Genomic DNA, 54,761 nt, shown 5'->3' with positions numbered 1-54,761 from the left:
CCTCGCGACCGGCACGGCCGCTGGGAAAACGACGCCCTCGACCCGGCCATCGACGCGGTGACGAGCGTACGGCGACAGATCGCGGCCCTCTCCGCGCTCGCTCCCGCCTGGAACACCGAGGAACGCACAGCAGTCACGTCCCGCATCGAGGCTGCCTCACGCGACCTCGACGCGATCGCGCAGGCCCCGGTGAGCGCCGCGCAGCCAGGCGACGCGGAAGGAACGACCTCCGAGGACACCACCGCAGCGCTCGGACGGCTGCGCGACGCCGTCGCCGCCCTGGAGACGCTCGTCGCGGCACAGACCCCGGCGCGCTGACCTGACGGGCGGCTTCGACCAGACACCTGAAGACAGGAAAGGAAACGGACATCATGTGGCAAGGCCACTACGACAGCCTGTTCATCGGCGGCGACTGGGTCGCCCCGTCCACGGGCGAGAAGCTGACCGTGCTCTCCCCCTACACCGAAAAGCCCATCGCGACGGTGCCCATGGGCGTCGAAGCCGACGTCGACCGGGCCGTCGCGGCAGCCCGCGAAGCCTTCGACAAGGGCCCGTGGCCGTGGATGTCGCTGGCCGAGCGCTCGGCCGTCATGCGCAGGCTCAGCGCCGAGATGCAGGCGAACGAAGCGACGATGGCCGAGCTCGTGTCCGCGGAGATGGGCACGCCGATCCAGCATTCGGTGCCCATCCAGGCCCGGCGTCCCCGGCTGATCGTCGACCAGATGACGGAACTCGCCCAGAGCTACCCGTTCGAGGAAATCCGAGACGCCCCGTCCGGCCGTGCCCTCGTGCACCGCCGTCCCGCCGGCGTGCTCGGCGCGATCGTTCCGTGGAACGCACCCCATCTGATCACCGTCATGAAGCTCGCCCCGGCGCTGCTGGCCGGATGCACCGTGGTGGTCAAGTCCGCTCCCGACGCACCCTTGAACCAGTACCTCTTCGCGGAGATGGCCCAGAAGGCAGGTCTGCCCGCGGGCGTGCTGAACATCGTGTCCGGGGACCGGCCCGCCAGCGAGCACCTGGTTTCCCATCCGGGGGTCGACACGATCTCCTTCACCGGATCGACCGGCGTGGGCAAGAGCATCGCCGCGGTATGCGCCGGGCTGCTGCGCCCCGTCACCCTCGAGCTCGGGGGCAAGTCCGCCTCCGTGCTGCTCGACGACGCCGACGTGGAGTCGACCGTCGACACCGTGCTGCACGCGGCGCTGCGCAGCAACGGCGAGGTCTGCACCGCCAAAACGAGGATCGTGCTTCCCCGAAACGTCTCCGGCCGATTCGTCGACGCGCTGGCGGCGAAGATCAGCGCGCTCAAGATCGGCGATCCGCTCGACCCGGAGGTCTACTTCGGCCCCCTCGTGAGCGCGGCGCACCGTGAACGCGTCGAGGGCATGATCGCCGCGGCGGTGCGCGAAGGAGCCGTTCCGATCGTCGGCGGCGGCCGTCCGAAGGGGCTGGACACCGGCTGGTTCGTGGAGCCTACCGTCTTCACCGGCGTCGCTCCGTCGATGCACATCGCGCAGGAGGAGGTCTTCGGTCCGGTGGTCTCGGTGCTCGAGTACGACACCGAGGAAGAGGCGCTGGCGATCGCCAACGACTCCCGCTACGGCCTCAGCGGCGCGGTGTTCTCCGCCGATCCGATGCGCGCCACGCGTTTCGCGGCTCGCATGGAGACCGGCATGACCGAGGTCAACGGATGCCCGGCCGGGCTCGCCGCGCCGTTCGGCGGGGTGAAGGACAGCGGGCTCGGTTACGAACTGGGTCTCGAAGGGTTCGACGAGTTCGTCGAGATCAACAGCATCGGCATTCCCGCGGACCTGCCCTGGCCCGCCCGCTGAGCACACCCGATCGAAGAGACAGGAGACATCCGATGAGAGCGGCCGTCATGGTCGAGGTGGGCAAGCCTCTCGAGATCCGCGAGATCGAGCTCGACGAGCCGATGCCGCGCGAGGTCGTGGTCAAGGTCAAGGCCAGCGGGCTGTGCCACAGCGACCTCCACACGATGAACACGGACTTCGGGTGGCCGCTGCCGCTGGTCCTCGGCCACGAGGTCGCCGGCGTCGTGGAATCGACCGGCGCGGACGTCACCGGAGTGAAGGCGGGCGATCACGTCGTCGCCAACCTGATCTCGAGCTGCGGCGCCTGCGCCGACTGCGTGCTCGGTGTCCCGACGAACTGCGCCAACCCCGGCGCGATCCGGCGCGGCCCGAACGAGCGGCCGCGGTATTCGCTGGACGGCAAGACCGTCACCCAGATCGGCGACATCGGCGGCTTCGCGGAAAAGATCCTGGTGCACGAGCGCAATCTCGTCCCGGTCGACAAGGCCCTCCCCTTCGACCGGGCCGCGCTGCTCGGCTGCGGCGTCATCACCGGCGTCGGGGCCGTCAAGAACGCCGCCCGGGTGAAGTTCGGGGACACCGTCGCCGTCATCGGCTGCGGCGGGGTCGGCCTCAACGTCGTGCAAGGAGCCGCGATCTCCGGGGCGAGCCACGTGATCGCGATCGACCTCCAGCCGGCCAAGCTCGAACTCGCCCGCACATTCGGCGCCACCGAGGTCGTCAACCCGGCCGAAGAGGCCGATCTCGCCGACCGCGTCCGGGAAATCGTCGGCAAGGGCGGTGTCGACTACGCCTTCGAGGTCGTCGGGCTGCCGCAGACCGTCCGGCAGGCGACCGACATCACCGGCCGCGGCGGTTCGACGTACGTCGTCGGCAAGATGAAACCGGGGACCGGGGCCGCGCTCACTGCCGATGACCTGCTGCGCGGCAACAAGAAGCTGAGCGGAGTGTTCATGGGCGCGACCGTGGCGGAGATCGACATCCCGCTCTACGCGCGGCTGTACCGGCAAGGCAGGCTGAACCTGGACGACCTCGTCTCCGAGACAATCACGCTGGACCAGGTCAACGACGGATACGCGAAGCTCGGGAAAGGCGAAACCGCGCGCAGCGTCGTGGTCTTCGACTGAACCCCGTGGCGGCCGTCAGACCTCCTGGCCGTCGAGCGGCCGCCGCCAGACGAGGACCACGACCGCTCCGGCGAGGATTGCGGCGGTGAGCGCGAACGGGACCGGAATGAAAGGGTCCACCAGGACCAGCAGCCCGGCCAACGGCAGGACGGCGTTGACGACCCGGTCGGCGTGCGGCCGGATCGCGAGAGCCCAAATGCCAAGCACGAAGACCGCGAGCGGAACAGTGTAGGCGAAAGACGCGCCAGGCTGATGCAGCGCACTGTGTCCGGTGAGGACGTCGATCTCGACCTCGATGCCAGCGGAAAACGCTCCCGCGGCGGCGAAGATGAAGAAGTGCCCGTACCCGTAGGCCAGCGAACTCGCGAAGCCCTTGATAGCGCGGTGATGCGGCGGCCAGAAGTAGATCCACCACAGCGCCGCCGTCGCCACGAGAGTCAGCACGGCGATGCCGATGAGTTCTCCGGGCGATTCGGTGTCGCGAAGGGCTTCGATGATCGCGTTGGCAGAGGCGAGCAGGCTCTCGCCGAGGAGGATGAGCGTGAACAAGCCGTACCGTTCGGTGATGTGATGCGGGTGCCAGGGCGTGGACCCGGTGCGCTCGGCGACGATCGGCACGGCGATTTCCGCGACGACGAGCACGATCAGCGCGACCGTGAACATCCCGGCCGGAAGCAGCAGCGAAGCCAGCCACAGCAACTGGACCAGGGTGATGCCCGCCGCGTAGATGAGCGTCGCCCGGCGCGCGGGCCCGCCTGATCGCGACGCGCGCAGCCACTGGGCCACGAGCGCGAAGCGCATCACGACGTAGGCGAGGATCAGCACCGAATAGTCGCCGTGCTCGAACGCCGGACCGATGCCGGAGGCGAGGACGAGCACGCCGCCCATCTGCACGATCGTGAAGACCCGGTACAGCCAGTCGTCGGTGTCGAACGAGGTGGCGAACCAGGTGAAGTTCATCCAGGCCCACCAGATCCCGAAGAACACGACGCAGTAGTTGCCGATCCCGTCGAGCACGTGCCCCTCGCCGAGCGCATGGTGCAACTGCGCGGCGGCGATGCTCACGGCGACCACGAAGACGAGGTCGAAGAACAGCTCCAAGGTGGACGCGGCGCGCCCGGCTTCGTCCGGGTCGCGCGGGCGCATCGGGACGAGCCGGAATCGGGAGTCGGGCGTCATGGCATGGATCTTCCTGCACGCTAGCGGTATACGCAGTCCTCGAGCGTGTTGCGGGTGGGCGGCAGCCCGCGCCTCGCGAGCGAGGCGGGCCAGCAGGTGCCGGCCGCCAAGGGCTTCGACCTCCCCGCACCGCCGCGCGCGGAGACCCCGCGGCGAGCCTCCGCGCGCGGCGCGAACTCGAATTGCTGCTCACCACTCGGCTGCTGGCGGTGGTGCCGCGCCAGTACGCCAATGTCGAAGCGGTTCAGGGCAGCGGTGACATCGATCGCTCCGCTCGCCGGCGCGCTGCTCGGCCTCGCCGGGGTTCATCTCACCGGCCACCACTATCAATCGCACCGCGATGGCACCAAGGTCGTCCTTGCTGGAACGGAGGCTATTGGAGGCCGCGTCGACGACAGCGTGCTCGACGCCCTTGCCGAAGTCGCTGTGTGGCTGCCCAAACCGTAATCGGCAGGTCACGCCAGGAGCTCAGTCGCTGCCCTCAACCGCGCGCCGCACTCATGGATCGGCACGCACAAGCTCACCACACGTATCCGCGGCCGCTGGCGATCGGGCAACCGCGTTGGGTCGTCCGCGGCAAGGGTGTGGGCAACATCGACGATCTGGTCGGTCATGTCGCGTTCGTACCAGGAGCCCCATTCGTAACGACCATGCGGCACGTTGCTCAACGGTATGCCCTCAACCAGGTCAAGAGCTTCCTGCAACCTGCGGAGGCGGTCCTCGCCGTGCGCCGCTTGGACGAGGGACTGGAATGAGAACCAGTCGCAGAGCAAGGCGCCGGAAAGGCGATAGCCGCTGTTCTTCGCGTCGATATTGGGTAAGTAAAGGTCGCCGTCCTGGTCGTGGCCAAGCCAGGTACGGAGGCGAGATACGTAGCCCTGTCTGGTGGCCGCAGACCAGGGCTGGTTCGACGTCCCCAGCTGTTGCGAGATTTCCTCGGCGCGCGCTCCCGGGTTAAGGGCAAGGAACGCGGCCAGTTCGGTGAGCCGATTGATCTTCTTGCCCTCGACCCGGGCGTAATCCACGCCGCGCAGCGAGACGGGGCCGAGCAGCCTCAATTCAGGTTGCGATGGCCGGGGAACGGTCTCGGCTGGTGTCTCGGAGCAGTCTCGCTGCTTGGGCACCGGGTGGGCCACTGTCTCGGGCGGTTCGGCATTGACCGGCTTGGCTACAGCTGCCATCTCCTCCGCCGTGAGCCGTTGGAGGGCGACGTCGACATTGAGTTGATCGACAGGAGTCGGGTCTCGCCGGAGATCAAGCTCCCACGCGCCTGGGATGCGCACGCTGGGATCCTGACCCGTGACGATCGCGACTATGCCGGCGGCAGCGTCACTCGTCGCGAGGCGGTCGACCTCTGCGGAGGTGAGCGGCTCTGGCACGAACACGGCGTGCGGACCGGCATCGGTCGTGTCGGCAAGGCGAGTCAGTAGTGCATCGACAGACTCATGATGGTCAGCACCGTCTATGGCGTGTCCGATGAGGTCGACCGTGATGCCCGTTGCCCAGGGAGAAGTCACCAGTTCGAGGGCCATCGCGCAGGCCACCGCGACGACGTCCTCCGGCTCGCCGTCAAGGAGAAGTGCCCCGACGCGGTCCAGTCGCAGCAGGATCAAGTCGCCGTCCGAGCCGTGCCCCAGGGCGGTCAAGAACGGGTACGGAGGAGCCTCGCGATTCTCGTGCTCCTCCACAGGGATGGGACGCATCAGCTGCCATTCAGCGCTGGTACCGGGTCCGATGAACGGCGAAACGGGTTGGGCAGGCTCGCCCAGGAAGATCGTCGCCTGTTCGGCGCCGAGACGGATCATCCGGATTTCCGGCAGCCTCTGTCCGTCCGGCTTGATGCGTTCGTGTTCAGCTCGCCCGCCTCAGGTCTCCGCCCGGGTACTCCTCCGCGGCGTCCGCGAGCATGGCGATCGCTCGACTGCGCCACCGGGTCACCGTCGGCTGGCTCACCCCCAGTTCCTCTCCGACCTGGCGATCCGTGGCCACGCCGTCCCGACCCACCCGGTCGCCGAAGAAACGGCGCGTCAGCACCGCCCGACCCCGCTCGTCCAGCACACCGCGGGCCACGGCCCACGACAGCACCAACAGCAGCTCTTCCGACGCGGCGACCTCGTGCTCCGGCTGAATCAGTGCGCCGTGGAACGCGTCATCGTCAACACTCACCACCTCCACCGCAGCCTGCACGTGGCCCACCCCGAATGAGCGCAACGCCGCCCGTTGCGTCTCCCGAACCAGATTCGCCGCCACGTGATGCCGACGACGCAACGGAAAACACCGGATCTGCTCCCACAGGTGCCCGATCACCGTCGCCTGCACGTCGGCGTTCTCCTCGCCCGCGGAGACTCCCCCGCCAGTCACGCCTCGCCGCACGCCGCCCGCTCCGGTCGAGGCCCGCACCGCCCGGATCACCCGACCAGTCACCCCTGGGACCGCGGGCAGCATCGCGGAGAGCACGATCTCCGCCGCCGTCGCACCGTCTCGCCCCGGCACTGCGGCACGCTCGAGCAACGCGTGCAGGACCAGGTCGTGCATCTCATACTCTCGCGTCGCCAGCACCCGCGCGAGATCCTCTCGGCTCGGCGTCTCGGCCAACGCGAGATCCGTGCGAGACCAGGCCACCAATGCCAGGTCGAACCTCTTGACCACGCGCGGGTGACGAAGACGACTCTGCAACAGCGTCAACGGGCTTTTCCGGGCTTCGTCGGCATGCGGCAAACTCATCACAGACCCTCCTCGAATCGTTACCGCTTCGGCACGACCTTGAGAACGACCTGCGTCTCCCTTCCTGGATCTGATCCTTGCCCCTAGCCAAGGGCAAGCGCTAATTCACCCATTGCGACGACACACGACCGCGCCGCTCACGGGGAATGCCTTCATCCACCCCGGCTGAACAGCATTTCGATGACGCCCGGCGAAACGCGCGTCAGGACGCCATTCCTCGACCTTCACCCGCCTCATGCAGGACACGACATCCCAGTTCTTCGGGTCCGGTAAGTGCCGCGTTTGACAGTCTCGCTGCCCGCGGCGACGACAGGTAGTCGCGAGCACAGCACCGAAGAACTCTTGCAATTCCGCGATTCCGTCGCCATTGCGGTGCAAGAAACGGACTTCTCTGGCAAACGTCTACGCTCGCGTCCGAGTGCCCGCACGAGCCGGGCACCTGAACGACGGCGTCGCGCTCAAGGAGCGCGTCCATAACACGGTAGAGCAGAAACTCCACGAGGCGCAATGCGGTCAGCGGGTCCGCCTGGCACCGGCCACGGAAAGCTTCCTCCACTGCCTCATACACTGTGGACTCACAGCGGGTGCCCTTCCAGATCCGCGAAGGCGTAGACAGCTTCGGCGAGGGTGTCTGTCGCCGCGACCACGCGTCCCCTGCAGACGGCGACCCACCGGTTTCGCTCCCGGCGGACCCGGCCGACGACCCGGCCGTCCAGGGCGACGATCCGGATGACCGGGCTTTCCGGGAACAGGCGGATGCTCGCCAGGTCACGGGTGGCGGCAAGACGTTCGGCCGCCTCCTCTTCCCGGATCCGCCACTTTTCGCGATACACGATCCGCTCGGCTTCGCGCACGATCGGCCAGGCGGCAGACCGGTGCTCGGACGCGCTCATCGCGCACCGCCTCGTGAGGCGTCTTCCGGCATGGCTCCTCCCGGATGCGAGCCGGCCGGGACGCGGCTGGTCCCCGGCCGGGATACGGGGCAGAAGCCATCAGCGCGGACGCGCGATCACGGCGAGCTCCATCGCCGGCCCGCAGCGCTCCCGCGCCGCGAACATCCCTACGGTAGCAGCGATCGCGAGGAACCGTCGTTTCCGCGGTGATCCGGTATCCTGGAATCTCGATTGGCGGAGGGGCCCGCCACCGAACCGCGGCCGGTGCGCCGCCAACGGTCCCTGCCGGCGGCACAGCTGTCCGGGAGGCGATCACCGTGGTTTGAAGCGTCCTCGCCGTCGCAGCGGTCCTGGCTGGAGCGTGCGTCACCGTCCTCGCCGAGTTTTCCCGGCGTTTCCTCGATCGCGGGCTGGCCGGGCGCGCAGCCGGACGACGGGCCGCGGGCACGACTGGCCTCTTCCTGGTGCTCGGCGGCGTCCTCGCTGCCGTGCTGCCCCGGCCGTTCGCCCGGATGCCCTGAGGAGGGACCTCATGCGGTGGATCCACCAGATGAACCGGGTCCGCGTGACCCGAGGCGACAAGGTCATTCTCGACGACGTCACGCTGTCGTTCCTGCCCGGTGCGAACATCGGCGTCGTCGGCCCGAACGGCGCAGGCAAATCCACGGTGCTCAAAGTGATGGCCGGGCTGGCCCGGCCCTCGCATGGCGACGCCGCCACCGCGCCCGGCATGACCGTGGGAATCCTGCTGCAAGAACCAACGCTGGACGACGGCAAGACGGTGCTGGACAACGTGCGGGCAGCGGTCGGCGAGACCACCGCATTGCTGGCGCGCTACCACCAGCTCACCGAGCGGCTGACGCATGACGACTCCGAGGACTTGCTGGAAGAAATGGGGCATCTGCAGGAAGAACTCGACCGGCGGCAGGCGTGGGACCTCGGCTCACAATTGGAGCAGGCCATGGACGCACTGCGCTGCCCGCCGCCCGACGCGGCTGTCTCGCAGCTGTCCGGCGGCGAACGGCACCGGGTCGCCCTCTGCCGCCTGCTGCTGCAACAACCGGATCTGCTTCTGCTCGACGAACCGACCAACCACCTCGACGCGGAAAGCGTCCAATGGCTGGAGCAGCACTTGAAGTCCTACCCCGGCACCGTCGTGGCGGTGACCCACGACCGGTATTTCCTCGACCACCTCGCCGAATGGATCCTTGAGCTGGACCGCGGGCACGCGTACCCCTATCAGGGCAACTACTCCACCTACCTGGAGACGAAACAGGCCCGGCTTCGCATCGAAGGAGCCAAGGACGCCAAACGCCGCAAACGGCTCCAGCAGGAACTCGACTGGGTTCGCTCCGGCGCCAAGGCTCGCCAGGCGAAGAGCAGCGCACGGCTGCGCCGCTACGAGGAAATGGCCGCCGAGGCGGACCGGACCCGGAAACTCGATTTCGACGAGATCCAGATCCCGCCCGGGCCTCGGCTGGGCGCCCTCGTCGTCGAGACCGAGCAGCTCCGGAAGGGCTACGGAGGCCGGGAACTGTTCGGCGGCCTCTCGTTCTCCCTGCCGCGCAACGGCATCGTCGGCGTGCTCGGCCCGAACGGCGTCGGCAAGAGCACCTTGTTCCGGATACTGGCCGGCGCCGAGAAGCCCGATACCGGAACGCTGCGGATCGGCGACACGGTGCGGATGTCCTATGCGGACCAGGACCGGGCCGGAATGGCCCCGGAGCAGACCGCGTGGGAAGTCGTGTCCGGCGGGCACGACTTCCTCACCGTCGGCCGGGCCGAGCTGCCCTCGCGCGCCTACCTCGCCGCGTTCGGATTCACAGGGCCGGACCAGCAGAAGCCCGCGCGGCTGTTCTCCGGCGGCGAACGCAACCGGCTCAACCTCGCGCTCACGCTCAAGCAGGGCGGGAACCTGCTCCTGCTGGACGAGCCCACCAACGACCTCGACGTGGAAACCCTGGCCTCGCTGGAAAACGCGATCCTCGATTTCCCCGGCTGCGTCGTCGTCACCGCACACGACAGGTGGTTCCTCGACCGCGTAGCCACCCACATTCTCGCGTGGGAAGGCACCACCGAAGACCCCGCCCGCTGGCACTGGTTCGAAGGGAACTTCGCCGGCTATGAAGCCGACAAGGCCGCCCGCCTCGGCCCGGAAGCCGCCAGGCCGCACCGGGTCGCCCACCGCCGGCTCACCCGGGACTGAACGCAGCCGTGGACGTGCTGCGGGACTACCAGTCGCTCCGGCTGGAGCTGGCCGACCTCCTGCGCGCCGCACTGCACCTCGCGCGGGCACGCGGCGATCAGGAGCGCGAATCGCGAGCCCGCGCGCTGCTCGCCCGGCTGGCCGAGGACGAGTTCCGGCTCGCTGTCGTCGGACGGTACAGCCAGGTCAAGACCACGCTGATGAACGCTCTGCTCGGCGACCAGTACCTGCCAACCGGGACACAGCCGACGACCTCGGTGCTCACATCGGTGCGATACGGAACCCGGCCGCTGGCCAGGGTGCGCCGCCGCGGCGCGGTGCTGCCGATCGAGGTGCCGCTCGCCGACGTCGGCCAGTTCGTCCGCCAGGACAGCGCGGAACGAGCCGAATCGCAGGTGGAGTCCGTGGACATCGAGGTTCCCGCCGAGCTGCTCCGCCTCGGGTGCGCGTTCGTCGACACCCCGGGACTCGGCTCCAGTCTAGGACTCAACACCATGACAACACAGCGGTTCCTGCCGGACGCCGACGCACTGGTGTTCGTCACCGCCTCCGACGCCTCGCTCGCCGCATTCGGGACCGAATTCCTGGCCGGGACCGACGTTCCCCTGTTCGTGGCCGTGACCAAGCGTGATCTCGTGTCCGAAAAGGCCGCTGCGGCGATACTGCCGGACAGGACGGGCACACTCCCGAGCGCGGGGCCTAGCGAACGGCTCCGGCTCGCGCCGCGGCCGAAATGCCGTAAGCTCGCCGCCAGCGCATCAGCGCCCGGCGGTGGGGCTCGCCGGACCCGAACCGCAGCTGCCCGCTGCCAACAGTCCCTGTCTGAACGAATGATCGCCACGATCACGCACAGGCAGGGAGATCGCACGTGCAACTCCTAGTCACGCTAGTCGGCGACTGCTCCGGTTCGCGATGCTCGGTCTCGCGCACAACAGCCCGTCGACCGCGACCGCCTTCTGCGTATCGGGTTCCGCCGTCCGCGTGCTGGCCGGCCGTGGCCCGTCCGCCGCCGGACTGCGGCTCGACGCGCACTCGTGTCCTGACCCCCCGCTGACAAGGAGCTCCGCGTGTTCCGCACCCCTGAAGACGTTCTCCGGTTCCTGACCGACGAAAACGTGGAAGTCCTCGACGTCCAGTTCTGCGACCTGCCCGGCGCCATGCAGCACTTCACCGTGCCCGCCGCGACCTTCGGCGCCGAGGCCTTCGAGGAAGGGCTCGCGTTCGACGGGTCGAGCATCCGCGGGTTCCAGTCCATCCACGAATCCGACATGCTGCTGTTTCCGGACCCCGCCACCGCGCGGCTCGACCCGTTCCGCGTCCGCAAGACCCTGGCGATGAACTTCTTCGTCCACGACCCGTTCACCCGCGAGGCCTACAGCCGCGATCCGCGCAACATCGCCCGCAAAGCCGAGCAGTACCTCGCCGAGTCCGGGCTCGCCGACCGTGCGTACTTCGGCCCCGAAGCCGAGTTCTACCTGTTCGACTCGGTCCGCTTCGACAGCGCCGAGAACCGCTCGTTCCACGAGGTCGATTCGGTCGAGGGCTGGTGGAACACCGGAGCCGACGAGCCCGGCGGCAACCAGGGATACAAGACCCGGTTCAAGGGCGGGTACTTCCCGGTCCCTCCCCTGGACCACCAGGCCGATCTGCGCGACGAGATCGTGCGCCACCTCCTCGCCGCCGGCATCGACGTGGAGAAAGCCCACCACGAGGTCGGCAGCGGCGGCCAAGCCGAAGTGAACTACAAGTTCAACACCCTTCTGCACGCCGCCGACGACCTTCAGCTGTTCAAGTACACCGTCAAGAGCACCGCCTGGTCCGCTGGGAAAACCGCCACTTTCATGCCGAAACCGATCTTCGGGGACAACGGCTCCGGCATGCACTGCCACCAGTCCCTGTGGGACGGAAGCGACCCGCTCTTCCACGACGACAACGGATACGGCGGCCTGTCCGACCTCGGCCGCCACTATGTCGGCGGCATCCTCCACCACGCGCCGAGCCTGCTCGCCTTCACCAACCCGACCGTCAACTCCTACCGCCGCCTCGTGCCCGGCTACGAGGCGCCCGTCAACCTCGTGTACTCCCAGCGCAACCGCTCAGCCTGCGTCCGCATCCCGGTCACCGGCAACAACCCCAAAGCCAAACGCATCGAATTCCGCTGCCCCGACTCCTCCGGGAACCCCTACCTCGCCTTCGCCGCCATGCTCATGGCCGGGCTCGACGGCATCCGCAACAAGATCGAACCGCCCGCACCCATCGACAAGGACCTCTACGAGCTCCCGCCCGAAGAAGCACAGGACGTCGCGCAGGTCCCCGGCTCGCTCGAGGCCGTGATCGACCGGCTCGAAGCCGACCACGAGTATCTCCTCGACGGAGGCGTGTTCACCCCCGACGTCATCGACGAATGGATCGGTTTCAAACGGGAACACGAGATCGATCCGCTCCGGCTACGCCCGCACCCGTACGAATTCGCTCTTTATTACGATGCGTGACCACACGCCACCGCGACCCGATGCACGACTCCGCGTCCTGTACCTGCTGCGGCACGGCCAGAGCACGGCCAATGCCGCAGGAGAGTTCACCGGCTGGACCGATGTGCCGCTGACGTCCGCAGGGGAAGCCGAAGCAACCCGGGCAGGCCAGTTGCTGGCCGAAGCCCGAGAACTGCCCGACGTGGTGCACACCTCAGTGCTGAGGCGCACGATCCGCACCGCGGAGATCGCGCTCGCCGGCATCGACCGGTCGTGGGTGCCGGTGCGCCGCTCGTGGCGGCTCAACGAGCGGCACTACGGAGCGCTCACCGGCCGCAACAAAGCCGAAGTCCGGCGAGAAGCAGGCGACGACCAGTTCACGCGGTGGCGGCGTTCCTTCTCTGACGCCCCTCCGGCGATGGCACCGTCCGAGGCAGCAGAACTCCGGGCGGACCCGCGTTACCGCGACCTCCCGCCGGGAACGGTGCCCGACACCGAAAGCCTCGCCGACGTGCTCGCACGAGTGCTGCCGTACTGGGCCGACAACGTGGCCACCGACCTCCGGGCCGGCCGCACGCCCCTCGTGGTCGCCCACGGAAACTCGTTGCGCGCATTGGTCATGCACCTGGACAAGCTGCGCCCGAACGAGGTAGCGGCCCTCAACATCCCGACCGGAATGCCCTTGCGCTACGAGTTCGACGAACGACTCCTGCCTCTCCCGCCCGGCGGACGCTACCTGGATCCGCACGCGGCCGACACCGCTGCTGCCACGGTCGCGGCCGAGGGACGCTGAGCGGCACGCCCATTTTCCTGCACCAGCGCACTGGTCGCCTAGCCTTCAGGCGATGCCCAGCAGCAGGCCGACCACGGCGACCGCTCCGCCGCACGCCATCAGCACGAGCATCCATCGCGGACGCCGCCCGCCCACGACAGTGGCCAGGCTGGCCCCCAACGCGCCCAGCGCGGCGATCGCAACCACCAGCGCAGCCCAGCTGTACCCGCGCAGGAGTACGCCGACCTGCAGCGGAGCGACAGCGCCGACAAAGCTCGACAGACTGGCCACCACCGCCGCTTCGACGGCTTCCCAGGCAACCTTCCGCCCGAGAGACCCGGCTGCGAGCCGACCGGAAGCGGTCAGGTTCAGCTCGTGCTCGGCACGCAGCTGCGCGTACTCAGCGACGAAGACGGTGAACACGGCCGTGACGAGCGAGACGATGCCGACCCGCACCGCCAGCCAGACATCCAGGCCGCGGCCGTGCAGCACCGCCCGGACGCGAGCGTCAACGCACTCAGGATGCCGTCGGCGACGCCGAGCGAAAGCGGAAGCAGCAGTCGCATCTGCCACCGGGACCGGACTCCGCTCACCGGATCCGCGGCACCCGGTCGATGATGCGGTCTCCGGCCACGATCTCGTCGATGCTGTGCAACGCGGCACCGGTCTTCTCGATCGCGGCGAACAAGCGCGACGTCGATGCCGTCGCCCTCGACGGTGACCTCGGTGCCCATCGTTTCGACGTCGATGTCGGTGACGGTGATGTTCACCGCCTCGACGCCGGGCACCCCGTCGATCGCCTCGGCCAGGTCCAGCAGGTCCGGCCGCGCGACGGCTTTGTCCACGTCGGGTTGCAAGCGGCGGATGTTCACCGGACCTCCCCGCGAAACCGCCCACCGACAGCGGACGCGACGACGGACAGGACAGATCGTGCGGACATGGGCGGCTCCTTCGGCATCAGGAGGAGCCATCAGCCGCCGCGGCAGTTCGGGAAACGTCGTGCGCTGCTTCCCCGGCGAGCCCCATCGCCTTGTCCGGCGTCCAGTGTGGCAGACCGGTCCCGCACGCTGGACGGGCAACCGCCGTCCGGGACAGTCTTGCATACGGTTCGCAACAACAGTTGTGTTCACGCCATGGCACTCGACGACTGGAAGTCATCGGTACGGTCGAATCGGCGCACCGCCCTCAGGTTCGGGCGGACCCTCGGCATGGTGTCCGATGCTTCCCGATTTCGTCTACGCCACCTTCTGCGTGCGCTCCTGCCAGCCGCAAGCAAAGTCGGCCGGCATCGTCATCTCTTCACACCGTCGGCCGCGCGGAAACCCGGGCGAACCTGCCGTCAGTGACCGTCAGCGTCCTCGGCGTACACCTTCGCCGCGTATTCCTCCAGCGTCTGTTCGCACCGCTCCAGCGCCCTCAGGGCGTCCGCGCGGCCCGGTGCGCTGAGCACGTCTCGTTCGGCGACCTTCGCCAGCCAATTCCTCAGCTTGGTCAGGTCTTCCTCGTTCTCTTCGAGTTCTGCGTAGGTGAAGTGCTCGGCGGCAGTTTCTTTTTCGATTTCGGCGAGGAAGTCCTGGCACTTGTCGACGATTTCCGCGTACTCGTCGTCGCGCGCTGCCTGGAACGTGGCGACGATGTCCGCCTGGCCGACCAGCGCGCTGCTGGTCAGCAACTGCGCGGTGCCGCCCATTTCGACGATCTCGTGCCGCAGTTTCCGCAGCGCGCGTTCCGCGGCCGGGGCGGCCGGCAGAGTGGCGACGGAATTCTGAAGGTAGACCGCACCGAGCCCCTTGAGGCGACGCCACACCGTCGCGCGCAGACGCGTCGGCTCCGGCGGGACACGGTAAATCAGCAACAGCCATCCGGTCGTCTTCTGCTCAGGCACCGCCACAGTCTGCCGGATCCAGCCGTAGCGCGCTGGTGCGTAACGATCGTTATCTTGCTAACGTAACACCGTCTTTCCGAGGCGGTGGTGCGGCGTGAGCGAGCAGGCCGGTCGACAGCGGAGGTCGGCCGCGTTGAAGTTCGTGCTGATGGTCGGCGCGATGAGTTTCTTCGCCGACTTCACCTACGAGGCGTCGCGCGGGGTCATCGGCCCTTACCTCGGGCTGCTCGGCGCGGGAGCGCTGGCGATCGCGGTCGTGACCGGCCTCGGCGAGTTGCTCGGCTACGGGCTGCGGCTGTTCTCCGGACGCGGCGCGGACCGCACCGGCCGGTACTGGCCGATCACGATCGCGGGATACGTCCTGCAGATGTCGGTCGTCCCGTTGCTGGCGATGGCCGGCAACTGGCAGACCGCCGCGCTGCTGGTGATCCTCGAGCGGGTGGGCAAAGCGATCCGCAACCCGCCGCGCGACGCGATGCTGTCGCACGCTGCCAAGCAGATCGGCTACGGGTGGGGCTTCGGCGTGCACGAGGCTCTCGACCAGTTCGGCGCGCTGTTCGGCCCGCTGCTGATCGCTCTCGTCCTGAGCCTCAGCCACCACGACTACCGGCTGGCCTTCGCCGTCCTCGCCGCCCCGGCCGCGATCATGCTCTGCCTCCTCGCCGTCGCGCGACTGCTCTATCCGCGCCCGCAAGACCTGGAACCGGCCGTCGCCGATGTCCGGACAGGCCGCTTTCCGCGCCGGTTCCGGCTTTACCTGGCGGCGGCGGCACTGGTGGCGATCGGTTTCGCCGACTTCCCGGTCATCGCCTTCCGGTTCCAGCAGAACGGCATCGTGTCCGCTGACTTGGTCCCGGTCTTCTACGCCGTCGCGATGGCCGTCAGCGGCGCGGGGTCGCTGCTTTTCGGACGGCTCTTCGACCGGTTCGGCATCCGGCTGCTGATCCCGCTCACCGTGGTCGCGGCGGCGTACGCGCCGCTGGCTTTTCTCGGCGGGTTCTGGCCGGCGCTGATCGGCATGTGCTTGTGGGGACTGGGCATGGGCGTGCACGAATCGATCATCCCGGCCGCGGTGGCCCCGATGGTGTCACCCGGCCGGCGGGCGTCGGCTTACGGCCTGTTCACCGGGGTTTACGGCGTCGCGTGGTTCCTCGGCAGCGCAGCGATCGGCGCACTGTTCGGGATCTCCCTGTCGCTCGTGGTGTTGTTCTCGGTCCTCGCCCAGCTCGCGGCAGTACCGCTGCTGATCCTCGTCGGCCGCGGCAGCGGACCGTCTCGCGCGGTCAGCTGAGCGGCGACGGCTCCCAGACATTGCCGAGGTAGGCGGCGACCCGGTCGTCGCCGCGGTGCAGAGCCTGGATGTGCTTCCCGATCGGCGGTCGCAGCGAGAGATCCGGCAACCGTTGCAGCGGAACGAATTCCGGCACAAGACCGGCCTCCGTCTCGTACGGCAGCGCGCTTTTGTCATCCGCATGAGCGAGAAAGACGATCTCCATCAGGTACTGGCCCGCCGCGGAGTTGGTCGCGTCCAGCACGAACGCCACGCCGACCGGAACGACCTCGAGTCCGGTTTCCTCCAGGGTTTCCCGCCGCGCGCAGCCCGCCGCGGACTCGTCTCCCGCCGGCGTGCCGCCCGGCAGCACCCAGCCGTCGGCACGGCGGCACAGCAAAACGGCGTCCTCGCGCAAGACCAGAGCGGAACAACGCAGATTGACCGGTCGCCGATCTGTGCTCATCACGCCTCCGCTTCCGCGAAAATCCGGCGGTAAGAATCCTCGCCGTAGCTGGTCGGAAGCGGCTCCCCCGGCGACAGCCGGAAAGTGCGGCTGCCGTCCGGGCGACGCTCGGCGCGCAGAAAGGTTCCTGCTCCGGGCTCCTGCTCGTACAGGCTGTGCGCGAGGTCGAACAGATGCGTCACGAACACCACTTTCACCTCGTTCCCGGTGAACGCCCGCAAGACCTGCCTGCCGATCTCGGAGCCCTCCCGCTCGTTGGTGGACGCGAAAGACTCGTTGCACAGCACGAGGTCGCCGGGCTCGATCAGGTCGGCGATCTCGCTCATGCGCGCCAGTTCCTCATCGAGTTTCCCGGTGGTCATCGTGGCGTCCTCCTCTCGTTTGAAATGCGTGAAGACCCGGCGGCGCAGGTCTGCGCGGAAGGCTTCGGCCGCGACGAACATCCCGCACTGCATCATCAGCTGGGCGAGCCCGATGCTGCGCAGGAACGTGGACTTGCCGCCCTGGTTGGCGCCCGTGACCACGACGAGTGCGGAGCCGTCGGCCGCCAGGTCGTTGCCGACGGTGCTCTGTTCCTGCGAAAGAGCGAGTCCCGCGTCGTACAGCCCCTTGGCGGCCAGCACGCGCTGCCCGGACGGTTCCGGCTCCGGGAAGCACACCGGCAGGCCCCGGCGCTCCAGGCGTTCGCGCAGAGCCAGGCAGCCCAGGTAGAAGGCGAGTTCCTTGCGCAGCACAGTGAAGAAGTCCAGCACGTGGTCGGCCGACTGCGCCAGCGCGTTCGCCGCCAGGTTCACCCCGTGCCCGGCCAGGTCGGTCAGCGCCCGGGCGCCCGCCTCGTCCCGCGCCGGGACCTGGAAACCGGCGCTGTCGCGGTCGTGTCCGGTCAGCCGTTCCCACCAGGACAGCTTTTCCGGCTTGTGCAGGGCATGCCGGACGCCTTTGTTCCCCGGCCCCAGCTCCGCGCTCATCAGGACGCCGCGCGGCAGCTCCAGTTCCTGGAGGTGCTCTTCGAGAACCGCGAAGTACCCGGCGTCCAGTTCCTCGGACACCATGGCGAAAAACCGCCGGAATCCGGTCGAACGGAACTGCCCGGCCTGCTCCTGCGCGAGCAGGCTCAGCTGCTTGAGGTTTTCGGTCAGCACCTCCAGGATCTTCACCGACCGGTGCAGGATGTTCTCCGGCGAGGAATGCAGGAGAATCCCGAACCACACCTTCTTCGGAGCTTTCAGCGCCTCCAGCGCGATGTCGTACAGTTCGCGGACGATCCGGTCGTGGCGCAGGCAGTCGGCGAGGACGTGCTGGCGGTAGCGGATGACTTCCGGGTCGGCCGATCCGGCGGCCAGCACCTCCCGCGCGACGTCCCGGCGGAACCCGTCTCCTTCGGCCATCGCGTCGTAGAGGACGTCCAGTTCCAGATCGGCGGTCAGGACCGCTTCGTTCGCCGGGAGCGCGCCCTCGGCGTCGAAATCCCGGTCCGGATGCAGCAAGAACACCTTCATCGTGCGATCCACCTCCGCAGCGCGTCGTAGGAAAGCCCATACTTGGCGGCGATCGCCTCCGCGTAGGCGATCCCGTCCGCCGGGCGCCGGGTGATCTCGTACGTTCTCTCGGCCGGGTCTTCGGGCGCGACCGCGCCGACCATGCTGACCACCGCCTCGTCGAGCGCGGCGAGTTCGTCGACGAAGGTGACGTACACCGCGCGGGCGCCCAGCCGCAGGACGGCTTCGAGCACTCTGCCTCCGATGAACCGGGCGTCGTGCAGCGTGGTCGAGGCGAAGCTTTCGTTCAGCACGAGGATGCTGTCGCCCGTCGCCTCAGCAAGGATCCCGCGGATCCGGACCAGTTCGTCGTCCAGTTTCCCGCGCAGCGTGGCCAGGTGCTCTTCTCGTTCGAAGTGGCTGAACACCCGGTCCGGCAGGAACATCCTCGCCGAGGCAGCCGGGACCGGGAGCCCGAGGCTCGCCAGGTACGGCAGCTGGCCGAACATGCGCGCGAAGGTCGTCTTGCCGCCGTTGTTCGGGCCGCTGACCACGATGACGCGTTCGCCTCCGGTCAGCCGGAAACTGTTGCGCACCAAGGGAACTCGTTCGGCGACCAGCTTTCCGGCCAGGGCGAGGTCGAACGCGTCCGCGACCTCGATGTCGCGCGAGTCCGGCGAGAGCTCCGGGCAGCAGAACGCGAGCCCGGAGACCTCGATCCGGCGCATGTGGTCCAGATAGGCCAGGTAGAACTGGACTTCGCGGTCGAACCGGGCGACGGTCGGGTCGAGGTAGCCGCGATGCCGCGCGCAGAAGTCGCGCAGCCGCTGGAACGCGTCCGGGAACAGTTTCGCCACGCAGTCGAGCACTTGCGCCTGCACGTGATCCATGTCCGCGTCCTCGCGGAACTGCACCCGGTAGTCCCGGGCCGCGCCTTGTTTGAAGCGGGCGAAGACCTTCTCGACCTCGTCGGTGTAATCGGATTCTCCGGAATAGCGGCGTACGTCGACACGCAGGCCGCGGATGTGCACGCGGTACTTGATCCTGGCCAGGTATTCCCGGCAACGGCGAGTGTCCGCGACGAGTGCGAGATACTCCTCCGAACGCAGGTAGCCGCTGAGGAATTCACGCAGTCCGCGCAGTCCCGGCGAGGAAAGCTCGCACTCGCCGAGCTGCGCGCGAAGCGACGCGACCGTGGCGCAGTAGCTCTCGACGGCGTCGAGGAACCACCGTTGTTTCTGCTTCTCGTAGTGAAGTTTCCCGCTGGTTTCCTGTTGCTTGCGGACCTGGCGCATCCGCCGCGCGAACTCGTCGACGGAAGCGCGCACGTCGTCGCGCTGCACATCGCGCAAGACCTCGTGCCGATACCGCACTTCCGCACAGTCGGCCGACGGGGCGTAAAAGAACGGCCGGAGGTCGTACTCTTCGCGGCCGGAGGTCACCGCGTCGACGATCTGGTCGAGGTTCAGGTCGCGGAAGAATTCCGGCTCCGCGTTTTCGCCGGGATTTCGTCCCGGGAAAAGAACGCTTCGGAAAGGGCGCACTGTGCTCACCACCGCGAAATATCGGTCTGCCTGCCGGTAGAAGCCATCAGCCGCGGTGGCGGTGGTGCAAGCGGGCTTCATCGCCTGCGGACAGGGTACCTGAAACGTCGCTTGCCCCGGAACCGCCTGCTCGCGAGCAGCACGGCCAGCGCGACAGCCTGGATCGCGGCGACGGTGACCGCCAGGACCGGAATCGACCGGTCGTAAAGGACCCCGGTCAGCGCGCCGCCGGCAAACGTACCCAGCCCGGCGACCCCGGCGAAAAGGCCGTAGGCGGTGGCCCGGCGACGGGCGGGCACCAGTTCGGCGACCGCGGCCCGGAGGGTCGACTCCTGGATTCCCATTCCCGCGCCCCACGCCAGAGCGCCGAGAACGGCGAGCCAGGTGCTGCCGCCGAAGGCGAGCACCGGCACCACCGCCGACAACAGGGGCAGTGCCGCGACTGTGCGGCTGCCCAGCCGGTCGTAGAGCCAGCCGCTGGCCAGCGCCGCGACAGCATCTGCCGTCATCGCGGCGGCATAGACCACCGGCACCGCGGCGGCGGGCAGCAGGCGGTGCTCGACGAGGTGGTAGGACAGCAGGCCGAAAGTGGCGAAGCCGGTCAGAGTGACGGCGGTGAAGCCGGCATACGCCCAGAACGCCCACGGCAGTCGCGCTTCGGCGGTCCCTGGCGCCTCCGGCGTCTCGTAGACCGCCGGATCCGGCACCCGGGCGCGCAGCCGCAGCAGGAGGAACACAGCGAACACGCCCGGGACGGCGAGCATTCCGAGCGCGGGACCGTAACCGTCGTCCGTGACTGCGAGGACCCCGGCCACCGCGAGCGGACCGAGGATCGCGCCGACCTGATCCATCGCCTCGTGCACGGCGAAGCCGCGTCCCCTCCCGACGTCGGCCGTCGCGTGCGACAGCAGAGTGTCTTTGGCCGGGGAACGCACCGCTTTTCCGACCCGCTCGGCGATCACCAGGGCGCCTGCCGCCCACAGCACGCCGGTCAGCCCGAGCAGCGGGACCGCCGCGACCGTCACCGCGTATCCGGCGATCGTCCAGGACCAGAACCTGCGGGTGCGGTCGGCCAGCGGGCCGGACACCAGCCGGAGCGCCAGTGCGGACGCTTCGCCGGCACCGGTGACGAGACCGACCACCGCCGCGGACGCGCCGAGGTGGGCCAGCAACGGGCCGACGACGGAACGGCCGCCCTCGTAGACGAAGTCGACCAGCATGCTCACGATGCCGAAGGCGAACACGAACTGCCATGGGGAAAGGGCACGCCGCGCGCCGCGTCCGCCCGGCGCGGTGGGCCGCGCTCGGTTCTCCTGGCCACGTTCGTCGGCAATTTCCGGGAGAGAGCCCGGCCTCCGCCTGGATTGAGCGCGACTGTTCTCCACTGGCTGGCTCCGTTCTGCCCGGACCGTCGTCAGCCAGACCTAACCACTGTTAGCTTCTATAGCAAACAGATGCTCAGCCAGTGGGACCATGCTCCGACGGATCCCGCTTGACCGGCAACGTCAGGCGGTCCGCCAGCGCCGGCGGCCAAGGCCGTTCAACGGCCGCGTGGGCGGGACGCCGGCTTCGTTGCCGAGTCCGCGGACGACCGGAGCGGCGCGGTCCGTGTGCCGCACGTCGGCGACGACGACCGTCACGTTGTCCGGCCCGCCGCCGTCGAGAGCGAGCTCGATCAGCCGGTCGGCGCAGGCGTCGAGGTCGGGCATCCGCAGGGTCTCGGCGATCGTGCCGTCGTCGACCACATCCGAGAGGCCGTCCGAACAGAGCAGATAGCGGTCCCCCGCCCGGGCCTCCCGGAGGCTCCCGGAGGGCTGCTCGCCGAGACCTCCGGTCAGCGCGCGCAGGATAATCGACCGCCGAGGGTGGCGCCGGGCTTGCTCGGCAGTGATCCGCCCGGCGTCGACGAACTTCTGCACCAGGCTGTCGTCGTGGGTGATCTGGGTACAGGTCCCCTCCCGCACGAGATAGGTGCGGGAGTCGCCGATGTTGACCACGGCCAGCCGATCGCCGGCGAACAGCACCGCCGTCAGCGTGGTGCCCATGCCGGCCAGGCTCCGATCCCGGGCGACGAGATCTCGGATGGCGGCGTTCCCGGTTTCCACCGCCCCGGTCAGTGCACCGAGCGGGTCCCGGCCGGGGTCGGCGTGGTCGAGAGCGGCCAGTGCCACGATCACGGCGGTGCTGGCGATCTCGCCGGAGATGTGCCCGCCGATCCCGTCAGCGACCGCGAGCAGGCGCCTGCCCGCGTACACGGCGTCTTCGTTGCCGGTCCGGACCAGACCGCGGTCGGTGCGGACCGCATGGCTGAGCATGAGCGTCATCGCGACTGTCCCCTCGTCGCTCGCAGGAAGCAGACGCCATCAGCGCGGAAAGGGCGCGGTTTCGGCGGGCATCATCACCGTCGCCGCCGATCGTAGCGTGCGGCAGCGCAGGACGGCCTTGATGCAGAACCGATTCCCCGCGATCGGCGGGCCGCGGTATCGTGGAAACGCGATTGGCGGAGGGACCCGCCACCGAACCGCGGCTGCGCGCCGCCGATGGTCCCTTGCCGACGGCTCGGAGCCGTCCGGGAGGCGATGGTCTCCGCCGGGTTCTCCCTGGTGCTCGGCGCGATTCTCGCCGGCGTCCTGCCCCGGGTGTTCGCCAGGACTCCCTGAGCAGTGGCGGGCCTCCCCCCGCGCCGGAAGACGCGGCGAGGTCCCGGTCCTGTCCGATCCGCTCGTTTCCGCTGGCCTGCAACGGCATCGCCGCGCCGGTACCGCCCGCGCCGGACCAGGGGCGAGGCCCGGCGCGGATGCATTACGCTCCCACCAGCGCTCGCGCCCGGCGGTGGGGCCCGCCGGACCAGAACCGCGACCTCGGTCGCCAACGGTCCCTGTCTGACGCGGTCGTGCTCGTCCCGGAACAGGCAGGAGTGCCCGGTGCTTTCTCCTGCGCTGTCGGCGAAATCGCCGCGTCGCGTCGATCCGCCACGACAGACCAAGGCATCCGGAGGCCCCATGGCGCTGCCCGACGACGAGCAACGCAAACTCGACGAGATCGAACGTTTCCTCACCGAGGAGAACCCCGCCCTGGCGCACCGGTTCGCCGAAGCGCGCCCGCCCGGGATCGGCAGTCTCCTGTGGACCGCAGGCGGCATGCTGGCGCTGCTCGCCACCGGGCTGGTGATCACCTGCGTCGGGATCCAGCACGCGGATCCCCTGGTGATCGGCGCGGGTGCGCTGCTGACCGCGCTCGTGCCGGGAATGACCGGCTGGTACGTGCGCCAGCACGGCTGGCCGGCGAAGCGGGACCGGCGGCAGTGAGACCGGCCACCGGCCCGGCACCGCGCGGCCGGGCATGGCACAATCGGCACCGGCGATGGGGCTCGCCTTCAACCGCGGAAAACCCGCTGACGGTCCCTGGCAACGGTGAACTGTGCCAGGAGGACATGTGCCCGCACTCGAAATCGTGGACCTCGACGCCCGGGAAATCCTCGATTCCCGGGGCCGCCCCACGCTGCGGGTGACCGCAACGGCCGGGAAACATCGCGCTTGGGCGGCAGTGCCTTCCGGCGCGTCGACCGGTCGCAACGAGGCCCACGAGCTGCGCGACGACGATCCGGAACGCTACGGCGGTGCGGGAGTCCGGCGCGCGGTCGGTTCCGTCGCCGGCGAACTGCGGGACCTGGCGCTCAGCCGGCCGTGGCCCACCCTCGCCGATCTCGACGAAGCCATGATCGACCTGGACGCCAGCGTCGGCCGCTACCGGCTCGGCGCGAATGCGATTCTCGGCGTGTCCACGGCCGTCAGCAGGCTGTTCGCGCAGCGGGACGATCGGCCGTTGTGGGCCGCGCTGCGTCTTCCCGGCCGCGCCGCGCGCCTGCCGGTTCCGCACTTCAACGTGCTCAACGGCGGCGCGCACGCGCAAACCACCCTGGACTTCCAGGAGTTCATGGTGGCACCGCTCGGCGCGCCTTCGACCGTCGAAGCAGTCCGGGCCGGGGCCGAGGTCTACCGGTGCCTTCGTGCTCTCCTCGCCGCGGCGGGCCACAGTGTCGGGCTCGGCGACGAAGGCGGTTTCGCGCCCCAGCTCACGCAGCCGGAAGAGGCGCTCAAGCTGCTGGTCCAGGCCATCGGAAACGCCGGATACCCACTGGGCGACAACGGAATCGCGATCGCACTCGACCCGGCCGCGTCGCAGTTCCGGAGCGAGGACGGCTCCTACCGGGTCGGCGGCGAGCGGCTCAGCTCCTCCGAACTCGTCGAGCGCTACGGCGAAATCGTCGGCAGTTTCCCGGTGTGGAGCATCGAAGACGGCATGGCCGAAGACGACGACGCCGGCTGGCGCGAACTGACCGATCGCCTCGGCGACCGCGTCCAGCTGGTCGGCGACGACAACTTCGTCACCAATGCCAAGCTGATCCGCCGCGCCGCCGCCCGCGGAATCGCCAACGCCGCGCTGATCAAACCGAACCAGGTCGGCACCGTCACCGAAACGCTCGCCGCGGTGCAGGCATGCCGCGAGCACGGCTACACCTGGATGATTTCGCACCGATCGGGTGAAACCACCGACGACTTCATCGCCGACCTCGCCGTCGGCACCGGAGCGGGCCAGATCAAAGCGGGCGCACCCGCCCGCGGAGAACGCGTCGCCAAATACAACCGGCTGATGGACATCGAAACCGACAACCCGGGACTCCCCTACGGTGCACAGCACGCGCCGCTGTCCGATACTGCGCGATGAACCCGGGGAAGAACCGGAAGGAGGTCGCGGCGGACCATGGCTCGCGATCGGCGTGAACTCGCCGCGATCTTCGCCGGAGGCGCGATCGGGACCGGAGCGCGCGCGTTTCTCGGCACCGTCCTCGCCGCCGGTCCGGACCAATGGCCGTGGGCCACGTACGCGGTCAACATCGCCGGCAGCTTCCTGCTCGGCTACTTCGTCACCCGCTTGCAGGAGCGGCTCCCGTTGTCCAGCTACCGGCGGCCGTTGCTGGGAACAGGTCTGTGCGGCGGGCTCACCACGTTTTCCACCATGCAAGTGGAAATCCTCCGCATGCTCGATTCCGGGGCCTACGGTCTCGCCGTCGCGTACACCGCGGCCAGCGTCGGCGGCGGCCTGGCGTCGATCTACGCCGCGACGGCACTGGTGCGACGAGTGCGAGTGCGCGGATGAACGCGTGGGTGTGGGCGGGGGTCCTGCTGATCGGCGGCGCCGGTTCGGTGCTGCGGTTCCTGGTCGACGGTTTCGTCGCAGGCCGGGCCGGGAAAACCTTCCCGTTCGGGACGCTCGCGGTGAACCTCTCCGGTTCGGTGCTGCTGGGGATCGTCGCCGGAGCGGGGCTCGGTCCCGACGCCGCGCTCCTCGCCGGAACCGCCGCGGTCGGCTCGTACACGACGTTTTCGACGTGGATGCTCGAAACACACCGGGTCAGCGAAGAACGCCAATACGCCGTCGCTTTCGCGAACATCGTGCTCAGCCTGGTGTTCGGCATCGCGGGAGCAGCGCTGGGCCGATGGATCGGAAGTGCGTGGTGAACGAAGAGTGCTTGAAACTGACCAGCTATTTCGGGGAACGGAGCCGCGTCGGCGGCCGGTTCTTCGCGGACGCGGTCATGGATGTGTACGGCGCGCACGAGGTCGCTGCCAGCATCATGGTGCGCGGTGCCGCGGGATTCGGGCTCAAGCACCACTTGCGCACCGACCAGTCGCTCACTCTGTCCGAGGACCTGCCCGTCGCGACGATCGCGGTCGACACCCGCGACCGGATCGAAGCGCTGCTCGACGACATCACCGGAATGCACCCGACCGGGTTGACCGTGCTGGAGCGCGCCCGCATGCTCCAGCACGACGTCGGCCCCGAGCTTCTCCCCGAGCAGCTGCACGAGGGCACCAAGCTGACCATCTACGTCGGACGCCAGGAACGCGTCTTCCGGATGCCCGCCTATCAGGCGGTCTGCCGTCTCCTGCACCGGCGCGGGATCGCCGGGGCGACCGTGCTGCTCGGGGTCGACGGCACCGCACACGGACGGCGGCAGCGGGCGCAGTTCTTCGGCCGCAACGCCGACGTGCCCATGATGATCATGACGGTGGGCGACGGCGAGCGGATCTCGCGCGTCCTGCCCGAACTCGGCGGCCTCCTGGAGCGCCCGCTGCTCACCCTCGAACGGGTCCGGATCTGCAAACGCGACGGCCAGCTCTTCGAACGTCCGCACGCCTTGCCCGAAACCGACGAGCGCGGCCTGCAGCTGTGGCAGAAGCTGACGGTCTATTCGTCGGAATCCGCCCTGCACGAAGGAATGCCGATCCACCGCGCGCTCGTGCAACGGCTTCGCCGCTCCGGCACCGCACGAGGCGCGACCGTGCTGCGGGGCATGTGGGGTTTCCACGGCGACCACCGCCCGCACGGCGACCGGCTGCTCCAGCTGAGCAGGCACGTCCCGACCGTCACCGTCCTCATCGACCGGCCCGGCAACATCGCCGCGTCCTTCGACATCGTCGACGAGCTGACTCAGGAACACGGACTCGTCACCACCGAGATGGTGCCTGCCCTGACCGCCACCGACGGCCGCGGCAACCGGCGCGGCGGCACGACGCTCGCCGACCATGATTTCTGACCAGCGCGAAAGCCCGTCCCGGACGGGCGAAGGAAGGTACCGAGTGGACGATCAGGACACGATCAGCTTGCGCTGCTCCGCTCTCGTCCTGCGCCGCGGCGCAGTGCTGCTGTGCCGCCGCAGCGAGGACTGGGTCCTGCCCGGCGGCACGCCGCGACACGGCGAATCGGCCGGGGCCTGCGTGCGGCGGGAGGTCCGGGAGGAAACCGGGCTGGCGGTGCACCCGGTCAGCGTCGCGTTCGTCCTGGACGCCACCAACGCAGCGGCCGGGCATCACCTGATGGAAATCGTGCTGTCCGCCGAGGACGAAAGCCGGGGCGTCGCGGAACCGGTCTGCCGCGAAGCGGGGCTGCATCCGGAATTCGTGCCGCTCGACGCCTTGGCCGGGCTCGGCATCCGGCCTCCGATCGCCGGGCACATCCGCGCGTTTCACGCCGGAGGAGGCCGCCGTACCGCCGCGTATCTGGGAAACGTGTGGCGGCCCGCTCCTCGCGGCTGACGCCTGAAGCCGGTTCCCCGCCGGGACGAACGACGGCTGCCGGTGCCATGAACGGGCACCGGCAGCCTCGAGAACCGGCCCAGGTGCACGAAGAATCCGCAGCGGCCCGGCTCAATGCCCGCCGAAACGGTCAGCCGCCTCGCGCACGACCCGCTCGGCTTCGGCCCGGCCTTGCCAGCCGCGCACCTCGGTGGACTTCCCCGGTTCGAGGTCCTTGTACACGTCGAAGAAATGGCCGACCTCGCTCAGCAGATGCGCGGGCAGATCGGCCAGTTCCCGGAGGTGGTCCTGCCGCGGGTCCCCGGCCGGCACGCACAGCACTTTCGCGTCCGGACCGTGCTCGTCGCGCATCCAGAACACCGCGACCGGCCGCACCGGGATCTGGCAGCCGGGGAACGTCGGGTGCGCGACCAGGACGAGCGCGTCCAGCGGGTCGCCGTCCTCGGCCAGCGTGTCCGGGAAGTAGCCGTAGTCAGCCGGGTACTGGGTAGCGGTGAACAGCGTGCGGTCCAGCCGGATCCGGCCCAGTGCGTGGTCCATTTCGTACTTGTTCCGCGATCCCATCGGGATTTCGACAATCGCGTCCAGCTGCATCGGGGAGTGCTCCAGTGCGGTCACGGTCGGGGGGTTCGGTGCGCGGTCATCACTTCGACCTCGTCCAGCAGCACGGCGCCGTCGCCGATCAGCTCGTCCAGTTCGGGCAGGAAGGCGCGGATCTTGTCCTCCCGGTCGACGATCAGGATCAGGATCGGCAGGTCCTCGGACATGCTGAGCAAGCGCGTGGTGTGGATCATCGCGTGGATGCCGTAGCCCTCGCAGCCGCGCAGCACCGTCGCGCCGGCCAGCCCGGCGTCGCGGGCGCGCCGGACGATTTCGCGGTGCAGCGGCTTGTGGCGCCAGACGTCGTCCTCGCCGATGAAAATCGACATGCGCAGCGCGTAGCCGGTGAGCTGCATGATCAGGCCCTCTCCTCGATGCGGGGCGCCACGCCGGTCAGCTTCCTGGTCAGCCAGACCGCCGCGAGCACGGCCAGCATCGCGCAGATCAGGGTTCCCGCCAGGTATCCGAACGCGAGCACCGCGGTTCCCGGACGCAGCAGTTCTCGCGATTCGACCGCATAAGCCGAAAAAGTGGTGAATCCGCCGAGCACGCCGACTCCGAGGAACGGCCGCGCCAAGCGGTGCGCCGTCCACGCCTCGGTGATCAGGACCATCAGCACGCCGATGAGAAAGCAACCGGACACGTTCGTCACGAACGTCGCCCACGGAAACCGGCCGGGCCCGGCGGGAAACACCGCGGAGAGGCCGAACCGGGCCAGCGCGCCGAGCCCGCCGCCCAGCGCGACGACCGCGAGCACCGCGCCGTGGGTCCGGAGCAGTTCCCGCCGCTGGGAAACGACCCGGAGATCCACATCCGGATCGATTGCCTCGGTCTCGTCGCGCACCCGCGCCTCCTGCTTGTCCTGAACGCGAAAACCGGCCAAGCAGGGACCGTTGGCGGCTGTGGCGGCCGCGGTTCTTCCGGGCGAGCCCGAAGCGGCGAGCCCCACCGCCGCTGCTTCAGCGTAACCGACGCGCTGATCGTGTGCAGCCGGCCGGGCAGCGGGCACCCGGGTTCACATCGAGGACCACCAGTGCGGGCGCTTCGGCTCTGATTCGGCGTAGCGGATCGACTCGATCTCGTCGACTACGACCAGCCCGCTGATCTCGAGGTCGTCCAGCCGGTCGAGGAACGCCCGGATCTTCTCCTCCGAGTCCACGATGACCACCAGCAACGGCAGGTGCTCCTTGAGCATGAACACGTGCTGGGTGTGGATGTGCGAACTCGCGCCGTAGCCCTCGATGCCGCGCAGCACGCTGGCTCCGGCCAGTCCCGCCTTGTGCGCACGGTGCACGATCTCGACGTACGTCGGCCGGTGGCGCCAGTTGTCGCCCTCGCCGAGGAAAATGGAGAGGCGCAACGCCCTCTTGGCGACCTTCACGGCGATCCTCCTGGTCCGGCAGCACGCATCGGCCAGGAACCATCAGCCCCGGCGGAGGCGGTTCGGGCCGCGGGCGGCCCCGGCGGGATCCATCGCCGGCTCCAGTACATCGCCGCCGGTCGCGGAGGTCAAGGACCCGTCCGGGTCGGGCTCGGGCTTGCGCGGCGACGCCCCGGTGGTCACACTGGGCACACAGGCGATGGGGCTCGCCTCAACCGCGGAACACTCCGCTGATGGCCTCTACCGCACCACCTTCGTGTTCGCACGCTGGCAGGCCGGTAGAGGAGGTCCGAGTGGACGAGGATTCCGCGATCCCCGATCATCGGCTCGCTCCCCTCCGCGGGGAGCCGTCGTGAACGCGCCGTCGATCCAATTCGCCCAGGTGCTGACCGTGCTGGTCGCCGCTCCCGGGGTGTCCGGGGTGATCGCACGCGTGGAATCGCGGCTGCAGGGCAGGCGCGGCACCCGGGTGCTGCAGCCCTACTACGACCTGGGCAAGCTCTTCCGCAAGGAAGCCCTGGCGCCGCACGGAGCCAGCTGGGTGTTCCTGGCGGCGCCGCTGGGCGCGATGGCCTGCTACCTCACCGTGCCGCTGCTGATCCCGGTGCTGACCACGTTCCCGCTTCCGCTCGGGTACATGGGCGACATTCTCGGCGGCGGATTCATCCTGTCCCTGGCCAGTTTCGCCGTCGCGGTGGCCGCCGCGGAGACCGGCGCGCCGTACGCCCAGCTCGGCGCGAGCCGGGCGAAAACGTTCAGCGCGATCACCGAACCGGTAGTGCTGTTCGTGGTCTTCACCGTCGCGCTGGTGACCGGGACCGACCTGCCCTACGCGCTCGCCGAGACCGTCCGTTCCTCGGCCGAGCAGATCGTGCGCCCGGCACATCTGCTCGCCGCGGCGGCGTTGTTTCTGGTGATTCTCGCCGAAACCGGGCGGATCCCGGTCGAGACGCACACCGGCACCAACGAATTCGGCATGATCGAGGAGGCCCGGCCCTTCGAGCATTCCGGGCCGTACTTCGCGATGCTGCGGTGGGGTTCGGCGATGAAGCAGCTGATCCTGTTCGTCATCCTGATCAACGTCTTCATCGCGCCGTGGGGGCTCGCCTCGTCCGCCGGCGTCGGAGCAGTCGCGCTCGCGATCGCGGCGTTGCTGGGCAAATGCGTCGTGCTCGGCGTCGTCATCGCCGTCATCGACAACTCGTTCGCGAAGCTGCGGCTGTTCAAGATCACCGAATTCGTCGCCGCCGCCTTCCTCCTCGCGGTACTGGCCGTGTTCACCCTCTACTTCGGAGGCGGCTGATGAACGTGCTCGCCGCGGACCCGGCCGCCGTGGCTCCGCCCGGGATCTACGCCGGCATCGCGAACGGCCTGGCGGTGGTGGTGCTGCTCACCGAATTCGCCATGCTGCGCACCGCGCTGCTGCGCGCTCAAGTCCGGGTGTACGCCGCGCAGTCGCTGCTGGTGTCCGTGCTCGCGGTGGTCGTCGCGGTGGCCCGGGACGTGCCCGAACTGTACGTGCTGGCCGGATTGTCGTTGGCGCTCAAGGTGATCGTCGTGCCGTGGCTGGTGCTGCGGATGCTCCGCACCGCCGGCACGGAGATCGCCGGCAGCGGTGCGCTGGGCGTCGCCAGCGAAGTGCTGCTCGCGGTCGCGGTCGCGGCGTTCGGGTTCTTCGCCACCGGCCGCTTCCACGTGACCAGCCCGGCGCTGCCGGAAACCGCGCTCGCGCTCTCGGTGGCGGTGATCCTGGTGGCGTTCGTCCTGATGATCGTGCGCCGCGACGTGGTATCGCAGGCGATCGGGTTCTTCTCTCTGGAGAACGGCGTGTCCCTGGCCAGTCTCGTGGTCGCCGCCGGGATGCCGCTCATCCTCGAAGTGGCGTTCCTGTTCGACCTGCTGGTCGCCGTCGTCGTGTTCGGCGTGCTGATGCAGGTCCACCACCGGCGCTCGGAATCCCTGTCCACGCAACACCTCACCCGGCTGCGGGGGTGACGCGATGCCGGTCGTGCTGATCCTCCTGACGACGCTGCCGCTGGCGCCGGCTCTCGCCGCGCTGGCGGGACGCGCCCGGGTGAGCGAGACGCTCAGCCTGGTCACCGCCTTGAGCAGCTTCGGGCTGGCCGTCGCGCTCGTCCCGGTGGCCGCGCACGGCCCAGTGCAGTTCGGGATCCTCCGCGCCGACGCGATCTCAGTCGTATTCCTGCTCGGCACCACGTTCCTCTACGCCGCCACCGCGACTTACTCGATCGGCTATCTCGGCGCGGAACGCAGTCACCCCGGATTCTCCCGCTACGCCCGGAGATTCCACCTCGGCCTCAACCTGTTCGCCTGGTCCATGATGTGCGCGCCGCTGATGGACGGCCTGGCACTGCTGTGGATCGCGGTGGAGATCACCACCGTCGTCTCCGCGCTGCTGGTGGCGCTCGACGACACCGACAACGCCGCCGAAGCGGCCTGGAAGTACGTCCTGCTCGCCTCGGCCGGGCTAGGCATCGGGCTGCTCGCCACGATCGTCATGTACTACGCCGGTTCCACCGTGCTGGGCTCCTCCTACGACGTCGCGTTCGCTCCCCTGCTCACCGCCGGGACGACGTTGCCGCACACCGCGGTGCAGCTCGCGTTCGTGCTCGCCGTGGTCGGGTTCGGCACCAAGGTCGGGCTGTTCCCGGTCCACACCTGGCTGCCGGACGCGCATTCGGAGGCCCCGACCCCGGTGTCGGCGATGCTGTCCGGATCGCTGCTGGCTGTGAGCTTCTACGCCGTGCTGCGGTACTACCAGGTCGCGGCAGGCGCGCTCGGCTCCGGTTTCCCGCGCACCGTCCTGCTGGTGTTCGGCGTGCTGACGCTCCTGCTGGCCGCGCTGTACCTGCTCGAACAGCGGGATCTCAAGCGGCTGCTGGCCTATTCGAGCGTGGAGCACATGGGCATTCTCGCCATCGGGGTCGGGCTCGGCGCGCCATTGGCACTCGCCGGAGTCCTGCTGCACGTGATCGCGCACGCCGCGGCGAAAGGCAACGCGTTCTTCGGCGCCGGTGTCCTGGTCCGCAAGTACCGCACCAAAGACACCGGCACCATCCGGGCCTGTTTGGACACTCTGCCGTGGACGGCCCCGCTGTTCCTGTTCGCGATACTGGCGCTGTCGGCGATGCCCCCGTTCGGCTTGTTCCGCAGCGAGTTCCAGATCGTCGCCGGCGGACTCGCGAGCGCGCACGACACGGTCACGGTGGTGCTGGTCGTCCTGGTCACGCTCGCGTTCCTGGGCCTGTCGGTGGCGACCACGCGAATGCTGTTCGTCCGCGGCGGCGGCGACCTGCCGGTACGAGGCGAGCCGAGTGCGTGGATGGTCGCGCCGATGGTGGCCGGGCTGCTCGTGCTGCTCGTCCTGGGCGTGCACCCGCCCGCGGACTTCGCCGATCTGCTCGCCCGCGGGGTCGCGGAGCTGGGAGGCGGGGCATGACCGCCGAAGACATCCTCGCCCGCATCGGCGACGGCGCGCGGTTCGCCGCGCTGGCCGGCGACGGCGACGTCACCGAGGGCCTGACCCTGCACGTGCTGCTCGCCCGCCCCGGCGGAGTCGACGTGGCGGACCTGGTGCTGCCGCCGGGATGCGACCGGTACCCGGCGCTCACGCCGGCAATCCCGGCGGCCTTCTGGTACGAGCGGAAGCTGCACGACCTCTACGGCGTGCTCCCGCAAGGACACCCGCGGCTCGACCCGCTGGTGCTTCCGCACGCCGAGGACAACGAACCGCTGCCCAGCCCCGGCGCGGCGTTCCACCCCGCGCACGTGGAGCCGGACGAGCGGGCGCTGCCCAGCCACGTCGTCGGCACCGGCCTGTTCAGCTTCCCGCACGGCCCGGTCCGGTCCGGGGTGTTCGAGTCGGTCGAGTACGTGGTCGAGACGCCGGGCGAGGACATCCCGCACGTGAACGTCCGCCCCCACTTCAAGCACCGCGGCCTGGAAGTGCGGTTCGAAGGGATGCCCCCGGAGCACGCGGTACTGCTGGCCGAACGCGTCGAGGGGATCGCATCGGTGGCGCACGCGCTCGCGTTCTGCCACGCCGTCGAAGAGCTGGCCGGCGCACAGCCGCCGCTGGCAGCACAGCTGGTGCGCGTGCTGCACGCGGAGCTGGAGCGCATCGCCAACCACCTCGACGTCGCCATGAAACTCGCCGACGCAGCCGGTCTCGCGGTCGCGGTGGCCCGTTTCGGCTGGCACAAGGAACGCGTGCTGCGCTTGGTTTCCGCCTTGTGCGGCAGCCGGTTCGGGCGCGGGGTCGCTGTCCCCGGCGGGATTCGCGCCCTCCCGCTGCTCGGCCGCGACGCCCTGCGGTCCACAGCGGACAAGCTGCGCCGAGACGTCGAAGGGGACGCGGTCGCCTTGATGCAGACGGCGTCGTTCCTCGACCGGCTGCGCGGAACCGGCCCGCTCGACGAGGCCTTCGCCCTCGAACACGGGCTGCTCGGCCCGGTCGGGCGCGGCAGCGGAACCGAAGACGACGCGCGCTGGCAGCGTCCGTACGACGCCTATCCGAAACTGACCCGCCGCCAGGGACCCGAACACCGCGACGGCGACGCGATGGCCCGGCTGCGAGTCCGCTGGGACGAGGTCGCCGAATCGTTCGACCTGATCGGCCAGGTCGCCGATCTGCTCGGCGACGAGGACGACGACGTGCTGAGCGTCCCCGTCGAGCCGGTCTCCGGGCAGGCCGTCGGCTGGGCCGAGGCACCGCAGGGCGAGGTCCTGTACTTCCTCGACGTCGGAGCCAGCGGCCTGGTCCGGCGCTGCGCTCCCCGCTCGGCGTCCTTCCACAATCTCGCCGTCTTCTCGCGCGCGTTCCGCGGCGACGTGCTGACCGACTTCCCGTTCATCGAGGCCAGTTTCGGTCTCTCGATCGCCGGGGTGGTGATGTAGATGCCCTGGGTCTTCCGCGGTCTGCGCGACGGGATCGTCACCACGCGATACCCCCGCTGGCCCGACGCCGACGACGTCCGCACAGTCGCCCGCCCCTCCCCCGCCGCCCGATGGGAACCAGGACTCGACGACCTGTGCCCGACCGGCGCCATCCGCCCCGGGCACGGCCGGGTCCGGCTCGACCAGGGCCGCTGTATCGGCTGCGGCGCCTGTGTCGCCGCGCGGCCGGAGGTGTTCGGCTGGCAGCGGGGCATCGACACCGCCTGGCTCACCCGGGACGGTCTCGTCGTGCCCGAGCTCCCCGAAACCGACCCGGACCTGGATCGGGTCTGCACCGCGCTTTCCCGCCGGACCAAGGCGTTGCGCCGGTCAGTCCACATCAGGCACGTGGACGCCGGCTCCGACGGCGCCGACGAATGGGAGGTCCAGGCGCTGCTCAATCCGGTCTACGACGTGCACCGGCTGGGGATCTTCTTCACCGCCAGCCCGCGCCACGCCGACCTCCTCCTGGTCACCGGGGCCGGCGCGCACGGCATGGCCGCGCCGCTTGCCCGCACGCTCGAGGCGATGCCCCGTCCGCTGGTGGTGATCGCCGCGGGCACCGACGCGATCAGCGGCGGCCTGGTGTCGCCGTCCTACGCCACCGCGGGCGGTCTCGGCGACCTGCTGCCGGTCGACGTGTGGGTGCCCGGCTCGCCGCCGAGCCCATTCCGGCTGCTGCACGCGATCCTGCTCGCCACCGGCCGCCTGCCGGCAGAGGAGCGGACGCGATGACCGCCGTGCTGATCGCCGCCCTCGTCCTGCTCGGTCTCGGCCTGCTCGCGGACCTCGTGTTCGGCGTCGGCCGGGCCTGGGCCCGGCCGCTCCCCTACCTGCTCGGCGCGGCGGCTTCGGTGCTGCTGACCGTCGTCGGCGGCGCGGGCGTCGCCGGAGCACCGATCCGGCTCAGCCTGGACGCGTTCCTCGGCTTCGGCTCAGCGGACCTCACCGTGGACCGGCTGTCCGCGCTGTTCCTGGTGATCAGTTTCGCGGTGGCGTTCCCGGTGTCTCTGGCCTGCGCCGCGTGGGCGGTGCGGCCGCACCGGGTCCGTGCGCGAGGACTCGGCTGCGCGTATGCGTTGACGCTGCTCTCGGTCGCCGTCGTGCTCACCGCAGACCACGTGTTCGTGTTCCTGTTCGCCTGGGAGTGCCTGACCGTCGCGTTCTACTTGATCACCGCGCACCGCCGCGGCGCCACCGCCACCCCGGCGATCGTCACCGTCGTGCTCGGCAAGGCCAGCGGCGCTTCCCTGCTCGTCGGGATGCTGCTGCTGGCCGGGCAGACCGGCAGCTTCTCCTTGCCCGGCTTCGCCGCGCTCCCGCACACCGCGGTCCGCGACGCGGCCTACTCCCTGCTGGTGCTCGGCTTCGCGGTCAAGATCGGCCTCGTTCCGGTGCACGTGTGGATGCCGCGCGGGTACCGCGCCGCTCCCGGCCCGCTGCGCGCGGTCATGGCCGGGGTCGCGGTCAACGTCGGCTTCTACGGCCTCTGGCGCACGCTGGCGCTCCTGCACCAGCCTCCGCCGTGGCTCGCCGTCGTCGTCCTGCTCCTGGGCGGCGCGACCGCGCTGCTGGGCATCGCACACGCCACCGTGCAGACTGATCTCGCCGAGGTCGTCGCGTACTCCAGCGTCGAAAACGCCGGGCTCATCAGCGTCGGCTACGCCATCGCGATGATCGGCGCGACGACGGGGAAGCCCTTGCTGATCGCAGTCGGTCTCCTCGCCGCCACCTTGCAGACGATCGCGCACGCACTCGCGAAATCCCTGCTGTTCGTCGCCACCGCGGGCATCGAGGATGCCGCCGGCACCACGGAACTGGACGACCTGCGCGGTGTCGGGCACCGGCTGAGGTTCTCCGGCACCGGGCTCGCGATCGGCGCGCTCACCCTCGCCGGCCTGCCGCTGACCGCCGGATTCGTCTCCGAATGGTTTCTGCTCGAAGCCCTCATGCAGCAATTCCGTCTCGGCGCGCTCGGCTACACCCTTCCATTGGCGGTCACCGGCGCGCTGGTCGCGCTCACCGCCGGGTTCGCCGCCGTGGCGTTCGTCCGCATCGTCGGGCTCACCGTTCTCGGCCCGCGCGGCCCCCGCGACGAAACCCACACCCGCGGCACCGGACCGCTCGGCGCACTCGGCATCGTGCTGCTCAGCCTCGGCTGCACAGGCGCGGCGACTGTCGCACCCCTGCAAGTCGAACTGATCGCAGCCGGGCTGTCGCCGGCCGTCCCCGCGACAGTCACCCAGGGGGCGCTGAAGGAATCCTGGGTGCTGCAGCCGGTGTTTCCCGGCTTCTCGGCACTGTCCCCGTCCTGGCTCACGATCGTTCTCCCCGCGTTGTTCGCCGCGGCGGGGCTGTTGTGCCTGTTCTTCGGCCGCCGCCGGGTGCTGGCCGTCCGCCGGGTGCCCGCCTGGCGCTCCGCGACCGGCGGCGTCGAAGGCGAAAACCAGTACAAGCCGTTCGCGTTCGCCAACCCGACCCGCAAAGTCCTGGCCAACGTGCTGCTCACCCGCGCCGAACTGCGCACCGTCGAACGCCGGAGCGGCGGGCGCGACGACGACCCGCGGCCCGATGCCTCCGGCGCCCACCTCGGGTACACCTCCGACGTCGTCGAGGCCGTCGAACGCTTCCTCTACCGCCCGCTGCAGCGCCCGTTGCACACCGCCGTCCGCGCCGCGAAGCGCCTGCAGAACGGCCGGCTCGATGCCTACGTCAGCTACCTGCTCATCGCGTTCGTCGCCGTACTCGCCCTCGTGCTCATCCTCACCTGATGCGAAAGGAACACCATGCACTGCCTCGACTGCGTCCTCGAAGGACAGACCCGTCCCGCTGTCGGAATCTGCACCAGCTGCGGCGCCGCCGTATGCCGCGACTGCGTCCGAGTCGGCCGCCACCGCACCCGCCACGTCACCGGATTCAGCTCCGCGGACCTGTCGGCCACCGAAACCCGGCAGCTGGCGTGCCCGACCTGCGCCGGAGCCCTGTCCGTCCACCACGCTCGCGAGTACCGGTTCGAGCCGTCGGCTCGCCCTCCAGCCGCTATGCAGTAGGCTCCCGCCAGCGCACTCGCGCCCGGCGGTGGGGCTCGCCGGACCCGAACCGCGGCCTCCGCCGCCAACAGTCCCTGCCTGGACCGATGATCGCTGCGATCACACAGGTAGGGAGGCCGCGCGTGGCAACTCTGGTCATGCTCCTCGGCGGACTGCTCGGCTTCGCCCTGCGCACCACGATCGACGCCGCCGGGCGCACCGGGTCCCGCTGGTATCCGGCGCTCGTCAGCGTGATCGGCGGCTTCGCCCTCGGGACACTCGCGGGCGCGGCCCTGATCGGTCTTCCCCGCGACAGCCCGCTTGCCGCGGCCGGCATCGGCCTCTCCGCGGCAGTGACCGCCTACTGCGTCTTCAGCCCCGCCACCCGTTCCCTTACCCAGCAAGGCTTCTCACGGCGCAATGCCATGGCCGCCCTCGGCCATGCCCTGTCCGGCTTCGCCGCCGCGACCGGTGGCGTCGTGCTCGGCATCGCGCTCGTGTCCTGACTGCCGCATGCTACGGCTCGATTAACACCGGTTAGGTTGGAAAACTAACCTTGGTTATCTACCCTGCTTATCGAGCGGGCGAGCGCCACCGCTAGCCTCGTCGCGCACCGACCAGCGACCGGCGAGGGTGGACCGCACGTGAGCGTCATCGACATCGGCCAGGCGATCGTCCTGGGCATCGTGGAGGGCGTGACCGAGTTCCTCCCGGTCTCCTCCACCGGGCACCTCAAAATCACCGAAGGCTTGCTCGGCATCCCGGTCGCCGACCAGTCAGTGGTCGGCTTCACCGCGGTGATCCAGGTCGGTGCGATCGCCGCGGTGCTCGTTTACTTCTTCCGCGACATCCGCCGCTTCGCCACCGCGTGGAGCCGCGGCCTCGTGCACGCCGGGCAGCGACAGCACCACGACTACAAGTTCGCCTGGTGGGTCGTGTTCGCGACGCTGCCGATCGTCGCGGCGGGGCTGCTGTTCAAACCGCTCATCGAGGGCCCGCTCGCTTCCCTGTGGGTGGTGGCCGGATCGCTGATCGCCGGCAGCGCGCTGATGTGGGGCGCGGAACGCGCAGGACGGCTCAAACGCGGCGAGGACGACCTGTCGTTCACCGACGCGATGCTCGTCGGCTCGTCACAGATCCTGGCGCTGCTGTTCCCGGGATTTTCCCGTTCCGGCGCGACGATCTCGACGGCGCTGGTCCGGGACCTCGACCGAGTCGCGGCGACCCGGCTGTCGTTCTTCCTGTCCATTCCCGCGCTCACCGGAGCGGGACTCTACGAACTGAAGGACGCCGTCGGCGGCGGGATCGACCCGCTCCCGGTCGCGATCGGCACGCTCGTGTCGTTCGCCGTCGCCTACGCGTCCATCGCCTGGCTGCTGAAATTCGTCGCCAAGCACTCGTTCACGTCGTTCGTCGTCTACCGGATCGTGATCGGCGCGGCGTTGTTCGGGTTGCTGGGCTTCGGCGTCCTCGACGCCTGAGCGCCGGCGGTAAGCGCGCACCACGTCCGCGGCGGGACCGGCCCGCACGATGCGCCCGGACTCCAGCCACAGCGCCGAATCGCAGAGATCCAGCAGGAGCTCTTCGGTGTGCGAAGCGAACACCAGCAGCCCGCAGCGGTTGACGAGATCGTGCAGGCGGGATCGCGCGCGTTCGAGGAAGTCCGCGTCGACCGCGCCGATTCCTTCGTCCAGCAGCAGGATTTCCGGGTCGATGGACGTGACGACGCCCAGCGCGAGCCGGACCCGCATGCCGGTCGAGTAGGTGCGCAGCGGCATCCGCAGGTAGTCGCCGAGTTCGGTGAATTCGGCGATCTCGTCGGTGCGGGCGCGCATCTGCCGCCGGGTCATGCCGAGGAACATGCCGCGCACCACGATGTTCTCCAGTCCGGACGTCTCCGGATCCATCCCCAGCCCGAGGTCGAACACCGGCGCGACCCGGCCGGAACGCCGGGCGGAGCCGCGGGTCGGTTCGTAGATGCCGGCCAGCAGGCGCAGCAGCGTCGATTTGCCCGCGCCGTTGTGCCCGACCAGCCCGACCCGGTCGCCCTCTTCGAAAGACGCGGTGAGGTCCTGCAAGGCGGCGACGACCGGAACCTTCGTCCCGGTCTGGATGCTCCCGCCGGACGACCCGAGCACGCGTCTCTTCAGCGACCGCGATTTCGCGTCGAAGACCGGGAATTCGACGAAGGCGTGGCACAGGTCAGCTCCGATCACGACAGCACCCCCGCGCTCGCCGCGTGCTCGCCAGCGCCGCAGCGGCGAAGAGCCAGCCGCCGAGAACGTCGCTGGGCCAGTGCACGCCGAGAACGATCCGGCTGAGCCCGATCGCCGCCGCACCGGCCACCGTGACGGCAGCAGGCCGGGGCAGGACGTTCCCGGCCGCCAACGCCAGTCCCAGGGTGCCGAGAGCGGTGTGCCGGGACGGAAAACTGGGCCCTGACCACGAAGCGCGCCACAGCCGCTCCGGCGGCCGTTGGCGGGAGATCAGCTCGGCGGTGACGCGCCGGACCGCGGTCGCTGTCGCCAGAGTGAGCAGGTGCGGCGCCCAGCGGTCCGCCCGGGCCAAGCAGGACGCACCCACGACAGTCCACACCATCGGGGTCTCCCCCAGCACGGTCACGACCCGGGCCGCTGACACGACCGGCGGCGAGGTCCGGTCGTGCACCCAGTCCAGCAATCGCAGTTCCGCGGCAGTGCAGCGGGCACCGGAAACCACGACCGTCACCGCGCCTCGGCCGGGGAGCCGGAACTCACCAGCTCCAGTTCCCGGACCACCTGCCGCACCGAGGCAATTCGCCCGTCCAATTCCGCGAGCTTCGCGTCGGGCGCGCTCCCGCGGCTCCGGTCCGCCGCGCCGAGACCCGCTTCGAGCGCGGCGAGCTGGGTCCGCCAGATCTCCGCCAGCGCCCGTTCGTCCCCGCGCACGACGTCCCGCAACCAGTGCTGCAACGTCGAGCGCGCGCGGCCGAAGGGCCGGGGCACCGCGTTCTCCGCCCATGCCGAAAGGTGGCGGTGCAGGCGCTTTCGACGGACCGAGGCCGGCAGCCGGTGCGCGAGCGCAGTCGTGACCAGTTCGCGCCACACCACTTCCGGCCCGAGTTCCAGCTCCGGCAGCCGCGGCGGGGCGGGCGGATCCGGCACCGGTGCGTCAGCCAGCCGGAGGTCCAGGACGCCGGCGACGGCGTGGCGGGCCCGGACCAGTTCCGCCGTCAATCCGGCAGTCGCTTGCTGCGCGGCGTCGCGCGCAGCAGCCTCCAGTTCCTCTCCGGTTTGGCGGAACCAGCCGGCACCCGCCTCGACAACTCGCTCGCTCAGCTGCCCTCGGACGACACCGGCGGCCGCTTCGGGGCGCGCGGGCTCAGCGGGGAGTTCGGCGCCGAGCTGCTGTCTCGCAGCGGTGGTCGCGGCGGCGACGGCGCGTTCGTGCGAAGCGTCCAAGCGAGCGCGAGAACGGCGTGCTTCGCCGCGCACATGGTCGATCGCGGCGGTTTCCGCGCTGCGTGCGCGGTCGATGATCGCCCGCAGCTCCTTCACCGCGCGAGTGCTGTCCTCGGCGGTCCGGCCGAGGATTTCGCGTTCGATCCGGAGGCCGTCGAGGACGGCCGCGGACTCTCGGCGCCATGCTCGCGCGGTCGAGGCGACGACATCCGTCTCCCCGCTGCGGGCGATTCGCTCGGTCAGCCAGGCGACCAGGTCGTCCGGGCCGGACGTGCGCAGCGACATCGGCAGCACCGGAACCTCGGAGCCGAGCGGTCCGGCGACCGCTTGCCGGGTGAAGGCGACGATCTCCGCCACGTCGCCGGCCTGGACGAGGTCGATCTTGTTGACCACCACCGCAAGGGCCGCCGCGGTCGCCGTCACCTCGGCCGCCAGCGCCAGTTCCGCCTGCGACACTGGAGGATCGGCCGAGACCACCAGCACCGCGAGATCGACGCTGTCGCGCGCTCGGGCGGCCTCGTCGGTATTGGCCTGGTGCACCGACCCGGTGCCGGGCGAATCGACCACCTCGGTGCCTGCGGGCAGATACGGCGACGGCGCCGTGATCCGCACGGTGTCGACGTTGCGGACGTTGCCCGGGTTTCCGCGCTCGCTGACCAGCTCGGCCACGTCGCCGAGGCGCAGCGGGTGCCGTCGCCCGTCCCGGTAACGGACTTCGGCGTCCACAGTGGACTCCACGGTCACCGAGGTCGCCACCGACGTCACCGGGAGCGCGCCGGTGGGCAGCAACTCACGCGCGAACAGGGCGTTCACCAGCGTGCTCTTGCCGCGTTTGGCTTCGCCGAGCACCAGCACCCGGACCCGGCCCGCCAGCGCGCGGGCGATCGCGTCGTCCAGCGCCGGCAGCCGGTCGGGCGGCACGTGCCCGCGGACCCGCTCGGCGAGGCCGGCCAGGCGCACCGCGGCGGTCACAGCGCCCGCCGCGCTTCGGACGGCGCCGGCCGCCAGACATTGCCGAGGTAAGCGGCGGTGCGCTGGGCGCCGTCGCGGTGGAACGCGCGCAGGTACCCGCCGATCGGAGGCCGGAGTCCCAGCGCCGACACGCGTTCCAGCCGCACGAACGACGGCACCAGGCCGTCCTCCGTGCCGCGCGGTTCAGCATCCGGGTCGTCGGCGACCGCATGCAGGACGATCTCCACCATCTGCTGCCCGTACTCCGGGTTGGCGGTCTCGAGGACGAACGCCACCCCGGCCGGGGTGACCGCGAGCCCGGTCTCCTCGCGCACCTCGCGCCGTACGCACGCGGCGACCGATTCACCGTCCCGCTGAGTGCCTCCGGGCAGCACCCAGTCGGTGATCCGCTGGCACAAGAGAACCCGCTCCTGCCGCAGGACCAGCCCGGTGCAGCGCAGGTTCACGGGTTTGGCGTCCAGACCCATGGCTTCCTCCTCGTCCGGTCGTCCGAACCAGAGGCACGGACGCGGTCACGGGCAGAAGCCATCAGCGCCGAGCGGCGCGGTCGCGGCGAGCTCCATCGCCGGTGGTGGCGCGGACGCCACCGACTTCCTCACGGTAGCAGCCGGATCATCTTCCCGACTACCGCTCGCGGCAGCGCTGATCGCGTCCCCGGCCGAGCCGTGGCACAATCACAGGCAGGTGATGGGGCTCACCCGCAACCGCGGCACATCCGCTAACGGTCCCTGACGGATACGTCGGGGAAAGGTGTGCGGATGCGGCACCAGGGCGACACCACGCTGCCGGGAGCTGTCCCGGCAGCCGGACTGCTGCTGGCGCTCGGCGCGGCGGGACTGCGTGCGCGCGCGGAAAGCAACTGGTCGCTGCGAGGCCCGCTGGCGCACGCGAGCGGCACGACGCTGACCGTTCTCATCACGGCACTCGGCGTGGTTTCCGCGCTGCTGGCCCTCTGGTCGATCACCGGCTTGCGGCGCCGCCGCAAGCCGCAGGACGACGATTTCCAGCACGTGTACGAGCCGCTGGGCACGAAATGGGGACGCCGGTGGGCCGTGCTGGCCGTCCTCGGGGCGACAGTCGCGCCGATCGTCGTCCTGGCCGTCGTCGCTTCCCGTGCCAGGCCGGCCGCGACGCCACCGCCTCAGTTCGCACCAGCTCCCGCGGAAATCCCGGCGCAACCGGCAGCCGGCAGCCACGCCGACGGCGGATCGCCCTGGCTTCTGCTGGCCGTTGTCGTCCTCGCAGTGCTGGCGCTGGTGGCGCTCACCCGAATCCGCGTCCGGCGCTCACCGCGAACAGGGGCTCCGACCGGACTGGCAGAGGCTGCCGAAGCCGGGTTGAGCGAACTCGGCGAGTTCGCGGAGGACGGTCCGCGCGGTGCGATCCTCCGCTCGTTCGCCGCAATGGAACGAGCGCTGACCCGCACCGCCGAAGCTGCTCCGCGACCGGCAGACACGCCCACCGCGGTGCTGTCCCGCGCCGCGAACGCCGGACTCGTGCAGCCCGCACCAGCACGTCGTCTGGTCGAGGTGTTCGCCGAAGCCAGGTTCAGCAGGCACCCGATCACCGCCGCACAGCAGAACGCCGCCCGCCGCGCGCTCGACGAACTCCTCGCCGACCTGGGCAGGCGGCCATGATCACCGCGGGTCTGACGATCGCCGCGGCGTTGCTGCTCGCCGCGGGCTACGCGGTCGCCGCTACCACGGGTTTGTTCGTCTGCGCCGTTCTGCTCACGGTGCTCGCTGTGGCCGGCGTCCGCGCGTCCTTGCGCAAAGCCGACCCGCCGCGCGAGCCCGCGCCCGCCGGCCGGCGACCGGATTTCCCCGGCTACGACCATCTCGCCGCAGCCGTCTCCTGGTGCAGCACCTCCCGGCACGCCTGGGACTGCGACATGCGGCCGATTCTGGTGCGGCTGCTGCGAAACCGCTCCGACGGCCGGGCAGCGCTCGGCGACGAACTCTGGCCGCTGGCCGACCCTTCGCTCTCCCGCTCCGGCGACCGGGACGCCCCGGGACCGACGCTGAAGACGCTCGAACGGATCCTCGACCGCCTGGAGGCTGCCCGATGACCACCACCGTCAGAGCCACCGGCGTCCGGGCGGCCGCAGTGCTCGACGAAGTCGAACTCGCCGTGGTCGGCAAACGCGCCGTGCTCGAGCTGATCCTGCTCGGCGTGCTCGCCCGCGGGCATGTCCTGATCGAAGACCTGCCCGGGCTCGGCAAGACCCTCATCGCCCGGTCGTTCGCGACGGTGCTGGGCCTGCGCTTCGCGCGGATCCAGTTCACCCCGGACCTGCTGCCCTCGGACGTGACCGGCGCGGTCGTCTACGACCAGGCGCGGCAGACCCTGTCCTTCCGGCCCGGCCCGGTCTTCGCGAACCTGCTGCTGGCCGACGAAATCAACCGCACCCCGCCGAAAACCCAGGCGGCGCTGCTGGAAGCGATGGCCGAGCACCAGGTCACCGTCGACGGGACCACGCATCCGCTGCCGGACCCGTTCGTCGTGCTCGCCACCGACAACCCGATCGAATACGAGGGCACCTACCCTCTCCCCGAAGCCCAGCTCGACCGCTTCGCGCTCCGCGTCCGCATCGGCTACCTTCCCGCCGAGGACGAGCAGGCCCTGCTGCGCCGCCGCCTCGAACGCGGGTCCGCGCCGCCCGCACTGCGCCGGATCCTGGCCTCGGGCGAAGTGCCGGTGCTGCGAGAGTCGGTGGAACAGGTCGAGGTCGATCCCGACGTGCTGGCCTACGTCGTCCGGCTCGCCGACGCCACCCGCGGGCACCACCAGGTGGTGGTCGGCGCGAGCCCGCGAGCCTGCCTGGACCTGCTGCAACTCGCCCGCGCGAAGGCGCTGCTGGCCGGCCGCGACTACGTGGTCCCCGAAGACGTGAAAGACCTCGTGCCCGCGGCCTGGGGCCACCGGCTGAGCCTCCGTCCCGAGCTGTGGGTCCGCCAGGTCCGCGGCGAAGACCTGCTCGCCAGGATCCTCGACGACGTCCCGGTCCCCCGGGCAGGGAGGCCGGCATGAACACCGTTGCCGCGCAATGGCATCCCACCCGGCTCGCGCTCGCATTGGCCACTTGCGCCGGGCTGACCGTCCTCGCCGCTGCCGTTCTGGGCAAGCTCGAACTGCTCGCCTTCGCCGCACCGCTGCTCGGCGCGCTCGCCAACAGCCCACGCGAGTCCCCGGCCGGCTCGCTCGCCGTCGACATCGCCCTGGCCGACGAACGCTGCCTCGAAAACGACGAGGTGCACCTGACCGTCGACGTCCGCCCCGCAGTCGCCGTCGACGACATCACCGTCTCGCTCCACTCCCCCGCCGCAGAAGTGTCCACGCAGGACGGACGCACCTTCACGGTGCGACCGCGCCGCTGGGGACGATGGTCGCTCCGGCCGCGCGTCACCGCCTATGCCTTCTCCGGACTGGTCGAAGCCAACGTGCCCGCCGGAGGGCGAGAACTGCGTGTCTACCCGCGCGCGGTGCCGCCGGAAGTCCTCCCGCGCCCGGCGGACCTGCCCGACCGCGTCGGTGTCCACATCGGACGCAAACGCAGCAGCGGCATCGAATTCGCCGCGGTGCGGCCGTACCAGCCCGGCGACTCGCTCAGCCGGATCAACTGGGCGATCAGCTCCCGCCGCGGCAGCCTGCACGTCACCGACCGGATCGCCGAGCAGGCCGCGGAGATCGTCGCGGTCGTCGACACCTTCTCCGACGTTGCCCAGCCCGGAGCGTCCACACTGGACCTCGGCGTGCGGGGAGCGGCTTCGGTCGTGCGGGCCGCGTTGCGCCGCGGAGACCGGGCAGGTGTGGTTTCGCTCGGTGGCATTCTCCGCTGGATCGGGCCAGACGTCGGAGAACGGCAGTACTACCGCATCGCCGACACCGTGCTGGAAGCCCGGCTGGACGACGCCGTGGTCCAGCCCGACCTCGCCCGGATCCCGCGCCCCGCCCTGCCGTCGCGCGCGGCGGTGGTGCTGTTCTCGCCGCTGCTCGACAAGCGGGCGCTGACCTCGGTGCACGATGTGCGCCAACGCGGATGCCCGCTCGTCGTCGTGGACACCTTGCGCACTGAACCGCCCGGAGAGCCCGGAAGCCGGATCGACGAGATCGCGCGGCGCGTGTGGCGACTGGAACGGCGCACCGTCCTGAGCCAGCTGGCCGACGTGGGCGTCCCGGTCGTCGCCTGGGCCGACGGCCGGTGGCTCGACGACGTCCTGGGACCGCTCGCCCGCCGTCCGTTGCCGGGGAGGACCGCATGAACGACCTCCTCCGCGGACCGGTCCCGACGGTCGCCACCGGACTGCTCATGGCCGCGTCGGCCTTCGGCGCCGACCCGCTCGCCGCGGTCCTGGCCGCGGCCGCGGCCCTGCTCGTGCTGATCGCCGCGCGATGGCACGAATCGGCGGCCGCCACCCCCGCGGTCCTTCTCGCCGCCGCCGCGCTCGCGAACGGCGATCCGCAGTTTGCTCGCGGCTGCGCGACCGGGCTGCTTGCCCTCGCGTTCTTGATGACCGCCGACGCGCGGCGCACCCTCGCCCCGTACGCCGACCCGCTGGCCTGGCTGCGCACTCGCGGCCGGTTGCTCCTCGGCGGCCTCGGCGGGGTGATCGCGGTGCTCATCGGCGCTCTGTGGAGTTTCGGCTCCGCCTGGCTCGCCGCGGCCGGAGTGGTCGCGCTCGGGGCCGCGTACCTGCTCGCCGTGCGGCCCCTCGCCCGGCTCGCCACCCGCCCACACCGGAGGAGGACGTCATGACGAACGTGCGATTCACCGATCTGCGAGCCTGCGAGATCCTCGACTCGCGGGGCCGTCCCACACTGTCGGTCACCGCGGTGCACGGATCCCGGTCCGCCACCGCGACAGTGCCCTCCGGAGCGTCGACCGGACGCAGCGAAGCCCGCGAACGCCGAGACGGCGACGAATCCCGTTACGGCGGAGCCGGGGTCCTCGGCGCGGTCGACACCGTGCGCACCGAGCTCCGGGAACTGCTCTGCAGCCGGTCGTGGCCCAGCCTGGCCGACCTCGACGCGGCGATGATCGCACTCGACGGCACCGACGACCGCGGCCGGCTCGGCGCCAACGCGATCGTCGGGGTGTCGATGGCGGCCGCCCGGATGTTCGCCGAGCTCCAGGAAGTTCCGCTGTGGTCGTGGCTGCGCGTCGGCGATGTCGAGCCGCGGCTGCCGATGCCGTGCTTCAACGTGCTCAACGGCGGCGCGCACGCCCACACCGGGCTGGACTTCCAGGAATTCATGATCGCCCCGGTCGCCGCGGCCACCATGGCCGACGCTGTCCGCGCGGGAGCCGAGGTCTACGCCGTCTTGCGCGAGCTGCTGGCCGAGCGCGGGCATTCCGTCGGGCTCGGCGACGAAGGCGGCTTCGCGCCCGAGGTGACCCGGCCCGAGGACGCGCTGCACCTGCTGCTGCGCGCGATCGAAAACGCCGGCTATCCCGCCGGGCCCGACGGCATCGCCATCGCGCTGGACCCGGCCGCGTCCCAGTTCCGTCAGCCGGACGGCAGCTACCTGCTCAACGGCCACCGGCACAGTTCGACCGACCTCGTGCAGCGCTACGTCCAGATGGTGCGCGACTTCCCGATCTGGAGCATCGAGGACGGCCTGGCCGAAGACGACCTGTCCGGCTGGCGCGAACTCACCGCCGAACTCGGCGACCGCATCCAGCTCGTCGGCGACGACAACTTCGTCACCAACGCCGCCCGGATCGCCCGCGGCGCCAAGCTGAACGTCGCCAACGCCGCGTTGATCAAGCTCAACCAGATCGGCACCGTCACCGAAACCCTCGACGCGGTCGAAACCTGCCGGCAGCACGGCTACGCGCAGATGATCTCCCACCGCTCCGGCGAAACCACCGACGACTTCATCGCCGACCTCGCCGTCGGAACCGGCTGCGGACAGCTCAAAGCGGGCGCTCCGGCCCGCGGCGAACGCGTCGCGAAATACAACCGGCTCCTGGAGATCGCCTCAGCCCGGCCCGAACTCCCATACGGAGCAACCGAAATCAGCGCCGTACGTATCGGATGAACCCGATGCCCGGTTTCCTCAGCCACTTCCGCCGCCGGCACCTGTCCGCCGGGGAGCAACTGACGAGGCTGCTGTCCGTCCTCGACCAGGCCGCCGCGGCCGCGCCCGAGGCCGACGACGCGGTGCGGGCCTGCGGCGCTCCCGGCGACGTCCCCGGCCGTCTCGGTCACGCCGCCGGCGAACTGGTCAGCACCTATCACCGGCTGCGCGAAGAACTGGCGGCCATCCCGGTCGACGGCGACCGCGTCGGCATCGCGGCGGAAGCCGAACGGCTGCTGCAGTACCACCAATGGCTCCTGCACACCTCCCTGCAACTGGCCTTCTCCCTCAACGCCGACCCGCGCAAAGAAGCCATGCGACGGCGCCTCGACGGCATAGGTCCTCCTGCCGCCCGTCTCCAAGCCCTCCGCGACCGCGTCGCACACCTGCGGAGCACGACATGAAAAGCCAATCACAGCACGCCGACGAACGCCGCGCACTCCTGCGCGACCTGACCGGCGAGGACTGCCTGCTCTGCCGGGACGCCGACAGCGCGGAACACCACTGGCACACCTGGTACGTCATGGAAACCCGCCGCGACCCGGACTACCGCCGCCGCGTCGCGCACGCCGGCGGCTTCTGCGACCGGCACACCAGACTGCTCATGTCCGCTTCGGACAGTGCACAGGTGCTGCCCGGCCTCCTCGGCGACCTGATCTCCTCCGCCCTTGCCGGCACCACCAGCGGCCGCTGCGACGCCTGCGCCAAAACCGCGGCCGCGAGCGAGCGACGCCTCGACCCCATCGTCCGGTGGCTGGACGACCCGGAGATTTTCGCGGCGACCGGACGACTGTGCAATCCGCACCTGCTCGGCCTCCTGCACTCGGTGCCATGGCGGCACGCCGCCGCGCTCGCCGGACTGGCAGCTCAGCAGCAGCCCGTCGATCCGTCCGATCCCGACGTCCCGGTCCGCGCCGCACTCCTGGCCCGCGCCGCCCAGATTCTCGCCGAGAACGACAAACGGCTCACCGAATTGTCCGCAATGGACCGGGTGGTCGAGGACCTCGGCCGCGACTGCTGCCCCGCCTGCCGGAGCCGCGCCCAGGGCGAACTGCGCTACCTGAGCTGGCTCCTCGACCAGGATCCCGACCGGCTCAACCCTTCCGAACCCTGGCTCTGCGCCCGCCATCTCGGCGACGCCACACTCCTCGACGACCTGGGCGCTCACCGCCTCCGCAGCCTGATGCACCAGAAGACCCGCGCACGACTGACCCAGCTCGCCGAACGGCTCACCGCCGCGCCCCACCCCCGCCCGCTCGCACGGCTCCGCCGCTCGTGGCAACCCCTTCTGCGGAGGCGCTTCGACCTTGCCGCCGCCGAGCTCCGCCGCCCGGACCGCCACGTCGCCGAGGCTCTCCTCCACTTCCGCCACACCGCGTCCGCCTGCTCCGCCTGCGCGGCCGGCGCGGTGAGCGAGCGCCGAGAACTCGCCCTCCTCGAAGCCGCCGCCGGCCACGAAACCGTCCGCGAAGCCTGGGTGCACGGACACGGACTGTGCCGCGACCACGCGCCCATGGCCGCACCTGAACTCGCACAACACGTCCTCCGCAGCCGTCTCGTGCTCCTGGCGTGGGAACTCGACGAAACCCTCCGCACCCAGGCCTGGCACACCCGCCACGAACCCGTCACGCCAGCCCAATTCTCGTGGCCGCGCGCCGTCCCCTTCCTCTGCGGCAACGCATTCCTCGGACTCACCGCAGCCGAATACCAGGACGTCCCATGAGCGCACCGCACACCCCTGACCCCGGATACGACCGCCGCGGCCCGATGTTCTGGCTCCCGCCGCACGGCTTCGGCAACGGCATCCGAGCGCGGGCCTGGGCAGAAATCGCCGACCTCACCGCCCGAGAACTCGACCGGGTCTTCACCGCGCTCACCGACGCGAACATCGCCGCCTACGCCGCGACCGTCCACGGCCGCACCGACTGCTACCGGTTGTGGGTCGATTCCCTCCGCTACCTGCATGCAGAGGACGTGCTCATGGAAGTCCTGGCCACCTGAGCCCGCTCGCACCCGGTGCCGGAACGGTTCGACGAGCCCCGCGAGCCGCGCTCCGGAACTCGTCGTCAGAACTGTCGTTGCCCTGCGCGCGGCTGGCACGGGTCGAAGGGATTTTTCCGGTGGCCGCGGGCCGGCGCGCGACGCGAGCGGATCGACTCGCACTCGGCACGCCGGCTACCGAACGTAGGCCAGCGGCGAATCCTGAAGTGCGGCAACGATTCCGGCGGCCGGACGATCCGGCGCGAGCGAGGTGATTGCGCTGGTACCGGACCCCGATGGCCGCGCCGTCGCCCTGACCGCCGGCGAGCAGATCCGGGCCGGATACGTCGTCGGCGCCGACCGGGTGCACAGTCACGTCCGCGAACAGGCCGGCATCGCCTTCCACGCGGACGTCCGGCTCTGCTTCGCACGAGCGCCGCCGAACGGGTTCGGGCTCCCGGCTCCGCGCAAAGCGACGAAAAGCGCTTATCCCCCGCAACAATCCGGCACCGCCTCGCCGCGGTCGAGGGCCAGCCGCGAACACAGATGTGCGTTCCCCACATTGATGTGCCGTCTTCCAGCGCGCCCCGATTCTTGAGAATATTCGAACCAGAAAGACGAAACCTAGGGGAATCGCAGATGACCGAGGAGATCAGGGCCGCGCGGGATTCGTGGATCGCGCTGGCCGAGGACGCTCAAGAATTGCTGTTCCGCAGCGCACGGACACCGAACACGTTCACCGAAGAGCCGGTGACCGACCAGCACATCGAGGCGATTTACGACCTTTTCCGGTTCGCGCCCACGTCCATGAACCAGCAGCCGATGCGGATTTTGCTGCTCCGTTCGAAGGCAGCTCGCGCACGCCTGCACCGCCACTTATACGAGGGCAACAGGGCGAAAGCGGCGACGGCGCCCGCGGTAGCCGTTCTGGCGGCCGATCTCGAATTCCACGAGCACCTTCCGAAGGTCTTCCCGCACCGACCGGACGCGCGGGACGGGTACGCCGACCGGGCCGTCCGGGAGCACTCGGCGCGGTTCAACGCCACGGTGCAGATCGGCTACTTCATCCTGGCGGTCCGGGCCGCCGGGCTCGCGGCAGGCCCGATGATCGGGTTCGACGCGGTCGGCGTCGACCGGGAGTTCTTCCCCGACGGCCGGCTTTCTTCGCTGGTGGTGGTCAACATCGGCCGTCCCGGACCGAACGCCTGGTTTCCCAGGCTGCCCAGGCTTCCCTACGCCGACGTCGTCACCTCGATCTGACACATTTCCCTTTCCCCGCAAGGAGGATTCATGATCAAGGACGAATTCTACGAGCGCGGCCTGCGGCTGCGGCACGCGATGTTCGGTTCGGCCGGCGCCGAGGCGCAGACCGAGTCGGCGACGTGGTTCACGGACAAGCTGCAGGAGCTCGTGACCCGGCACGCCTACGGCGACATCTGGGCCAGGGCCGGCCTCGATCGTCGTGATCGCAGCCTGGTCACCCTGGCGATGCTGGTGGCGCTCGGCCGTCTGCACGAGCTGGAGTTCCACCTCGAAGGCGCGATCGCGAACGGTGTCACCGCCGAGGAGATCCGCGAACTGCTCCTGCACGCCACCCTTTACTGCGGCATGCCGGCCGCCGTCGACGGATTCCAGGTCGCGGAGCGGGCAATCCCCGGCGCGGCGGAACCGCTGCCGCGGTCGAAGTCGCCGGTCAAACTGTCGCACGTCGTCCTGCAGACCAACCAGCTCGAAGCAATGCGCGATTGGTACTGCCGGGTGCTCGGCGCGAAGCCCGCATACGAGAACGAGAACATGGCATTCCTGGCCTACGACGGCGAGCATCATCGTGTCGGGCTCGTTTCGTTCGACGAGTACGAGGCAATGCCGAAGCCCGTCGTGGGACTCCAGCACGTCTCCTTCACCTACGACAGCCTGGAAACGCTGCTCGGCAACTACGAGCGGTTGAAGGCCGAGTCCATTGCCCCGGCATGGTCGGTGAACCACGGTCCCACCATCTCGATGTACTACGCCGACCCGGACGGCAACCACGTCGAATTGCAGGTCGACGTCTTCGAGACCGCCGAAGAGGTCAACGCTTTCCTCGCCGGGCCGGTCTACCGGAACAACCCTCGGGGCACCGAATTCGACCCGGACGAGATGATCGCACGGCTGCGCGCCGGTGCGTCGTTCACCGAACTGACCCGGCGAACGGACCAGGACCAGGCCGCTTCCCTAGGCTGATGCCGAGCGGCCGCCGCGGCAGTGCCGTCCCCGGCGCGGGCCCGCGCCGGGGACGACCTCGCGAACGAGCACGTCTATGTACTCGGCGGTTCTTGTTCCGGTGAAACCTCGCGTCGGGAGAGCCGGCCACGGAGCCTCCTCGCGAACCCCGCGGGCAGAACACCCTGCCTACGACAGAAAGCAGAACGTCATGAAATTGGTCAGCTTCGGCGATGCGGGCAGCGAACGACCGGGCCTCCTCGCCGCCGGCGACCGGATCGTCCCGCTCGACGAGGTGCCAGGAGTGTCTGGGGACATGAACGCCATCCTGGCCCAACTGCCCGAACTGAGGCCGAGGCTCGCCGGACTGAGCGGGACGGTATCGCTGGCGGACGTCCGGCTCGGGCCGCCGGTGCCGCACCCGGGCGCCATCATCGCCGTGGGCGCGAACTACCGGGCGCACATCACCGAGATCGCCGGCCCGGCCGGGCCGTTCCCCGACACTCCTGTCCTGTTCAGCAAACCGGCCGCCGCACTCGGCGGACCGTACGATCCGGTGGTCCGCCCGGTGGAATCCGCCCAACTCGACTACGAATGCGAACTCGCCGTCGTGATCGGCCGCGGCGGGCGGCGCATCCCGAGGGAACAGGCTCTGGCGCACGTGGCTGGCTACCTGATCGCCAACGACGTGACGGCGCGGGACGTGTTCCTCGGCGAAATGCACAAGAGCCCCGCCTACCTTCAGATCATGCGAGGCAAAGGCGCCGACACTTTCTGCCCGACCGGGCCGTGGCTGCTCACCGCCGACCAGGCGCCCGCACCCGACCGGTTCCGTCTGCGCACCTGGGTGAACGACGAACTGCGCCAGGACGGCACCACCGCGCAGATGATCTTCGATGTGCCCGCGCTCGTGTCCTCGGTCAGCGATGCCATCACACTGCGGCCCGGCGACCTGATCCTCACCGGCACGCCGTCCGGCGTCGGAAGCACCCGGCAGCCTCCCTGCTTCCTCCAACCCGGAGACACGGTGCGGATGGAGATCACCGGTCTCGGAGTGATGGCCACCCCGATCCGGGACGAGAGATGACCCTCAGCCGGTGCCCCGGTGCTCCGCGTCGAACCGCTCTCGGCTGCGGTGGATGTACTCCTCGTGGTCCTTCGCCCAGCCCAGCAGCACCAGCATGGTCCGGTGCAGGGACAGGCCGACCTCGGTGAGCGCGTAATCGACCTGCGGCGGATTGACGGGGGTCACCGTGCGCGTGACGAGGCCATCGCGCTCCAGCCTGCGCAGGCTCAGCGTCAGCATGCGCTGCGAGACGCCGGGAAGGTGCCGTCCGAGTTCCGAGTAGCGCAATCCCCCGGCAGCGAGAACCCCGAGAATCAGCACGCCCCACTTGTCCTCCACCCGGGCGAGAAGACCGCGCACCCAGCTGTTGAGTTCGGCGGCGTGCTCGCGTGAGCCCGCGGGTTCCTCGACCATCCTCGACTCCCGTTCCGGCCCTGCGGCACCCGGTTCGCCCGCGCCCCGGACAGCGAGTGCACCCTGTCCGTCATGGTAGACCGAGGCCTCCGACGTCGGGCGGCTCAGCTGCCGGGCAGCGCGGGTTCGAGCCGCCGGACAAGCCCGGCCCGCGCTCGTCCACCGGTTCGGCACGAGACGGACGGCTCCGAGAACCGGCCGAGGACAGCAAAGATCCAGCCGGCGAGCCGGGTTGCCGATACGAGAACCGTACGGGCGCCTCGGCTGCGCTCCAGCGCGTCCGGCGGGGCCTGCCTTCCTCCGCGGCCATCGAGACGATCCGGCGCAGGTTCGGCATCTCGGTCTCGAGATCGCCGACCGCCCGCCGGTAGCTGTCCTCCCCCGCATGCGCCGGAGCAACGCTGCCGTCGAACCGCGACCCGAAATGAAGACGGCTGGAGAGCACCAGCTCCCGCGCGGCGGCGAAATCCAGATACGCCGCGGCCAGTCCCCGGCGCAGTTTCCGGACGTCCGCCGGATGCTCCTCCTCGTCCGCATGACGCTGCGCGTGCCGGTGAATGATCGCGTGCATCTCGTACCGGCCGTCGGCCAACTCGCCGACCAGGGTGGCACGAGACAACGCCAGCAACGTATCCGAGACCGGTGCTCCCTCCCCGAGCAGCAGCGAAGCCGCCCAGCCGGGAAACTGCCTGCCGGGGAACAGGCCCAGCCTGCGGTACAGCAGCTGTTCCCACGGCTGCAACGTCTGATACGACGCCTCGTAGACGAACTCGAGCTTCCGGTCGCGGTCCACCTCGAATTCGGCGAGGAAATCCTGCGCCGACTCGAGCCGCGCCAGCAGCGCGGAAGGCCGTTCATGCCGCCGCGCGCGCAGCTGCGCGCCCGCGATCGTCAGCGCCAGCGGCAGGCACCCGGTCAGCTTCGCGATTTCCGCCAAAGCCCGCTCGTCCTCGACGGCCACCGCCGGGTCCAGCCCCTGGCTCAGCAACTCGATCCCGTACGGCTCGGACAGCACATCCAGCGGCACCGTCGTGAAGCCGGCGAACTCGAACGCCTCCAGCCGCTGCCGGCTCGTCGCCAGCACCACCCCGGCCGGCGAGCCCGGAAGCAGCTGCTCGACCGATTCCGCCGAATCGACGTCGTCGAGCACGACCAGCACGTCCCGCCGCGCCGTCTCGGCCCGGTAAACCGCGAGCTTGCCGTCGAACGTCGGCGGCGTCACCCGCGCGTCAAGCTGCACCAAGAAAACATCGAGGATCTCCTCGACCGTCTTCGCCTCCGCGGACGCGCCCATGGAGACCTCCAGCACCAGATCGAACGACGGTGCCAGATCCCGCACGCCCCACAGCATCAACGCGGTCTTTCCCACCCCGCCCATACCCTGAAGAACGAAAACGCCCTGCTCGCGCTGAGCACGCGCGCGAGAAGCCCGCTCGATCAACTCGCCGCGCTCCGCCACCCGATCGACAAAACGCCGCGGCGCGGACCTCAACATCCCGGCCTCCCCCGATCTGTATGCAGACCGGACCACCTTACCGAGCCGGTGCACCAGCCGTCACTCTCCGCAAACTGGTGTGGCCGGGAGACATCACCGGCGCAGCCGCGTCTAACGGCTGGCACCGAGGTCCGCGGGCACGCTCAGCGCTTGGGCGACCGGGCCGCCGACCTCGCGTTTGGCGAGGTAGAAGCT

At 69.9% G+C, this 54,761-nt stretch carries 58 protein-coding genes, 2 pseudogenes and 8 riboswitches (2 of these 68 cut by a window edge); of the genes and pseudogenes, 37 read left to right on the top strand and 23 right to left on the bottom strand.

Features of this window, described 5'->3' with window-relative positions; all coding sequences use genetic code 11:
* The 3 genes in view from ACFSVL_RS45990 to ACFSVL_RS45980 are tightly spaced (at most 53 nt apart) and all read left to right on the top strand, a layout consistent with a single transcriptional unit that may run on beyond the window.
* Positions 1-318 carry the 3' portion of an FUSC family protein gene (locus ACFSVL_RS45990; protein WP_378314401.1) on the top strand. Its footprint begins 1,614 nt before the window's first position, so only the last 318 of its 1,932 coding nucleotides appear in the window; its start codon lies beyond the left edge, outside the window; it ends in the stop codon at positions 316-318.
* Between the two features lie 53 nt (positions 319-371).
* The gene (locus tag ACFSVL_RS45985) at positions 372-1,835 is read left to right on the top strand and encodes an aldehyde dehydrogenase (protein WP_378314399.1); all 1,464 of its coding nucleotides are present in this window, start codon (positions 372-374) and stop codon (positions 1,833-1,835) included.
* A gap of 32 nt (positions 1,836-1,867) precedes the next feature.
* Positions 1,868-2,962: a Zn-dependent alcohol dehydrogenase gene (locus ACFSVL_RS45980; protein ID WP_378314397.1), complete on the top strand. Its 1,095-nt coding sequence runs from the start codon at positions 1,868-1,870 to the stop codon at positions 2,960-2,962.
* A gap of 15 nt (positions 2,963-2,977) precedes the next feature.
* On the opposite strand, the gene ACFSVL_RS45975 is transcribed toward ACFSVL_RS45980, so the two are convergent.
* Complete coding sequence (locus ACFSVL_RS45975; RefSeq protein ID WP_378314395.1) at positions 2,978-4,141, bottom strand: low temperature requirement protein A; 1,164 nt, start codon at positions 4,139-4,141, stop codon at positions 2,978-2,980.
* A gap of 54 nt (positions 4,142-4,195) precedes the next feature.
* Here ACFSVL_RS45975 and ACFSVL_RS45970 point away from each other — a divergent pair, with 54 nt between their 5' ends.
* On the top strand, positions 4,196-4,588 hold the full coding sequence (locus ACFSVL_RS45970; RefSeq protein WP_378314393.1) for a hypothetical protein: 393 nt from the start codon (positions 4,196-4,198) through the stop codon (positions 4,586-4,588).
* An 8-nt stretch (positions 4,589-4,596) separates the two neighbouring features.
* Here ACFSVL_RS45970 and ACFSVL_RS45965 read toward each other — a convergent pair whose 3' ends face one another.
* The 3 genes from ACFSVL_RS45965 to ACFSVL_RS45955 all read right to left on the bottom strand — a co-directional run bounded on the left by ACFSVL_RS45965 (position 4,597) and on the right by ACFSVL_RS45955 (position 7,758).
* Positions 4,597-5,946: a hypothetical protein gene (locus ACFSVL_RS45965; protein ID WP_378314391.1), complete on the bottom strand. Its 1,350-nt coding sequence runs from the start codon at positions 5,944-5,946 to the stop codon at positions 4,597-4,599.
* Positions 5,947-5,992: 46 nt separating this feature from the next.
* Positions 5,993-6,865 (bottom strand): hypothetical protein, encoded by an 873-nt coding sequence (locus ACFSVL_RS45960; RefSeq protein ID WP_378314389.1) that lies wholly within the window; start codon positions 6,863-6,865, stop codon positions 5,993-5,995.
* 575 nt (positions 6,866-7,440) lie between these two features.
* A complete protein-coding gene (locus tag ACFSVL_RS45955) occupies positions 7,441-7,758 on the bottom strand; it encodes a hypothetical protein (RefSeq protein WP_378314387.1) in 318 nt (105 codons plus the stop codon).
* A gap of 83 nt (positions 7,759-7,841) precedes the next feature.
* A riboswitch (Fluoride riboswitch) is annotated at positions 7,842-7,903 on the bottom strand.
* 387 nt (positions 7,904-8,290) lie between these two features.
* Here ACFSVL_RS45955 and ettA point away from each other — a divergent pair.
* The 4 genes from ettA (at position 8,291) to ACFSVL_RS45935 (ending at position 13,228) form a co-directional block, all read left to right on the top strand.
* The gene (gene ettA, locus ACFSVL_RS45950; protein WP_378314385.1) at positions 8,291-9,964 is read left to right on the top strand and encodes an energy-dependent translational throttle protein EttA; all 1,674 of its coding nucleotides are present in this window, start codon (positions 8,291-8,293) and stop codon (positions 9,962-9,964) included.
* An 8-nt stretch (positions 9,965-9,972) separates the two neighbouring features.
* Positions 9,973-10,845 carry a dynamin family protein gene (locus ACFSVL_RS45945; protein WP_378314383.1) on the top strand — a complete coding sequence of 291 codons (873 nt, stop codon included), beginning with the start codon at positions 9,973-9,975 and terminating at the stop codon, positions 10,843-10,845.
* Between the two features lie 186 nt (positions 10,846-11,031).
* Complete coding sequence (gene glnA, locus ACFSVL_RS45940) at positions 11,032-12,456, top strand: type I glutamate--ammonia ligase (protein WP_378314381.1); 1,425 nt, start codon at positions 11,032-11,034, stop codon at positions 12,454-12,456.
* A complete protein-coding gene (locus tag ACFSVL_RS45935) occupies positions 12,449-13,228 on the top strand; it encodes a 2,3-bisphosphoglycerate-dependent phosphoglycerate mutase (RefSeq protein WP_378314379.1) in 780 nt (259 codons plus the stop codon). The genes glnA and ACFSVL_RS45935 overlap by 8 nt, the downstream gene beginning before the upstream one ends.
* 45 nt (positions 13,229-13,273) lie before the next feature.
* Here ACFSVL_RS45935 and ACFSVL_RS45930 read toward each other — a convergent pair whose 3' ends face one another.
* From ACFSVL_RS45930 to ACFSVL_RS45920, 3 genes and pseudogenes are all read right to left on the bottom strand, one after another.
* The gene (locus ACFSVL_RS45930; RefSeq protein WP_378314377.1) at positions 13,274-13,699 is read right to left on the bottom strand and encodes a hypothetical protein; all 426 of its coding nucleotides are present in this window, start codon (positions 13,697-13,699) and stop codon (positions 13,274-13,276) included.
* A gap of 97 nt (positions 13,700-13,796) precedes the next feature.
* Positions 13,797-14,178 (bottom strand): annotated as a pseudogene (locus ACFSVL_RS45925) (DUF211 domain-containing protein).
* Positions 14,162-14,246: riboswitch (Fluoride riboswitch) on the bottom strand. It overlaps the preceding pseudogene by 17 nt.
* 300 nt (positions 14,247-14,546) lie before the next feature.
* Positions 14,547-15,092 carry a Chromate resistance protein ChrB gene (locus ACFSVL_RS45920; protein ID WP_378314375.1) on the bottom strand — a complete coding sequence of 182 codons (546 nt, stop codon included), beginning with the start codon at positions 15,090-15,092 and terminating at the stop codon, positions 14,547-14,549.
* A gap of 94 nt (positions 15,093-15,186) precedes the next feature.
* On the opposite strand from ACFSVL_RS45920, the gene ACFSVL_RS45915 reads away from it, so the two are divergent.
* The gene (locus ACFSVL_RS45915) at positions 15,187-16,383 is read left to right on the top strand and encodes an MFS transporter (RefSeq protein ID WP_378314373.1); all 1,197 of its coding nucleotides are present in this window, start codon (positions 15,187-15,189) and stop codon (positions 16,381-16,383) included.
* On the opposite strand, the gene ACFSVL_RS45910 is transcribed toward ACFSVL_RS45915, so the two are convergent.
* The 5 genes from ACFSVL_RS45910 to ACFSVL_RS45890 all read right to left on the bottom strand — a co-directional run bounded on the left by ACFSVL_RS45910 (position 16,376) and on the right by ACFSVL_RS45890 (position 22,174).
* Positions 16,376-16,828: an NUDIX hydrolase gene (locus tag ACFSVL_RS45910; protein ID WP_378314371.1), complete on the bottom strand. Its 453-nt coding sequence runs from the start codon at positions 16,826-16,828 to the stop codon at positions 16,376-16,378. The genes ACFSVL_RS45915 and ACFSVL_RS45910 overlap by 8 nt on opposite strands.
* The gene (locus ACFSVL_RS45905) at positions 16,828-18,327 is read right to left on the bottom strand and encodes a MutS-related protein (protein WP_378314369.1); all 1,500 of its coding nucleotides are present in this window, start codon (positions 18,325-18,327) and stop codon (positions 16,828-16,830) included. The genes ACFSVL_RS45910 and ACFSVL_RS45905 overlap by 1 nt, the downstream gene beginning before the upstream one ends.
* Entirely contained in the window at positions 18,324-19,850 is a 1,527-nt protein-coding gene (locus tag ACFSVL_RS45900; protein WP_378314367.1) for a MutS-related protein, read from the bottom strand. Before ACFSVL_RS45900 ends, ACFSVL_RS45905 begins: the two co-directional genes overlap by 4 nt.
* A 30-nt stretch (positions 19,851-19,880) precedes the next feature.
* Positions 19,881-19,944, bottom strand: a riboswitch (Fluoride riboswitch).
* Positions 19,928-21,070, bottom strand: coding sequence for an MFS transporter (locus ACFSVL_RS45895; RefSeq protein WP_378314430.1), 1,143 nt, complete (start codon positions 21,068-21,070; stop codon positions 19,928-19,930). It overlaps the preceding riboswitch by 17 nt.
* A 285-nt stretch (positions 21,071-21,355) precedes the next feature.
* Entirely contained in the window at positions 21,356-22,174 is an 819-nt protein-coding gene (locus ACFSVL_RS45890; RefSeq protein WP_378314365.1) for a PP2C family protein-serine/threonine phosphatase, read from the bottom strand.
* A 23-nt stretch (positions 22,175-22,197) separates the two neighbouring features.
* A riboswitch (Fluoride riboswitch) is annotated at positions 22,198-22,262 on the bottom strand.
* Positions 22,263-22,852: 590 nt separating this feature from the next.
* On the opposite strand from ACFSVL_RS45890, the gene ACFSVL_RS45885 reads away from it, so the two are divergent.
* From ACFSVL_RS45885 to ACFSVL_RS45860, 6 genes are all read left to right on the top strand, one after another.
* Entirely contained in the window at positions 22,853-23,158 is a 306-nt protein-coding gene (locus ACFSVL_RS45885; RefSeq protein ID WP_378314363.1) for a DUF3040 domain-containing protein, read from the top strand.
* Positions 23,159-23,200: 42 nt separating this feature from the next.
* A riboswitch (Fluoride riboswitch) is annotated at positions 23,201-23,264 on the top strand.
* 21 nt (positions 23,265-23,285) lie between these two features.
* Complete coding sequence (gene eno / locus ACFSVL_RS45880) at positions 23,286-24,578, top strand: phosphopyruvate hydratase (protein WP_378314361.1); 1,293 nt, start codon at positions 23,286-23,288, stop codon at positions 24,576-24,578.
* 36 nt (positions 24,579-24,614) lie between these two features.
* Positions 24,615-25,010 carry a fluoride efflux transporter CrcB gene (gene crcB / locus ACFSVL_RS45875; RefSeq protein WP_378314359.1) on the top strand — a complete coding sequence of 132 codons (396 nt, stop codon included), beginning with the start codon at positions 24,615-24,617 and terminating at the stop codon, positions 25,008-25,010.
* Positions 25,007-25,372 (top strand): fluoride efflux transporter CrcB, encoded by a 366-nt coding sequence (crcB, locus tag ACFSVL_RS45870; RefSeq protein ID WP_378314357.1) that lies wholly within the window; start codon positions 25,007-25,009, stop codon positions 25,370-25,372. Before crcB (ACFSVL_RS45875) ends, crcB (ACFSVL_RS45870) begins: the two co-directional genes overlap by 4 nt.
* A complete protein-coding gene (locus tag ACFSVL_RS45865) occupies positions 25,366-26,451 on the top strand; it encodes a DUF190 domain-containing protein (protein WP_378314355.1) in 1,086 nt (361 codons plus the stop codon). Before crcB (ACFSVL_RS45870) ends, ACFSVL_RS45865 begins: the two co-directional genes overlap by 7 nt.
* 43 nt (positions 26,452-26,494) lie before the next feature.
* Positions 26,495-26,950, top strand: a complete 456-nt coding sequence (locus ACFSVL_RS45860; RefSeq protein WP_378314353.1) for an NUDIX domain-containing protein — start codon at positions 26,495-26,497, stop codon at positions 26,948-26,950.
* 111 nt (positions 26,951-27,061) lie between these two features.
* Here ACFSVL_RS45860 and ACFSVL_RS45855 read toward each other — a convergent pair whose 3' ends face one another.
* The 4 genes from ACFSVL_RS45855 to ACFSVL_RS45840 form a co-directional block, all read right to left on the bottom strand.
* Entirely contained in the window at positions 27,062-27,544 is a 483-nt protein-coding gene (locus ACFSVL_RS45855; RefSeq protein WP_378314428.1) for an inorganic diphosphatase, read from the bottom strand.
* A gap of 20 nt (positions 27,545-27,564) precedes the next feature.
* Positions 27,565-27,906, bottom strand: coding sequence for a DUF190 domain-containing protein (locus ACFSVL_RS45850; RefSeq protein ID WP_378314351.1), 342 nt, complete (start codon positions 27,904-27,906; stop codon positions 27,565-27,567).
* Between the two features lie 2 nt (positions 27,907-27,908).
* Positions 27,909-28,394: a fluoride efflux transporter FluC gene (locus ACFSVL_RS45845; RefSeq protein WP_378314349.1), complete on the bottom strand. Its 486-nt coding sequence runs from the start codon at positions 28,392-28,394 to the stop codon at positions 27,909-27,911.
* A 171-nt stretch (positions 28,395-28,565) separates the two neighbouring features.
* Positions 28,566-28,931: a DUF190 domain-containing protein gene (locus ACFSVL_RS45840; RefSeq protein ID WP_378314347.1), complete on the bottom strand. Its 366-nt coding sequence runs from the start codon at positions 28,929-28,931 to the stop codon at positions 28,566-28,568.
* A 26-nt stretch (positions 28,932-28,957) separates the two neighbouring features.
* Positions 28,958-29,037: riboswitch (Fluoride riboswitch) on the bottom strand.
* 80 nt (positions 29,038-29,117) lie between these two features.
* Positions 29,118-29,181, top strand: a riboswitch (Fluoride riboswitch).
* 102 nt (positions 29,182-29,283) lie between these two features.
* On the opposite strand from ACFSVL_RS45840, the gene ACFSVL_RS45835 reads away from it, so the two are divergent.
* The 9 genes from ACFSVL_RS45835 (at position 29,284) to ACFSVL_RS45795 (ending at position 38,397) form a co-directional block, all read left to right on the top strand.
* Positions 29,284-30,234, top strand: coding sequence for a respiratory chain complex I subunit 1 family protein (locus tag ACFSVL_RS45835; protein WP_378314345.1), 951 nt, complete (start codon positions 29,284-29,286; stop codon positions 30,232-30,234).
* Entirely contained in the window at positions 30,234-30,926 is a 693-nt protein-coding gene (locus ACFSVL_RS45830; RefSeq protein WP_378314343.1) for a hydrogenase, read from the top strand. Before ACFSVL_RS45835 ends, ACFSVL_RS45830 begins: the two co-directional genes overlap by 1 nt.
* Before the next feature lie 4 nt (positions 30,927-30,930).
* Positions 30,931-32,391: a proton-conducting transporter transmembrane domain-containing protein gene (locus tag ACFSVL_RS45825; protein WP_378314341.1), complete on the top strand. Its 1,461-nt coding sequence runs from the start codon at positions 30,931-30,933 to the stop codon at positions 32,389-32,391.
* Positions 32,388-33,848, top strand: a complete 1,461-nt coding sequence (locus ACFSVL_RS45820; RefSeq protein WP_378314339.1) for a hydrogenase large subunit — start codon at positions 32,388-32,390, stop codon at positions 33,846-33,848. The genes ACFSVL_RS45825 and ACFSVL_RS45820 overlap by 4 nt, the downstream gene beginning before the upstream one ends.
* Entirely contained in the window at positions 33,849-34,622 is a 774-nt protein-coding gene (locus ACFSVL_RS45815) for an NADH-quinone oxidoreductase subunit B family protein (RefSeq protein WP_378314337.1), read from the top strand. It begins immediately after the preceding gene.
* Positions 34,619-36,658 (top strand): proton-conducting transporter transmembrane domain-containing protein, encoded by a 2,040-nt coding sequence (locus ACFSVL_RS45810; protein ID WP_378314335.1) that lies wholly within the window; start codon positions 34,619-34,621, stop codon positions 36,656-36,658. The genes ACFSVL_RS45815 and ACFSVL_RS45810 overlap by 4 nt, the downstream gene beginning before the upstream one ends.
* Before the next feature lie 15 nt (positions 36,659-36,673).
* Positions 36,674-36,937, top strand: coding sequence for a DUF2180 family protein (locus tag ACFSVL_RS45805; protein WP_378314333.1), 264 nt, complete (start codon positions 36,674-36,676; stop codon positions 36,935-36,937).
* A gap of 122 nt (positions 36,938-37,059) precedes the next feature.
* On the top strand, positions 37,060-37,422 hold the full coding sequence (locus ACFSVL_RS45800; protein ID WP_378314331.1) for a hypothetical protein: 363 nt from the start codon (positions 37,060-37,062) through the stop codon (positions 37,420-37,422).
* A 138-nt stretch (positions 37,423-37,560) separates the two neighbouring features.
* Entirely contained in the window at positions 37,561-38,397 is an 837-nt protein-coding gene (locus ACFSVL_RS45795) for an undecaprenyl-diphosphate phosphatase (protein WP_378314329.1), read from the top strand.
* Here ACFSVL_RS45795 and wzt read toward each other — a convergent pair.
* The 4 genes and pseudogenes from wzt to ACFSVL_RS45775 form a co-directional block, all read right to left on the bottom strand.
* Positions 38,383-39,132: pseudogene (gene wzt, locus ACFSVL_RS45790) on the bottom strand (galactan export ABC transporter ATP-binding subunit Wzt/RfbE); the annotation flags it as partial. The gene ACFSVL_RS45795 and the pseudogene wzt sit on opposite strands and share 15 nt — an antisense overlap.
* Positions 39,119-39,643, bottom strand: a complete 525-nt coding sequence (locus ACFSVL_RS45785) for a phosphatase PAP2 family protein (RefSeq protein ID WP_378314327.1) — start codon at positions 39,641-39,643, stop codon at positions 39,119-39,121. The gene ACFSVL_RS45785 and the pseudogene wzt, both read right to left, overlap by 14 nt.
* Positions 39,640-41,328, bottom strand: coding sequence for a dynamin family protein (locus ACFSVL_RS45780; protein ID WP_378314325.1), 1,689 nt, complete (start codon positions 41,326-41,328; stop codon positions 39,640-39,642). The genes ACFSVL_RS45785 and ACFSVL_RS45780 overlap by 4 nt, the downstream gene beginning before the upstream one ends.
* Complete coding sequence (locus ACFSVL_RS45775; protein WP_378314323.1) at positions 41,325-41,795, bottom strand: NUDIX hydrolase; 471 nt, start codon at positions 41,793-41,795, stop codon at positions 41,325-41,327. The genes ACFSVL_RS45780 and ACFSVL_RS45775 overlap by 4 nt, the downstream gene beginning before the upstream one ends.
* Positions 41,796-41,840: 45 nt before the next feature.
* Positions 41,841-41,904, bottom strand: a riboswitch (Fluoride riboswitch).
* A gap of 182 nt (positions 41,905-42,086) precedes the next feature.
* Between ACFSVL_RS45775 and ACFSVL_RS45770 the strand changes: the two genes are divergently transcribed.
* The 13 genes from ACFSVL_RS45770 (at position 42,087) to ACFSVL_RS45710 (ending at position 52,678) form a co-directional block, all read left to right on the top strand.
* Complete coding sequence (locus ACFSVL_RS45770) at positions 42,087-42,965, top strand: DUF4129 domain-containing protein (protein ID WP_378314321.1); 879 nt, start codon at positions 42,087-42,089, stop codon at positions 42,963-42,965.
* Positions 42,962-43,396: a hypothetical protein gene (locus ACFSVL_RS45765; RefSeq protein WP_378314320.1), complete on the top strand. Its 435-nt coding sequence runs from the start codon at positions 42,962-42,964 to the stop codon at positions 43,394-43,396. Before ACFSVL_RS45770 ends, ACFSVL_RS45765 begins: the two co-directional genes overlap by 4 nt.
* Positions 43,393-44,358 (top strand): AAA family ATPase, encoded by a 966-nt coding sequence (locus ACFSVL_RS45760; protein WP_378314318.1) that lies wholly within the window; start codon positions 43,393-43,395, stop codon positions 44,356-44,358. Before ACFSVL_RS45765 ends, ACFSVL_RS45760 begins: the two co-directional genes overlap by 4 nt.
* The gene (locus ACFSVL_RS45755; protein WP_378314316.1) at positions 44,355-45,590 is read left to right on the top strand and encodes a DUF58 domain-containing protein; all 1,236 of its coding nucleotides are present in this window, start codon (positions 44,355-44,357) and stop codon (positions 45,588-45,590) included. Before ACFSVL_RS45760 ends, ACFSVL_RS45755 begins: the two co-directional genes overlap by 4 nt.
* Positions 45,587-46,084: a hypothetical protein gene (locus ACFSVL_RS45750; RefSeq protein ID WP_378314314.1), complete on the top strand. Its 498-nt coding sequence runs from the start codon at positions 45,587-45,589 to the stop codon at positions 46,082-46,084. The genes ACFSVL_RS45755 and ACFSVL_RS45750 overlap by 4 nt, the downstream gene beginning before the upstream one ends.
* A complete protein-coding gene (gene eno / locus ACFSVL_RS45745) occupies positions 46,081-47,370 on the top strand; it encodes a phosphopyruvate hydratase (RefSeq protein WP_378314313.1) in 1,290 nt (429 codons plus the stop codon). Before ACFSVL_RS45750 ends, eno (ACFSVL_RS45745) begins: the two co-directional genes overlap by 4 nt.
* Positions 47,371-47,375: 5 nt before the next feature.
* Positions 47,376-47,813 carry a hypothetical protein gene (locus tag ACFSVL_RS45740; protein WP_378314311.1) on the top strand — a complete coding sequence of 146 codons (438 nt, stop codon included), beginning with the start codon at positions 47,376-47,378 and terminating at the stop codon, positions 47,811-47,813.
* Complete coding sequence (locus ACFSVL_RS45735) at positions 47,810-49,132, top strand: hypothetical protein (protein ID WP_378314309.1); 1,323 nt, start codon at positions 47,810-47,812, stop codon at positions 49,130-49,132. The genes ACFSVL_RS45740 and ACFSVL_RS45735 overlap by 4 nt, the downstream gene beginning before the upstream one ends.
* The gene (locus tag ACFSVL_RS45730; protein WP_378314308.1) at positions 49,129-49,410 is read left to right on the top strand and encodes a hypothetical protein; all 282 of its coding nucleotides are present in this window, start codon (positions 49,129-49,131) and stop codon (positions 49,408-49,410) included. The genes ACFSVL_RS45735 and ACFSVL_RS45730 overlap by 4 nt, the downstream gene beginning before the upstream one ends.
* 250 nt (positions 49,411-49,660) lie before the next feature.
* Positions 49,661-49,987 carry an FAD-dependent monooxygenase gene (locus ACFSVL_RS45725; RefSeq protein WP_378314306.1) on the top strand — a complete coding sequence of 109 codons (327 nt, stop codon included), beginning with the start codon at positions 49,661-49,663 and terminating at the stop codon, positions 49,985-49,987.
* A 41-nt stretch (positions 49,988-50,028) separates the two neighbouring features.
* The gene (locus ACFSVL_RS45720; protein WP_378314304.1) at positions 50,029-50,649 is read left to right on the top strand and encodes a malonic semialdehyde reductase; all 621 of its coding nucleotides are present in this window, start codon (positions 50,029-50,031) and stop codon (positions 50,647-50,649) included.
* Between the two features lie 30 nt (positions 50,650-50,679).
* Positions 50,680-51,612: a carboxymuconolactone decarboxylase family protein gene (locus ACFSVL_RS45715; protein WP_378314302.1), complete on the top strand. Its 933-nt coding sequence runs from the start codon at positions 50,680-50,682 to the stop codon at positions 51,610-51,612.
* A gap of 190 nt (positions 51,613-51,802) precedes the next feature.
* On the top strand, positions 51,803-52,678 hold the full coding sequence (locus ACFSVL_RS45710) for a fumarylacetoacetate hydrolase family protein (protein WP_378314300.1): 876 nt from the start codon (positions 51,803-51,805) through the stop codon (positions 52,676-52,678).
* Between the two features lie 3 nt (positions 52,679-52,681).
* Here the strand turns inward: ACFSVL_RS45710 and ACFSVL_RS45705 are convergent, their stop codons facing one another.
* From ACFSVL_RS45705 to ACFSVL_RS45695, 3 genes are all read right to left on the bottom strand, one after another.
* Positions 52,682-53,071 (bottom strand): winged helix-turn-helix transcriptional regulator, encoded by a 390-nt coding sequence (locus tag ACFSVL_RS45705; RefSeq protein WP_378314298.1) that lies wholly within the window; start codon positions 53,069-53,071, stop codon positions 52,682-52,684.
* A 70-nt stretch (positions 53,072-53,141) separates the two neighbouring features.
* Positions 53,142-54,566 carry an NB-ARC domain-containing protein gene (locus tag ACFSVL_RS45700; RefSeq protein ID WP_378314296.1) on the bottom strand — a complete coding sequence of 475 codons (1,425 nt, stop codon included), beginning with the start codon at positions 54,564-54,566 and terminating at the stop codon, positions 53,142-53,144.
* A gap of 111 nt (positions 54,567-54,677) precedes the next feature.
* A protein-coding gene (locus tag ACFSVL_RS45695; RefSeq protein ID WP_378314294.1) for a hypothetical protein crosses the window boundary here: on the bottom strand, positions 54,678-54,761 show its final stretch. Its footprint extends 858 nt past the window's final position; 84 of the gene's 942 nt are visible here — the last part of the coding sequence; the start codon falls outside the window, past its right edge; the stop codon is at positions 54,678-54,680.

Source organism: Amycolatopsis silviterrae, from assembly GCF_042684085.1.
In the GTDB taxonomy this organism is placed as follows: domain Bacteria; phylum Actinomycetota; class Actinomycetes; order Mycobacteriales; family Pseudonocardiaceae; genus Amycolatopsis; species Amycolatopsis silviterrae.
Note: the sequence above shows the minus strand (reverse complement) of the source record. Positions and strands in the feature narration are given on the sequence as shown.

Coding starts and splice junctions, on each gene's coding strand:
- ACFSVL_RS45985 (WP_378314399.1), top strand. CDS start 372: ATGTGGCAAGGCCACTACGACAGCCTGTTCATCGGCGGCGACTGGGTC.
- ACFSVL_RS45980 (WP_378314397.1), top strand. CDS start 1,868: ATGAGAGCGGCCGTCATGGTCGAGGTGGGCAAGCCTCTCGAGATCCGC.
- ACFSVL_RS45975 (WP_378314395.1), bottom strand. CDS start 4,141: ATGACGCCCGACTCCCGATTCCGGCTCGTCCCGATGCGCCCGCGCGAC.
- ACFSVL_RS45965 (WP_378314391.1), bottom strand. CDS start 5,946: ATGATCCGTCTCGGCGCCGAACAGGCGACGATCTTCCTGGGCGAGCCT.
- ACFSVL_RS45960 (WP_378314389.1), bottom strand. CDS start 6,865: ATGAGTTTGCCGCATGCCGACGAAGCCCGGAAAAGCCCGTTGACGCTG.
- ACFSVL_RS45955 (WP_378314387.1), bottom strand. CDS start 7,758: ATGAGCGCGTCCGAGCACCGGTCTGCCGCCTGGCCGATCGTGCGCGAA.
- ettA (WP_378314385.1), top strand. CDS start 8,291: ATGCGGTGGATCCACCAGATGAACCGGGTCCGCGTGACCCGAGGCGAC.
- ACFSVL_RS45935 (WP_378314379.1), top strand. CDS start 12,449: ATGCGTGACCACACGCCACCGCGACCCGATGCACGACTCCGCGTCCTG.
- ACFSVL_RS45910 (WP_378314371.1), bottom strand. CDS start 16,828: ATGAGCACAGATCGGCGACCGGTCAATCTGCGTTGTTCCGCTCTGGTC.
- ACFSVL_RS45905 (WP_378314369.1), bottom strand. CDS start 18,327: ATGAAGGTGTTCTTGCTGCATCCGGACCGGGATTTCGACGCCGAGGGC.
- ACFSVL_RS45895 (WP_378314430.1), bottom strand. CDS start 21,070: ATGCTGGTCGACTTCGTCTACGAGGGCGGCCGTTCCGTCGTCGGCCCG.
- ACFSVL_RS45890 (WP_378314365.1), bottom strand. CDS start 22,174: ATGACGCTCATGCTCAGCCATGCGGTCCGCACCGACCGCGGTCTGGTC.
- ACFSVL_RS45885 (WP_378314363.1), top strand. CDS start 22,853: ATGGCGCTGCCCGACGACGAGCAACGCAAACTCGACGAGATCGAACGT.
- crcB (WP_378314359.1), top strand. CDS start 24,615: ATGGCTCGCGATCGGCGTGAACTCGCCGCGATCTTCGCCGGAGGCGCG.
- crcB (WP_378314357.1), top strand. CDS start 25,007: ATGAACGCGTGGGTGTGGGCGGGGGTCCTGCTGATCGGCGGCGCCGGT.
- ACFSVL_RS45855 (WP_378314428.1), bottom strand. CDS start 27,544: ATGCAGCTGGACGCGATTGTCGAAATCCCGATGGGATCGCGGAACAAG.
- ACFSVL_RS45850 (WP_378314351.1), bottom strand. CDS start 27,906: ATGCAGCTCACCGGCTACGCGCTGCGCATGTCGATTTTCATCGGCGAG.
- ACFSVL_RS45830 (WP_378314343.1), top strand. CDS start 30,234: ATGAACGTGCTCGCCGCGGACCCGGCCGCCGTGGCTCCGCCCGGGATC.
- ACFSVL_RS45825 (WP_378314341.1), top strand. CDS start 30,931: ATGCCGGTCGTGCTGATCCTCCTGACGACGCTGCCGCTGGCGCCGGCT.
- ACFSVL_RS45820 (WP_378314339.1), top strand. CDS start 32,388: ATGACCGCCGAAGACATCCTCGCCCGCATCGGCGACGGCGCGCGGTTC.
- ACFSVL_RS45815 (WP_378314337.1), top strand. CDS start 33,849: ATGCCCTGGGTCTTCCGCGGTCTGCGCGACGGGATCGTCACCACGCGA.
- ACFSVL_RS45810 (WP_378314335.1), top strand. CDS start 34,619: ATGACCGCCGTGCTGATCGCCGCCCTCGTCCTGCTCGGTCTCGGCCTG.
- ACFSVL_RS45805 (WP_378314333.1), top strand. CDS start 36,674: ATGCACTGCCTCGACTGCGTCCTCGAAGGACAGACCCGTCCCGCTGTC.
- ACFSVL_RS45775 (WP_378314323.1), bottom strand. CDS start 41,795: ATGGGTCTGGACGCCAAACCCGTGAACCTGCGCTGCACCGGGCTGGTC.
- ACFSVL_RS45770 (WP_378314321.1), top strand. CDS start 42,087: ATGCGGCACCAGGGCGACACCACGCTGCCGGGAGCTGTCCCGGCAGCC.
- ACFSVL_RS45765 (WP_378314320.1), top strand. CDS start 42,962: ATGATCACCGCGGGTCTGACGATCGCCGCGGCGTTGCTGCTCGCCGCG.
- ACFSVL_RS45760 (WP_378314318.1), top strand. CDS start 43,393: ATGACCACCACCGTCAGAGCCACCGGCGTCCGGGCGGCCGCAGTGCTC.
- ACFSVL_RS45755 (WP_378314316.1), top strand. CDS start 44,355: ATGAACACCGTTGCCGCGCAATGGCATCCCACCCGGCTCGCGCTCGCA.
- ACFSVL_RS45750 (WP_378314314.1), top strand. CDS start 45,587: ATGAACGACCTCCTCCGCGGACCGGTCCCGACGGTCGCCACCGGACTG.
- eno (WP_378314313.1), top strand. CDS start 46,081: ATGACGAACGTGCGATTCACCGATCTGCGAGCCTGCGAGATCCTCGAC.
- ACFSVL_RS45740 (WP_378314311.1), top strand. CDS start 47,376: ATGCCCGGTTTCCTCAGCCACTTCCGCCGCCGGCACCTGTCCGCCGGG.
- ACFSVL_RS45735 (WP_378314309.1), top strand. CDS start 47,810: ATGAAAAGCCAATCACAGCACGCCGACGAACGCCGCGCACTCCTGCGC.
- ACFSVL_RS45730 (WP_378314308.1), top strand. CDS start 49,129: ATGAGCGCACCGCACACCCCTGACCCCGGATACGACCGCCGCGGCCCG.
- ACFSVL_RS45720 (WP_378314304.1), top strand. CDS start 50,029: ATGACCGAGGAGATCAGGGCCGCGCGGGATTCGTGGATCGCGCTGGCC.
- ACFSVL_RS45715 (WP_378314302.1), top strand. CDS start 50,680: ATGATCAAGGACGAATTCTACGAGCGCGGCCTGCGGCTGCGGCACGCG.
- ACFSVL_RS45710 (WP_378314300.1), top strand. CDS start 51,803: ATGAAATTGGTCAGCTTCGGCGATGCGGGCAGCGAACGACCGGGCCTC.
- ACFSVL_RS45705 (WP_378314298.1), bottom strand. CDS start 53,071: ATGGTCGAGGAACCCGCGGGCTCACGCGAGCACGCCGCCGAACTCAAC.
- ACFSVL_RS45700 (WP_378314296.1), bottom strand. CDS start 54,566: ATGTTGAGGTCCGCGCCGCGGCGTTTTGTCGATCGGGTGGCGGAGCGC.